Origin of the sequence: Ellagibacter sp. (assembly GCF_048412355.1) — a bacterium.
Taxonomy (GTDB): domain Bacteria; phylum Actinomycetota; class Coriobacteriia; order Coriobacteriales; family Eggerthellaceae; genus Ellagibacter.
In genome coordinates, this window is sequence record NZ_DBFSAP010000050.1 from 1 (window position 1) to 57,671 (window position 57,671).

At 61.1% G+C, this 57,671-nt stretch carries 46 protein-coding genes (1 of these 46 running past the window's edge); 36 read left to right on the forward strand and 10 right to left on the reverse strand.

All coding sequences use genetic code 11. The features are described from left to right. From ACMRQN_RS07670 to uvrB, 9 genes are all read left to right on the forward strand, one after another. Positions 1–1,115: ATP-binding protein (locus ACMRQN_RS07670; RefSeq protein WP_418734489.1), on the forward strand; the 1,115-nt coding region annotated here is incomplete at its 5' end. A 284-nt stretch (positions 1,116–1,399) separates the two neighbouring features. Beyond that, positions 1,400–2,836, forward strand: a complete 1,437-nt coding sequence (locus tag ACMRQN_RS07675) for a response regulator transcription factor (protein ID WP_417041065.1) — start codon at positions 1,400–1,402, stop codon at positions 2,834–2,836. 403 nt (positions 2,837–3,239) lie between these two features. Then, complete coding sequence (locus ACMRQN_RS07680; RefSeq protein ID WP_418734490.1) at positions 3,240–5,540, forward strand: molybdopterin-dependent oxidoreductase; 2,301 nt, start codon at positions 3,240–3,242, stop codon at positions 5,538–5,540. Between the two features lie 12 nt (positions 5,541–5,552). Beyond that, positions 5,553–5,885 carry an oxidoreductase gene (locus tag ACMRQN_RS07685; protein ID WP_276997777.1) on the forward strand — a complete coding sequence of 111 codons (333 nt, stop codon included), beginning with the start codon at positions 5,553–5,555 and terminating at the stop codon, positions 5,883–5,885. 130 nt (positions 5,886–6,015) lie between these two features. Continuing rightward, positions 6,016–6,483, forward strand: a complete 468-nt coding sequence (locus tag ACMRQN_RS07690) for a hypothetical protein (RefSeq protein WP_418734491.1) — start codon at positions 6,016–6,018, stop codon at positions 6,481–6,483. A 65-nt stretch (positions 6,484–6,548) separates the two neighbouring features. Further along, positions 6,549–7,856, forward strand: a complete 1,308-nt coding sequence (locus ACMRQN_RS07695) for an MFS transporter (RefSeq protein WP_158048691.1) — start codon at positions 6,549–6,551, stop codon at positions 7,854–7,856. A gap of 421 nt (positions 7,857–8,277) precedes the next feature. Then, complete coding sequence (gene rpsA, locus ACMRQN_RS07700; RefSeq protein WP_417048587.1) at positions 8,278–9,426, forward strand: 30S ribosomal protein S1; 1,149 nt, start codon at positions 8,278–8,280, stop codon at positions 9,424–9,426. A gap of 180 nt (positions 9,427–9,606) precedes the next feature. Further along, entirely contained in the window at positions 9,607–10,206 is a 600-nt protein-coding gene (coaE, locus tag ACMRQN_RS07705) for a dephospho-CoA kinase (protein ID WP_417063240.1), read from the forward strand. Positions 10,207–10,339: 133 nt separating this feature from the next. Further along, on the forward strand, positions 10,340–12,490 hold the full coding sequence (gene uvrB / locus ACMRQN_RS07710) for an excinuclease ABC subunit UvrB (protein WP_418734492.1): 2,151 nt from the start codon (positions 10,340–10,342) through the stop codon (positions 12,488–12,490). A gap of 158 nt (positions 12,491–12,648) precedes the next feature. Here uvrB and dtd read toward each other — a convergent pair whose 3' ends face one another. Next, positions 12,649–13,095, reverse strand: a complete 447-nt coding sequence (gene dtd, locus ACMRQN_RS07715; RefSeq protein WP_418734493.1) for a D-aminoacyl-tRNA deacylase — start codon at positions 13,093–13,095, stop codon at positions 12,649–12,651. A 281-nt stretch (positions 13,096–13,376) separates the two neighbouring features. Between dtd and recN the strand changes: the two genes are divergently transcribed. Further along, positions 13,377–15,038, forward strand: a complete 1,662-nt coding sequence (gene recN / locus ACMRQN_RS07720; protein WP_418734494.1) for a DNA repair protein RecN — start codon at positions 13,377–13,379, stop codon at positions 15,036–15,038. 232 nt (positions 15,039–15,270) lie between these two features. Here the strand turns inward: recN and ACMRQN_RS07725 are convergent, their stop codons facing one another. Continuing rightward, positions 15,271–16,539 carry a polysaccharide deacetylase family protein gene (locus ACMRQN_RS07725; protein ID WP_418734495.1) on the reverse strand — a complete coding sequence of 423 codons (1,269 nt, stop codon included), beginning with the start codon at positions 16,537–16,539 and terminating at the stop codon, positions 15,271–15,273. A gap of 916 nt (positions 16,540–17,455) precedes the next feature. On the opposite strand from ACMRQN_RS07725, the gene ACMRQN_RS07730 reads away from it, so the two are divergent. The 7 genes from ACMRQN_RS07730 (at position 17,456) to ACMRQN_RS07760 (ending at position 25,793) form a co-directional block, all read left to right on the forward strand. Continuing rightward, on the forward strand, positions 17,456–18,043 hold the full coding sequence (locus ACMRQN_RS07730) for a tryptophan transporter (protein ID WP_297148634.1): 588 nt from the start codon (positions 17,456–17,458) through the stop codon (positions 18,041–18,043). A gap of 85 nt (positions 18,044–18,128) precedes the next feature. After that, entirely contained in the window at positions 18,129–18,986 is an 858-nt protein-coding gene (locus tag ACMRQN_RS07735) for an energy-coupling factor ABC transporter ATP-binding protein (RefSeq protein ID WP_418734496.1), read from the forward strand. Next, on the forward strand, positions 18,983–19,831 hold the full coding sequence (locus ACMRQN_RS07740; RefSeq protein ID WP_418734497.1) for an energy-coupling factor ABC transporter ATP-binding protein: 849 nt from the start codon (positions 18,983–18,985) through the stop codon (positions 19,829–19,831). Before ACMRQN_RS07735 ends, ACMRQN_RS07740 begins: the two co-directional genes overlap by 4 nt. After that, positions 19,828–20,595: an energy-coupling factor transporter transmembrane component T family protein gene (locus tag ACMRQN_RS07745; RefSeq protein ID WP_418734498.1), complete on the forward strand. Its 768-nt coding sequence runs from the start codon at positions 19,828–19,830 to the stop codon at positions 20,593–20,595. The genes ACMRQN_RS07740 and ACMRQN_RS07745 overlap by 4 nt, the downstream gene beginning before the upstream one ends. A 332-nt stretch (positions 20,596–20,927) precedes the next feature. Next, the gene (locus ACMRQN_RS07750) at positions 20,928–24,881 is read left to right on the forward strand and encodes an S-layer homology domain-containing protein (RefSeq protein ID WP_418734499.1); all 3,954 of its coding nucleotides are present in this window, start codon (positions 20,928–20,930) and stop codon (positions 24,879–24,881) included. A gap of 283 nt (positions 24,882–25,164) precedes the next feature. Continuing rightward, a complete protein-coding gene (locus ACMRQN_RS07755; RefSeq protein ID WP_418734500.1) occupies positions 25,165–25,464 on the forward strand; it encodes an AbrB/MazE/SpoVT family DNA-binding domain-containing protein in 300 nt (99 codons plus the stop codon). 2 nt (positions 25,465–25,466) lie between these two features. Continuing rightward, positions 25,467–25,793: a type II toxin-antitoxin system PemK/MazF family toxin gene (locus tag ACMRQN_RS07760; RefSeq protein WP_418734501.1), complete on the forward strand. Its 327-nt coding sequence runs from the start codon at positions 25,467–25,469 to the stop codon at positions 25,791–25,793. Positions 25,794–25,919: 126 nt separating this feature from the next. Here ACMRQN_RS07760 and ACMRQN_RS07765 read toward each other — a convergent pair whose 3' ends face one another. The 3 genes from ACMRQN_RS07765 to ACMRQN_RS07775 form a co-directional block, all read right to left on the reverse strand. After that, positions 25,920–26,327 (reverse strand): pyridoxamine 5'-phosphate oxidase family protein, encoded by a 408-nt coding sequence (locus ACMRQN_RS07765; RefSeq protein WP_418734502.1) that lies wholly within the window; start codon positions 26,325–26,327, stop codon positions 25,920–25,922. Between the two features lie 21 nt (positions 26,328–26,348). Next, a complete protein-coding gene (locus ACMRQN_RS07770) occupies positions 26,349–26,789 on the reverse strand; it encodes an OsmC family protein (RefSeq protein WP_418734503.1) in 441 nt (146 codons plus the stop codon). Positions 26,790–26,945: 156 nt separating this feature from the next. Further along, positions 26,946–27,236, reverse strand: a complete 291-nt coding sequence (locus ACMRQN_RS07775) for a hypothetical protein (RefSeq protein WP_418734504.1) — start codon at positions 27,234–27,236, stop codon at positions 26,946–26,948. A gap of 194 nt (positions 27,237–27,430) precedes the next feature. Here ACMRQN_RS07775 and ACMRQN_RS07780 point away from each other — a divergent pair, with 194 nt between their 5' ends. Further along, positions 27,431–27,811, forward strand: a complete 381-nt coding sequence (locus ACMRQN_RS07780) for a winged helix-turn-helix transcriptional regulator (RefSeq protein WP_418734505.1) — start codon at positions 27,431–27,433, stop codon at positions 27,809–27,811. Positions 27,812–27,905: 94 nt separating this feature from the next. On the opposite strand, the gene ACMRQN_RS07785 is transcribed toward ACMRQN_RS07780, so the two are convergent. Continuing rightward, a complete protein-coding gene (locus ACMRQN_RS07785) occupies positions 27,906–28,709 on the reverse strand; it encodes a protein-ADP-ribose hydrolase (RefSeq protein WP_418734506.1) in 804 nt (267 codons plus the stop codon). A 189-nt stretch (positions 28,710–28,898) separates the two neighbouring features. Between ACMRQN_RS07785 and ACMRQN_RS07790 the strand changes: the two genes are divergently transcribed. From ACMRQN_RS07790 to ACMRQN_RS07815, 6 genes are all read left to right on the forward strand, one after another. Beyond that, positions 28,899–30,002, forward strand: coding sequence for a methyltransferase domain-containing protein (locus ACMRQN_RS07790; RefSeq protein ID WP_418734507.1), 1,104 nt, complete (start codon positions 28,899–28,901; stop codon positions 30,000–30,002). 75 nt (positions 30,003–30,077) lie between these two features. Continuing rightward, positions 30,078–31,166 carry a GTP-binding protein gene (locus ACMRQN_RS07795; protein WP_296060458.1) on the forward strand — a complete coding sequence of 363 codons (1,089 nt, stop codon included), beginning with the start codon at positions 30,078–30,080 and terminating at the stop codon, positions 31,164–31,166. Between the two features lie 232 nt (positions 31,167–31,398). Further along, a complete protein-coding gene (arsS, locus tag ACMRQN_RS07800) occupies positions 31,399–33,444 on the forward strand; it encodes an arsenosugar biosynthesis radical SAM (seleno)protein ArsS (protein ID WP_418734508.1) in 2,046 nt (681 codons plus the stop codon). Positions 33,445–33,782: 338 nt separating this feature from the next. Then, positions 33,783–34,835 carry a coiled-coil domain-containing protein gene (locus ACMRQN_RS07805; protein WP_418734509.1) on the forward strand — a complete coding sequence of 351 codons (1,053 nt, stop codon included), beginning with the start codon at positions 33,783–33,785 and terminating at the stop codon, positions 34,833–34,835. Between the two features lie 8 nt (positions 34,836–34,843). Then, complete coding sequence (locus ACMRQN_RS07810; RefSeq protein WP_418734510.1) at positions 34,844–35,707, forward strand: histidine phosphatase family protein; 864 nt, start codon at positions 34,844–34,846, stop codon at positions 35,705–35,707. A 252-nt stretch (positions 35,708–35,959) separates the two neighbouring features. After that, positions 35,960–37,369 (forward strand): L-cystine transporter, encoded by a 1,410-nt coding sequence (locus tag ACMRQN_RS07815; RefSeq protein WP_418734511.1) that lies wholly within the window; start codon positions 35,960–35,962, stop codon positions 37,367–37,369. 145 nt (positions 37,370–37,514) lie between these two features. Here the strand turns inward: ACMRQN_RS07815 and ACMRQN_RS07820 are convergent, their stop codons facing one another. Further along, a complete protein-coding gene (locus ACMRQN_RS07820) occupies positions 37,515–38,249 on the reverse strand; it encodes an N-acetyltransferase family protein (RefSeq protein ID WP_418734512.1) in 735 nt (244 codons plus the stop codon). Between the two features lie 629 nt (positions 38,250–38,878). On the opposite strand from ACMRQN_RS07820, the gene pheS reads away from it, so the two are divergent. Then, positions 38,879–39,961, forward strand: coding sequence for a phenylalanine--tRNA ligase subunit alpha (gene pheS / locus ACMRQN_RS07825; RefSeq protein WP_276996131.1), 1,083 nt, complete (start codon positions 38,879–38,881; stop codon positions 39,959–39,961). A 159-nt stretch (positions 39,962–40,120) separates the two neighbouring features. Then, a complete protein-coding gene (gene pheT, locus ACMRQN_RS07830) occupies positions 40,121–42,583 on the forward strand; it encodes a phenylalanine--tRNA ligase subunit beta (RefSeq protein WP_418734513.1) in 2,463 nt (820 codons plus the stop codon). Positions 42,584–42,689: 106 nt separating this feature from the next. Here the strand turns inward: pheT and ACMRQN_RS07835 are convergent, their stop codons facing one another. Then, positions 42,690–43,481, reverse strand: coding sequence for an MBL fold metallo-hydrolase (locus ACMRQN_RS07835; RefSeq protein WP_418734514.1), 792 nt, complete (start codon positions 43,479–43,481; stop codon positions 42,690–42,692). Between the two features lie 425 nt (positions 43,482–43,906). Here ACMRQN_RS07835 and ACMRQN_RS07840 point away from each other — a divergent pair, with 425 nt between their 5' ends. The 9 genes from ACMRQN_RS07840 to ACMRQN_RS07880 all read left to right on the forward strand — a co-directional run bounded on the left by ACMRQN_RS07840 (position 43,907) and on the right by ACMRQN_RS07880 (position 55,826). Then, positions 43,907–46,777, forward strand: coding sequence for a molybdopterin-dependent oxidoreductase (locus tag ACMRQN_RS07840; protein WP_418734515.1), 2,871 nt, complete (start codon positions 43,907–43,909; stop codon positions 46,775–46,777). A 29-nt stretch (positions 46,778–46,806) separates the two neighbouring features. Further along, the gene (locus tag ACMRQN_RS07845) at positions 46,807–47,385 is read left to right on the forward strand and encodes a 4Fe-4S dicluster domain-containing protein (protein ID WP_158048715.1); all 579 of its coding nucleotides are present in this window, start codon (positions 46,807–46,809) and stop codon (positions 47,383–47,385) included. After that, complete coding sequence (gene nrfD, locus ACMRQN_RS07850; RefSeq protein ID WP_158048716.1) at positions 47,385–48,371, forward strand: NrfD/PsrC family molybdoenzyme membrane anchor subunit; 987 nt, start codon at positions 47,385–47,387, stop codon at positions 48,369–48,371. Before ACMRQN_RS07845 ends, nrfD begins: the two co-directional genes overlap by 1 nt. Positions 48,372–48,560: 189 nt before the next feature. Continuing rightward, positions 48,561–49,568, forward strand: a complete 1,008-nt coding sequence (locus ACMRQN_RS07855) for a heterodisulfide reductase-related iron-sulfur binding cluster (RefSeq protein ID WP_418734516.1) — start codon at positions 48,561–48,563, stop codon at positions 49,566–49,568. After that, positions 49,569–51,848, forward strand: a complete 2,280-nt coding sequence (locus ACMRQN_RS07860) for a molybdopterin-containing oxidoreductase family protein (RefSeq protein ID WP_418734517.1) — start codon at positions 49,569–49,571, stop codon at positions 51,846–51,848. A gap of 82 nt (positions 51,849–51,930) precedes the next feature. Beyond that, positions 51,931–52,797, forward strand: a complete 867-nt coding sequence (locus ACMRQN_RS07865) for a TIGR04282 family arsenosugar biosynthesis glycosyltransferase (RefSeq protein WP_296062489.1) — start codon at positions 51,931–51,933, stop codon at positions 52,795–52,797. Between the two features lie 229 nt (positions 52,798–53,026). Beyond that, the gene (locus tag ACMRQN_RS07870) at positions 53,027–54,343 is read left to right on the forward strand and encodes a radical SAM protein (RefSeq protein ID WP_418734518.1); all 1,317 of its coding nucleotides are present in this window, start codon (positions 53,027–53,029) and stop codon (positions 54,341–54,343) included. Positions 54,344–54,348: 5 nt separating this feature from the next. Further along, on the forward strand, positions 54,349–55,374 hold the full coding sequence (locus tag ACMRQN_RS07875; protein ID WP_418734519.1) for a DUF169 domain-containing protein: 1,026 nt from the start codon (positions 54,349–54,351) through the stop codon (positions 55,372–55,374). A 14-nt stretch (positions 55,375–55,388) separates the two neighbouring features. Next, a complete protein-coding gene (locus ACMRQN_RS07880) occupies positions 55,389–55,826 on the forward strand; it encodes a GNAT family N-acetyltransferase (protein WP_418734520.1) in 438 nt (145 codons plus the stop codon). A 172-nt stretch (positions 55,827–55,998) separates the two neighbouring features. Here ACMRQN_RS07880 and ACMRQN_RS07885 read toward each other — a convergent pair whose 3' ends face one another. Both ACMRQN_RS07885 and ACMRQN_RS07890 read right to left on the reverse strand, forming a co-directional pair. Then, entirely contained in the window at positions 55,999–56,568 is a 570-nt protein-coding gene (locus ACMRQN_RS07885) for a flavin reductase family protein (RefSeq protein WP_418734521.1), read from the reverse strand. Between the two features lie 86 nt (positions 56,569–56,654). Further along, entirely contained in the window at positions 56,655–57,086 is a 432-nt protein-coding gene (locus ACMRQN_RS07890) for a PadR family transcriptional regulator (protein WP_158048724.1), read from the reverse strand. A gap of 336 nt (positions 57,087–57,422) precedes the next feature. Here ACMRQN_RS07890 and glmS point away from each other — a divergent pair, with 336 nt between their 5' ends. Then, positions 57,423–57,671, forward strand: the start of a protein-coding gene (gene glmS / locus ACMRQN_RS07895; protein WP_418734522.1) for a glutamine--fructose-6-phosphate transaminase (isomerizing). 1,578 nt of this gene lie beyond the right edge of the window; 249 of the gene's 1,827 nt are visible here — the first part of the coding sequence; the start codon lies at positions 57,423–57,425; its stop codon lies beyond the right edge, outside the window.

Below are 57,671 nucleotides of genomic sequence, written 5' to 3' on the forward strand. Positions count from 1 at the left end.
AACGAGACAGGAGTCGTATGGAGTCTTCAATAAATCCATTTACCCCGAGTTTCGGAAAAGTGCCGCCCATTCTTGCGGGGCGCAAAATCCTGATTGGCGAATTCGAGCAGGCCTTCTCCCTTAATCCCAATGATCCCAATCTGTGTAGCTTGTTCTCAGGTCCCCGCGGTGTGGGAAAGACGGTTCTTATGTCGCACCTTGCGCGCAAGGCGGAGGCGAGCGGGTGGATTTCGGCTAATGTCACGGCGCGCCCCGGCATGCTCGAAGATATTCTCGAAAGAACGATGGATGCGGCGAACGAGTTCATTGAAAGACCTTCGTTTAAGCGACTGACCTCGGTGTCTATCTCATCGCTATTCAGCGCATCGTGGGAATACCGTAACTCTGATTCGGGCAATTGGCGTACGCGCATGAGCCGCATTCTCGATGTGCTTGCAGAGTACTCCATCGGCCTTCTCATCACTATCGATGAGATCGACCCCAATCTCGAGGAGCTCATCGACTTTTCGGCGACATTCCAGCATTTCGTACGCGAAGATCGCAAAGTGGCGCTTTTCATGGCGGGTCTGCCCGTCAATGTTTCGGCGCTTCTGTCGGACAAGTCCGTTTCTTTTCTGAGGCGTGCGGCGCAGCATCAGCTTGGTCGCATTGAAGACGCGGATATCACCGATGCATTCCGCGAAACAATCGAGGAGGCGGGGAAATCGATTGGCGATGACGCCCTTTCGCTTGCTGCGGAAGCGACGGGCGGGTTTGCCTATATGATGCAACTTGTCGGATTCCGTACGTGGATCGAAGCGGAGGATTCGTCGGTTATCGAGGTCACTCATGTGGAGCGCGGAGCGGAGCTCGCGCGTCGCGATTTCGTAAACGGCATCATAAAAAAGACGTTGCAGGACCTCTCCGATGGTGATATCGCATTTCTAGAGGCGATGCTTCCCGACAAAGGGCATCCGAGCTTGATGAACGATATTGCCGAGCGTATGGGTAAAACGCCCAATTATGCACGGGTGTACCGGACGCGGTTAGTCGAGCAGGGGCTCATTTCGGCGCCTCGCAGGGGCTTTGTCGAGTTCGAGATGCCGCTGTTGAGGGAATATTTGATGGAAAACTAGGGAAGCGCTGATTGATTAGGCTGCAGCCCTCACAAGGGGTTTCGTCACTGGTTTTCCTCGGAACCTGGGGGTGGTGCCGCGCTTCCTCCCTAGCGAAACGACGTCCCAAGCTGCATAATGGACAACGCGCGAAAAGGGGTTCGCGCGTTTGGGATGGAAAACAGGGGACGTGCGTGGAGAATAGAACAGAGGGAATCAGCTGGGCCTTGTCAAGTATCGGCAATAGGCTTCCGCAGCTTCGATACTTAAGCTATAGCTTTTACGGGGCATGGATTTTACTTTCCGTGACGGGGGTCGACCTGGTCTCGTTTTCGGGGGCGGACGACGCTGTGGCACGCTTCTTGCGCAACTATATGCTCTCTGGCATCCCCCTTACCGCATGTTTGTTTTTGGCGGGTGCGCTCGATTCGTTTTTCAACGAGCGCATTGCGCACGGCCCGTTGACGGTCGTCATGGCCATCATCGCTTCCGCGTCCACGTTCGTCGTCGCGGCAAGTCATGATGTTGGGAGTCTCGCTTGCGACATCGCCATGGTGGGAACGGGCCTTGGGACGGCATTCGTTTGTCTGCGCGTTGGCTTGGTGACAAGCCGTCTGAGCGGCACGGAGGCGTGCGTCACCATCAGCAGCGCAGCGCTCCTTTCCTTCCTCATTTATTTCGCGGTGAAAGGAGCTCCGGGAGATATTTCGGTTGTCCTCGTGTCGCTTTTGCCGTTCGCCTCGGTGTTCTGCTCGTTTTGCGTGCCCGACGAGGTGAGCGAGACCGATCCGCTCGAAGAGGCGATCAGCATCGATAAGCTGCCGCAAGGGTTTTTCGTGCGACTTGTTCTTGCCGTGTGCGCGTTCGCGCTGGCAGCGGGTGTGTCGAAGGGTATCGGTATGATCGTTGTCTCCGGCGCCTCGACGCCTGTCGAGTGCATCGTCTCGCTTGTCTGCATCGCGGGCTTCATCTTGGGGCTGTGCCTGCTGCTTCGCACGCGCAACTTCAACGTGAGCTCGCTCTATCTGCCGATCGGTTTGCTCATGGCGTTCGCGATGCTTGGCACGCCGATTCTAGGCTCCCCCGACATCGTGCAGAGCGCGATCACGGGCGTGCTGTACAACATCTTCGTGATCGTGGTGTGGTGCTTGCTTATCGACCTTGCAGGGCGAACGACGCTTACTCCTGCGCGCGTGTTCGGCTTCGGGCGCGGTGCGTCGGCTCTCGGTACGACGGTCGGCGTCGTGGTGGTGATGCTGAACCAGGGGCTTTTCTCGGGCGATTCCGTTTACTACGTGGCCTACCTTGCCGTTATGAGCGTGCTCCTTGTGCTCGTGTTCACTCTGGCGCTTTCCACGGGCACTATCGAGCGGGCATTCGACGTGATGCTTGCGAAGCAGGAGCGGCAGGCGGTCGAACGCTTAAGTCAGCGTGCGGCCGAAGGGCAGACCCCCAACGAGTCTACGGCAAAGACTGAAGAGGCCCATGCTTTCGAGGAGGCGCCCGGTGCGCTTTTCGATCGCGCATGCATGACGCTCGCTTCGGAGGCGAAGTTGACGGCGCGCGAGACGGAGGTGCTCGCTTTGCTCGCGCGCGGCAGAACGATCGGGTACGTTGCCGACGAGTTGGTCATCGCGCAGAACACGGCGAAAGGCTACGTGAAAAACGTGTACGCGAAGCTTGGCATTCATTCGCGCCAGGAGCTCATCGACGCGGTCGAGGAGCTTTATCTGCGGATGTAGTCGCGGCGGGCTTGATGACCTTCTGCGCAAGGGAGGTGCCCCCGCATGCAGGACATGCGCCTGCCCCCGCGGGCACTTCCGCTCCGCAGCTTTTGCATACTACGGCAACCTTGATAGAGAACATTCCGCACTTGTTGCAGTGCGTGCAGGTGTAACACGACATAGTCTCCCTCCTTTTCCCGCTATACAGCATACCCTACTTTCTTTCCCCAGGTGAGACCCGTAGGGGGGAGTCCGACCCCCCGCTATGGGGGGTTTGCGTCTCGCAGTGTGGGGAATGCCCGAAACGCCCCGCGACGGGTCTTTCTCCCCCCTGCTTCAGAAGCATAGAGTTCGGGTTGCTCGAAATGACGCGAGGGTCTGGCAAGGCCTTCGCGAAAACCGACGAAGGAGGGGGAGTGTAATGGGAGAAACTTGCGCTTCGTGCAAGCCATTCATCACCGAAGAAGACGGGGTATTGAAAGTCCGCACCTGTGCATGGTCGCCTCCGGGAGACCATCCGGTTGGATGCGGCATGTTCATCCATGTGAAGGACGGCAAGATTGTGAAGGTGGAAGGCGACCCGAGCCATCCGATCACGCAAGGCCGCCTTTGCCCGAGATGCATCGCGCTCGACGAGGTCGTCTACCACAAGGACCGTCTGCTGAGCCCCATGAAGCGTGCCCGCGAAGATCGCGGTAAGGATACGTGGGAGAAAATCTCTTGGGATGAGGCCTACGATTTGCTCGAGGAGAAGATTCGCGGCTTCCAGGAGAACTACGGTGCCGAGTGCATCTTCACGCTGACGGGCACGGGTCGCGAGTCGACGCTTTATGCCCCGGTGTACGGCCCGGCTATCATGAACACGCCGAACGGTGCATCGACCTATCCGTTCTCGGGCGAGGCGTGCTACGGCCCGCGCGCTACCATCGTGAACTACCTGCTGGGTGCAGGCGTGCCCGAAATCGACTCCGCGCAGTTCTTCCCCGATCGCTACGACGATCCGCGCTGGGTTTGCCCGAAGTACATCATGGTGTGGGGCAAGGACCCGCTCTACTCGAGCCCCGACGGATTCTTTGGCCACAGCATCATCGATATCATGAAGCGCGGTGCGAAGATTATCACCGTCGACCCGCGTCTGACCTGGCTCGGCGCGCACTCGGAATACCACCTGCAGCTGCGTCCCGGCACCGACGCTGCTGTCGGCATGGGCTTTTTGAACGTCATCATCTCCGAGGACCTCTACGACCACGATTTCGTCGAGAAATGGTGCTACGGCTTCGAGGAGCTCGCAGAGGCGGTGAAGCCTTGGACGCCTGAGAAGGTCGAGGAAGTTTCCTGGGTCAACCCCGAGCAGCTCGTGGGAGCCGCACGCGCCTTCGCGACGAATGCGCCTTCTACCGCGACCTGGGGCGTTGCGCTTGACCAGTCCAAGCAGTCCACGCAGGCGGCACAGTGCTTCATGGCGATTTGCGCCATTTGCGGCTACATCGACGTGCCCGGCGGCATCACCATCACGAAGCCTACGAGCTTCATCGGTCAGTGGCGCTATGACATGTCCGACACGCTCACCGAGGGCATGGCGGAGAAGCATATCGTCGACCCCACGGGCAAGTACCGCATGTTCAACACGGGCGCTGCCATGGGCGGCGTTCAGGGCGACACGCTTCTGAACTGGCTCGAGGGCATGTACAAGGATTATCCCGAGTATTACCCGCTGCGCATGTGCTGGCTTATCGGCTCGAACCCGCTCGCTTGCATGGCTGACCAGCCGCAGCGTTGGTACGCGGCGATGAAGGACCTTGATTTCATTGTGGCTCAGGATATCTTCATGACCCCGACCATCATGGGCCTGTGCGATTTGGTTTTGCCGCTTTCGACCTTCGCCGAGCACGATGGCCTGGTCACGCCGAACTACGGGCGCAACCAGCACTTCGTCGGCGCTATGAACACCGCGGTGGAGAACCCCAACACGAAAAGCGACCTCGAGATCTTAGTCGACATGGGCAAGCGCATGCGCCCCGAGATTTGGGGAGACTTCACCACGATTGATGACTTCTTCGACACCAAGCTGAAGGAGAACTACGGCTACGGCATCGAGGAACTGCGCGAGAAGTCCGTCATCCAAGCCGACTACAAGTACCGCAAGTACGAGACAGGCGATTTGCGCGACGACGGGCAGCCCGGTTTCCAGACGGTCACCGGCCGCGTGGAGCTGTACTCCTACGTGCTCGAGGCCTATGACGAAAAGCCGGTTCCCTATTTCGAGGAACCTGACTACAGCCCCGTGTCCCAACCGCCTGAGGTCGTGGAGAAGTATCCGCTCGTCTATACCACGGGCGGCCGCCATATCAGCGCTTTCCACTCCGAGCACCGACAGGTTCCCTCGCTGCGCGCGCTGCATCCCGATCCGCTTGTGACCATCAACCCGGCAACGGCCGAGAAGTACGGCATCCGCGAAGGCGATTGGGTGCGCGTCGACACTATGTTCGGCAAGTGCACGCAGAAGGCGCATCTCACCTACGAGGTCAACGAGAAGACCGTTCACGTGGAACACGCCTGGTGGTTCCCCGAGCAGGACGGCGAAGCTCCCAATCTCTTCGGTGTGTTCGACGCGAATGCCAACAACCTCATTCCGCATGAGAGCGTCGGCGTCACCGGATACGGTGCCCCGTACAAGAACGGCATCTGCTCCATCACGCGCGTCGACAGCATGAAAGACTAGGGGGTGTGCGACATGCAACATGCGATGATCATCGATTACAAGTACTGCACCGGATGCGAGTCCTGTGTTGTTTCCTGCGCGAAGGAAAAAGGCCTTGGCGCTGAAGAGTGGGGCATGAAGGTCGAGCAGATCGGCCCGAACAAGATCGGCGGTAAATGGGAATGGGACTATGTTCCCGTGCCGTCCCGGGCGTGCGACCTGTGCGCCGAGCGCCGAGAGGCGGGCAAGGTGCCGCTGTGCGAGTTGCACTGCCTGGCGAAATGCATCGAGATCGTTCCCGTTGAGGACGTCTCGAAGCGCTTGGCCGACCTCGGCGAGCACAAGGTGTGCTGCTTCATGCCGTAAGGCATCGTAAGGAAACTATCCATCCTTCACATGCGCGGTCCGTTTCTCTCGCTTAGACGGACCGCGCACTCCCCAAACAGCAAAACCCATCACCCTCATATGACGCGCCTTGCGACGTGAAGGAGGTTCTATGCCTCAGAAAAGACAAGGCTTCACCACCATGGTCGACCTTGCCGAGTTCGAGAAAACCACGTGGTCATTTCTCGTAAACATCAAGATGACCTGGCAGTACGACGGGATGGCATACCTGTTTCGCGAAGCGGGAATCCCACTTTACGGCATCGACCGCGGAACGACGAAGATGAACCACCCGATTGCAGCGATGGCAATCCCCATGAGCAAGGACAAGAACTACGGGGTTGACATATACGTTCCCGCCAATCGCAAGAAGAAGGCGGCTTCCCTTATCGAGGACGAGGAGAAGCTTGCCCGCGCGGCCGAGCTCGAAGCCGAGGTCGGAGGCGAGGCGTACGCGAGATTCAACGAAGAGGCGGCGGAGAAGAAATCGTCGTATCTCGAGATGAAGAAGGAAAGGAGGAGGGCAAGAAGGGGAGCTATTTTCACGAAACTGCGCTCGCTCGGCGGTAGCGCGTCATAAGGGGACGCTTTCGCCGGTCGATCGCAACGATCCGATTCGACTATCATTTCAGAAAGGAAGCGGCAATGCTTCAAACCATTGAAGATACCGCCCCGTCGAAAAAGGGGAACGGCCTCCATTATGCATTCATTATTTGCCTCGGAGGCTTTTTAACGCAGGCTATCGTCTTGAGCTGTCAGCGACTTCCCGCGGTCGCGCTCGAGCCGATTCGTCAGACGCTCGGTGTGAGCTACGCTGATGTCGGACTCATCACCTCGGTGTTCATGATCTTCTACGCGGGCTTGTCGATCGTGTGGGGCATGCTCGGCGACAAGATCGGCACCCGTTGGGCGATGACCATCGCTTGCGGGCTCGCCTCGATCGGCGCGCTGCTGTTCGGCTTCTTCGCTCAGTACGGGCTGCCGGTTGCGATTGGCACCTGGGCTATCGCGGGCGTCGGCACAGCCGGCTTGCTCATGGCCATCCTGCCGAAGATCGTCTCTCGCTGGTTCGCCCCGCATCGTCGCGGCTTCGGCATGAGCCTCATCACGCCGGGCGCGAACTTCTCGGCGATTATCTTGGGCATCATCGCTCCGCTCATCATCGGCGCGATGGGTTGGCAATGGACCTACGTGATTTTCGGCATCGTATTCGCCGTGATCACGGTCTTCGTGGCGGCATTCTTCCGCGAAGGGCCAGAGGAGAAGGGCCTTGCGCCCTACGGCGCCCCTGCAGGCACGCAGGCTGCTCCCGCGCCGAAGCTCGAGGATCAGAAGTCGGGCAAGGTTGGCGCAGGCGAGGCGCTCAAGCGCGTGCTCAAGATGCCGATTTCCTGGCACTTCGGCATCTTCTACATCGTTTACCAGGTTGGCTACATGGCGGCGACCCAGTACTACGTGGCGTCCATCCAGTCCGCAGGCTTCGATCTGGCATCCGCGTCGCTTGCCATTACCTGGGGCGGCATCCTGACCATCATCTGCGAGCTTATCCTGGGCACGCTCTCCGACCATGTCGAGCGCAAAAACGTCATCGCTGCGGTGGTCGCGCTCTCCGGCATCTTCGGCCTGGCCTACTTCTTCTACCTGACGAACACGCCTTCGCCCTCGCTTATGGTCTGCTGGATCTTCGTTGCGATCATCTCTGCGACGACGAGCGTCATCACGGTCATCATGACCACGGCAGGCGAGTACTACACCGACGACATCCGCGCCACAGGCACGGGCTTCATCGGCACGGTAAACGTCGTCGGCCGCTACCTCGGTCCGTGGCTTGCCGGCATGCTCATCGACGCAACGGGCGTTGTGGGCAATTCCTTCGGCATCGTCGGCGTGACGATGCTCGTAGCGGCGGTCATCGCATTCACCTTCCCGCGCCTTCGCAAGAAGGAGGCGTAAGAAAAAGCCTCGGGGCTCAAGCTCCTGCGCTGCCCGCCGTAGCGATTGGGCTTGAGAACGAGTCGGTTTCGACGCCAAGGCATGAGAGCCGGCAGCTGCACTAAGTGTGCGGTTGTCGGCTCTTTTTGTGCATTCGCGAGCCTTGAGATTTCGTTTCGTCGAGGCGTATCGGAGCGTGGTATACTAGCCAAGCTTATGGAAAAACCCATAGGCGGTAAGTAATGTTGGCCCCCGAGACATGTTTTTTGCGCGGCCGGCAGCCTTCGGGCGGGTCGGTTTCCACTACGTACGAACATGGTTTACACGTAAGCAATCAATCATGGCGAAGGGTCCCCGGAATTTGAAGGTTCGAAAGGGGTCCGTTTTGACCGAAATTAAGAACACTTCCGTCATCGACTTCACCGACATTTCCGACGAGGAAATGAACAAGATGATCGATGGCACGCTGACCGACTTCGACGAGGGCGATCTCGTCGACGGCACCGTGGTGAAGATTGAGCACGACGAGGTGCTCGTCGACATCGGATTTAAGAGCGAGGGCGTTATCCCCGTTCGCGAGCTCTCCATCCGCAAGGATGCCGATCCGTCAGAGATTGTCAGCCTTGGCGACAAGATCGAGGCTCTCGTTCTCCAGAAGGAAGACAAGGACGGTCGCCTGATCCTCTCCAAGAAGCGTGCCGAGTACGAGCGCGCCTGGATCAGCGTCGAAGAGAAGTTCAAGGCCGGCGAGACGGTCACTGGCGAGGTCATCGAAGTCGTCAAGGGCGGCCTCATCCTCGACATCGGCCTTCGCGGCTTTTTGCCCGCATCCCTCGTGGACCTTCGCCGCGTGAAGGATCTCGACATGTACCTGGGCACCGAGATCGAAGCCCGCGTCATCGAGATGGATCGCAACCGCAACAACGTCGTGCTTTCCCGCCGCGTGCTGCTTGAGGAAGGCCGCAAGAACGAGCGCGCCGAGATCCTGTCCAAGCTTTCCAAGGGCATGCGTCTCAAGGGCACCGTTTCCTCCATCGTCGACTTCGGCGCCTTCGTCGACCTCGGCGGTATCGACGGTCTGGTTCACATCTCCGAGCTCTCTTGGAACCATGTCAACCATCCGTCCGAGGTCGTCAAGGTTGGCGACGAGGTCGAGGTCGAGGTTCTCGACGTCGATCTGCAGCGCGAGCGCATCTCCCTCGGTCTCAAGCAGACCACGGAGGATCCCTGGGTCAAGCTCGTCGAGGAGTACCCGGTTGGCTCCATCGTCGACGGCAAGGTCACCAAGATCGTTCCGTTCGGCGCGTTCATCGAGCTCGGCAACGGCATCGAGGGCCTGGTGCACATCTCCGAGATGGCTATGCGCCACATCGACACCCCGGCGCAGGTCGTCAAGCCTGGCCAGGACGTCAAGGTGAAGGTCATGGAGATCAGCCCCGAGCGTCGTCGCATCTCCCTGTCCATGAAGGCTGCCGCTGAGGAGCTCGGCTACGAGATCGAAGTGGACGAGTCCGTCCAGGTCGAGGAGAAGCCGGCCAAGAAGCGCGAGAAGAAGGCTGAAAAGCCCGCCGAGGAGCAGGACGCTGAATAGCTCCAACTCGCATAGCGCGAATATGAAGGAACCCGTCATCTGGCGGGTTCCTTTTTTAATAAGGGGGCGGGTAATTTCGATGGCTATCTTGCCTATTGCGTCGTTTCGCCTTCGCCCCATGAGGCGCCAATACGTGTATTATGGTACGCAGAAGGTGTCATACGTTCGAGGAGGCAGGTCATGAAAAAGCTGTTCATCATCGGTGGTATGGGCGCTGGTAAGTCTACAGCCAGAAAAGCCCTCGTTGAGCAGGGGCTTCCTTATGTCGATTTAGATCATGTCGGGCATGAGGTGCTCGCTTGGGATACGGTGAAGGATGAGATTCGCGAAACCTTCGGGGACGAGGTCTTCGGCGAAGACGGGGCAATCGACCGCAAGAAGCTCGCGGCGAAGGCGTTCGCGTCGCCGGCGGAAACGCGCAAGCTTAACCGCATCACGCTTCCTCGCATCGAGGAGTTGTTCTCCGACCGCATCGATGAGTTCGAGCGCCAGGGGAACAAGGCCGTCGTGGTTGAGCAGTCGGTGTTCAAGAACCGCCAGGGTTCACTTGCCTATTGCGCCGATGTGGTGATTGCCATCATCGCTCCGCTCGAGCTGCGCGTTGAGCGAGCGGTGGCCTCGGGATTCTCTGAGGTTGACGTGCGTCGCCGCATTGCCCGGCAAATCACGGATGCCGACCGCATCGAGGCTGCAGACGTCGTCTTCAGCAACGATAGCACGCCCGAAGTGCTGTGCGATAAGATGCTGAACTGGTGGAAAGAGTACGAGAAGACCATTTAAGTTCGAACACTTGTTCTAGTAATGATTCTGTGATAGACTAGCCTTCCCGAAACAGGGGAAGGCTAGTTTTTATTTGGCGCCGGGTGCGGAGGGTTGGGAGTTTCCTCCACTCGGCGAAGGACGTGGTGCTCTGATGTCAACGCATCTTCAAAATATCGAAGGCCTGGAAATGGAAGGCAAGCTGCCGGAGGTTCGCTTGTCCAACACGCCGTTCCAGGTCGTCTCGCCGTACGAGCCAGCGGGCGACCAGCCCAAAGCAATCGCAGAGCTTGCCCACGGTATTGAAGAGGGCATGCGCTATCAAACGCTTCTAGGCGTCACGGGGTCGGGCAAGACGTTCACCATGGCGAAAACCATCGAAGCGGTTCAAAAGCCCACGCTTGTTTTAGCTCCCAATAAGACGCTTGCCGCGCAGCTTGCAAGCGAGCTCAAGGAATTCTTCCCGAACAACTCGGTGGTGTACTTCGTTTCCTATTACGATTACTACCAGCCCGAGGCATATGTTCCCTCCTCTGATACGTTCATCGAGAAGGACGCCTCAATCAACGAGGAGGTCGAAAAGCTGCGCCATGCGGCTACGTCGGCTCTGCTCTCGCGTCGCGATTGCATTGTGGTCGCCTCGGTGAGCTGCATCTACGGCATCGGCAGCCCGATGGATTACGCGGGGTTGGCCGTCTTCCTCGACAAGGAGAAGCCGGCCGAGCGCGATGACGTCATCCACGAGCTGATCGACATCCAATACGATCGCAACGATTACGAGCTCAAACGCGGCACCTTCCGCGTTCGCGGCGACTCGCTCGACGTGTTCCCGCCCTATGCCGACAACCCCATCCGCGTGGAGTTCTGGGGTGACGAGGTTGAGACGATCGCCGAGATCGACAACGTCACGGGCGAGGTTCTCAACGAATACGAGGCGCTTCCCATTTGGCCTGCTTCCCATTATGTTACCGCACGTCCGAAGCTTGATCGGGCGATCGGCACCATTCAAAATGAGCTGCGCGAGCGATTGCAGCAGTTCAAGGAGGAAGGCAAGCTGCTCGAAGCGCAGCGCTTGGAGATGCGCACGAATTACGATCTGGAAATGATCGAGACGATGGGCTTCTGCTCGGGAATCGAGAACTACTCGCGCCATCTTGACGGGCGCGCTCCGGGCGAGCCCCCGTATACGCTCATCGACTACTTCCCGAAAGACTTCCTGTGTATCATCGACGAGAGTCACGTTACGGTGCCGCAGATTCGCGGAATGCACGAAGGCGACCGCTCGCGTAAGATTACGCTTGCCGAACATGGTTTTCGCCTGCCGAGCTGCCTGGATAACCGACCGCTGCGATTCGACGAGTTCGAGGACCGCGTCCCGCAGTTCGTTTATGTGTCCGCGACGCCCGGCGACTACGAAGAGAAGGTGAGCCAGCAGACGGTCGAGCAGATTATTCGCCCGACCGGCTTGCTCGACCCTGAAATCATCGTGCGTTCAAGTGCGAGCCAGATCGACGACATCATCGACGAGGCGAAGGAGCGGGCCGAGCGTGACGAGCGTACGCTTATCACCACGCTCACCAAGAAGATGGCGGAGGATCTGACCGACCACCTCCTCGATCGCGGTCTGAAAGCGCGCTACATGCACTCCGACATCGCTACGCTCGAGCGCGTCGAGATTCTCAGTGCGCTCAGGCGCGGCGAGTTCGACACGCTCGTGGGAATCAATCTTTTGCGCGAGGGCCTCGACTTGCCCGAGGTGTCGCTTGTGTCCATCCTCGATGCCGATAAGGAAGGCTTCCTGCGCAACTACCGTTCGCTCATCCAGACAATCGGCCGCGCGGCACGAAACGCAAACGGCCAGGTCATCATGTATGCCGACAAGACGACGGATTCTATGGACAAAGCTATCGCCGAAACGAGGCGTCGCCGTGCCATTCAGATGGCCTACAACGAGGAGCACGGTATCACGCCGCAGACTATCCGCAAGAAGGTCAGCGACATCATGGGTTCGGTCGCGGAAATCTCGAACACGACGGCCGAGCAGGTGAACAAGGAGCTTGCCTCGCTGTCGAGGGAAGAGGTGCTCCGCGTCATCTCAAGCATGGAAGACGATATGGCAGCGGCGTCGCGCGAGATGGATTTCGAGCGGGCGGCGACTTTGCGCGATCAGGTGGTGCAGCTGAAGGCCCAGTTCGAAGGCTCAACTGAAGACGACGTGCTGAAGGAGCTGAAGCGAAGCGCTCGAAAGGGGAGCGCGTTCGGCAACCGCAAGAATGCAGCCTATGGTTCGAGCCGCAGGAGCTAGGCGCGCTGCGGGCTGCGAGGGGCGGCAGTTGGGCGATGCGCGCCTTGTCGAAGCGTTGCGGATGACCGCAGGCTCTCAAACGCGATATCGTGTTGACAGTGTGCTTCTGGTAACGACGGGCGGACCCGGCTCCGTTGGCAGGCGACGGATTCCCTTTCTTATAGTTCGTCGGTGTCGAGCCAGATGGTGAAGGGCCCGTCGTTAACCAGCGATACCTCCATCATCGCGGCGAACTCGCCCGTCTCGACGCGAGGCACGTCCTTGCGCGCCTGAGAGACGAACAGCTCGTAGAGGCGTTTCGCTTCGGCGGGCGCGCCTGCGTCGGTAAAGGAGGGGCGATTCCCCTTCTTGCAGCTGGCATAAAGGGTGAACTGGGAAACGACGAGCACCTCGCCCGACACATCGGCGAGTGAAAGGTTCGTCTTGCCTGCCTCGTCTTCAAAGATGCGCATCTTCGAGATTTTGCCCCACAGCTTGTCGACCTGCGTTTCGGTGTCGTTCGTGCCGACGCCGAGCAGGATGAGCAACCCGGTGCCGATGGACCCGACGGTTTTCCCGTCGATATCGACCTGGGCATGGGTGACTCGTTGGATAAGGGCGCGCATAAATGCTCCTTTGGATTTGCGGGCAATGAGTGAAAGTGTACTACGATGTGTTCCCTTTAGCATCTTCGGAAAAAACAGAAACATTTGTTCGAAAGATATGACGAATCATAGGGTATACTGTGCGGCAAGAAACACGAGGATCGGCCGTTAGGCCGCAGTGCCCTGCGTTGGGATTTGGGGAAGCCGCCTCAAGCGTCGAGGTGCGAGGCGTCGCGGCGTGCGGGAAGCTACCTCGGCACTGTGATGCGCGGTACAGGGCAAGTTCGGGAAAGGGAGATGTGATGATTGACGAAATCCATGTCAGTAACGTGGCGCTCATTCGGGACGCGTCCTTTTCCCCCTCTCGCGGGCTCACGGCGATCACCGGCGAAACGGGGGCGGGAAAAACGGCGCTCCTTTCGGCATGCAAGCTCCTTGTTGGCGAGCGGGCAGACAAAACCGCAGTTCGCGAAGGTTCTGACGGCCTATCGGTCGAAGGCCGTCTCTTCTTCGACAGCATTGCCGACATCCCCGAGGGGGTAGAGCTTGAAGATGGCGAGGCAGTTGTTTGCCGTCGTGTCAGCATTGACGGCCGCTCCCGTGCGTCGATCAACGGCCACATGGCAAGTGCGAAGGAAATCGCTCGCCTTGTCGCGCCGACGCTCGATCTGTGCAGTCAACATGAGCATCAGGCCCTCATGCGCCCCGCAACGCATCTTTCCCTGCTCGACGCTTGGGCGAAGGATTCCATTAGCGAGGCTCACGCCAACTACCTTTTGGCATTCGAGGCGGCGAAGCGCGCCGCCGACGAGCTTGCGCGCGTAAAGGCGGCCGGCGAGGCGTCGACGGCGAGGCTCGACGAGGCCCGCTTCACGCTCCAGCGCATCGACTCGGTCGGCGTTTCCGACGAAGGGGAATACGAGGAGCTTGCCGCGCGTCTCGAGAAGGCGGAAAACGCCGAATCGCTCGTGTCTGCGACGAACTGCGCCTACGAATCGCTTTCGGGTGAGGGGGGCGCCATCGATGCGCTCGATGCGGCGGCAAGCGCGCTCGAAGGTGCGTCGGCATACGACAAGACGCTTGCGGAACTGGCGAGCTCGTTGCGCGAGTCGAGCTATGTGCTCGAGGACGTGTCCCGCGAGGCGCTGTCGTATCGCGATTCGGTCGAGTTCGACTGCGACGCGCTTGAGGAGGCTCAGGAACGCATGGCGGCGCTTCAAGGGCTCCTTCGCGCGTTCGGTCCTCGGCTTTCAGACGTTATCGCTACGCGCGAGGAGGCGGCGGAGCTGGTCTCCCTTGTCGACGATGCGGAGGAGCGGGAGCGGGCGGCGGTCCAGGCGCTCGAGGCGGCAGAACGGGAACTTGCCGAAGCGGCGTCGGCGCTCGATGCCGCCCGTCGCAAGATGGCGCCGCGCTTTGCCCAGGCTGTTTCGAAGGTGATGGCGCGCCTTGAAATGGGCAGCGCGTCCCTGGAATGCGAAGTGGGCGAGCTTCCGCGTGAGAAGTGGACGAAGGAAGGCCCCCATCAGGTTGAATTCATGTTTCGTCCCGGAAGCGGCATGCAGGCCCGCCCGCTTGCGCGCATCGCATCGGGTGGCGAGGTCAGCCGCGTGATGCTTTCGATCAAGGTGGCGCTCGGCGAGGCGGACAGCGTCGACACGCTCCTCTTCGACGAGGTCGATGCTGGCGTTGGTGGTGCGACGGCGGTGGCGCTTGCCTCCGTTCTCGCCGATTTGGCAAAGACTCACCAGGTGACCGTGGTCACGCATCTGGCGCAGGTTGCTGTTGCCGCCGATGTCCACTATGTCGTGCGCAAGACCCAAGGGGATGTACCCGAGACCTCGCTCTCGGTCGTGTCGGGGGAAGAGAGGGCGTCCGAAATTGCGCGCATGCTCTCGGGCGATGTGACGGAAACCTCGCTTGCCCACGCGCGCGAGATGCTGCACAACGCTACTGGCGAGTAGCGGTAACGCTGTCGGAAGCAGGCCTGCCAGGCGCGCTTCACGCATCGGCCTGCGTATTCACCCGAGCATTCTCGCACGCTTTCGCCCGTGGGCTCTGACTTAAATGAAAAAGGTGGCCATCTGGAAGTTTTCCCAGATGGCCACCTTGGTTTCGCGCCGTTCTAATTGTCTTCTGCGCGTTGCGTGTTGCTCAGGGAGCCAGAGACCATGCCGCTTGCTATCCCGCAGCTCGCTACTTGCTCACGCTCGAATCCGCGGGCGGGTCGTATTGCAGAAGCTCGCTTATCGTGACGAAGCGATAGCCCTCCTGCTTCAGTTGGGGAAGGGCTTTCTTCAGCGCTTCCACGGTTTGCGAGCGGTCGCCGCCGCCGTCGTGCATGAGGATGACGCTTCCCGGCTTCGCTTTCATGATGCGGCTCGCGATGGTGTCCGCTCCCGGGCGCCGCCAGTCTTCGGTGTCAACGTTCCATCCGATCTCGGCATCGATGTAGGGTTGCAGCGTCCAAACGATGTCGCCCTTGAAGTTGCCGCCGGGCGCGCGCATGATGCGGACGGGGTCTTCGCCGATAACGTCCTTAATCGCCTGAAAGCCCTTTTGAACCTCTTGAACCTGCTCGTCCGCGGTCATATACGTGAGATTCACGCCCTGGCCGCTGCCAGCAGCGTGGTCCCACGTGTGCGTGCAGATTTCGTGGCCCTCGTCATGCGCACGTTTCACCACGTCAGAGTGGTCGGCAATTTGCTTGCCAATGGTGAAGAACGTCGCGTGCGCGTCATTCTCCTTCAGGACGTCGAGGATCTCAGCCGTCGTGTCCTTCCACGGGCCGTCGTCAAAGGTCAGTGCGATCACCTTGTCGTCGCCGGTGTTCGCAGTGTAGATCTTGTACTCCTCGTTCACCGCGGGGGTCGTGTCCTCGGTCACGGTCTTGCCGGAAACCTTGCCGGTTTTCGTCGTGCGCACACCGTTTTGGCCGTCGATGTACACATGCAGTGAGCCGTTCCAATAATTATTGTCCTCGACGCGTTCGTAAGGAATCTCCTCGGTGGACGAATCGTAGTCCTCCGTGACGTCGGCGCCGTTTTGGATATCGACGGCGTCTCCCTTCCTGACCTTCTTCGAGCCGTCGTTGGTGGCGTTCCCGTTGATGGTCGCGGCGAAGCGGTCGCCGCCGCCCTCGGTGATGACGCTCGAGTCAACGGCGAGCAGGTTGCCCGCCGTCGGGGAGGCAAGTCCGTCGTCGATAAGCTTGTCAATCGTCGTTCCGTTGGAGACGGTGTGTTTCGCTCCGTTTACGGTGATGTCGAAAGTGGGCGGGTTCAAAACGAAGAACACGCCGAGGACGATGGCGATGACGAGCACCGCCATAACGCCGATGGCAACAGGACCGGGGCGCTTCGAGCGGCGCTCGGTGTAGCGGGAGTAATCGTTGTAGACGGCGGCGTTGGCCGGGTTGTTTCGGTTCGCCTGCGCGCGAGAGCGATTGTACGACGCGGGTCGCACGTTCCCCTGAGCAGTGGGTCGATTCGCCGATGAGCTGGCATGATTGCGCGAAGGCGCACCCTGGCGCATGTGCTGGCGAGAGTTCTGCGAGGGGGCGCGATGCGGCGCGGGCTCGCGCCCTGCCTGCGATGCGCTTCGGGGTCTGGGGGCACCCTGTTGATGGGCGCCTGTTTGCGGTCGGGTGCCAGCGGGGCGCCTGCTCGAAGAGGCGTGCTGGGCATCGTTTCCAACGGTACGACGATTCGGGCTTGCGTCTATTCGCCTTCTCGATGAATTTTCCCCAGGCTGCCGACTGTCCCGATAATGGTCTCGGCTAAATTGATCCGTCATGGCGTAAAAGTGCTCCTTATGTAACTGAAGTGCGGACGGACACGCAAATTTCCGCACCTGGAAACGATTATACGCATTCGCGCTGGGTTATGCCGCGCGGCACTCCATTTCCGAAATATTCAAAAATAATTCTTGACATGTCGCTACGCTCTGCTAAAGTGCGACTCACAACTTAATACGTTGAAACCGATGAGGCGAAGATCAAGCCGTTAAAGCGCTTACAGAGAGCGGGCGTTGCTGGAAGTCCCGTAGAGATGCTGAGCGGTAAATGGATCGCCGAGGGAAAGGGGAAAGGTTGTAAGCCCGCAAGGGAAGCAGCTGAGTATCTGGACCGTGAGCCTGCGTTAAGGGCAGAACATGTGTTGGCATGTTCGTGAGAGGGTTTCCTATGGGAAATCAATAAAGGTGGCACCGCAGATTTCGAATCTGTCCTTTATCTCAAAGGACAGATTTTTTTATTTTGCGGACAGATTGCCACCTGAGATGATTCCCGGGCGATTCCTCATTCGCGTCCAAGCCGGCAAACCGAAAAGTCCGGGGACGGACGAAGACAGGCGGAAAACCGCTAAGAAAGGAATGAGGAATCATGACCGAGAACATTGCAGCAGCGAAGCGCACTATCGCCACCGACCAGAAGAAAGACGGTCTATCCGTTCGGGACCTTATCTTAGTCGCTGTGCTTATCGCCGCGGGCGCCGTGCTGAAGCTCACCGTTTCGAGCTTTCTCAACTTCGCCGGCATGAAGCCGAACTTCATGATTGCCATGTACTGCCTGGCTATCATCCTCACGCGGCCGAAAATCTACCAATCGGTCGTCATCGGCCTGCTCGTCGGCGTGGTGAGCCAAATCCCGATGCTGAATGCGACACCATTGGTGAACATCGCGTCGGAAATGGTCGGTGCGCTTGTGTGCGGCATTCTCGTCACCGTGCTTGCCAAGGCGGCGCGCGACAGCAAGACCTGCCAAAACGTTGTCTTCCCGATTATCATCACCTTCATCTCCACCGTTTTCTCGGGCTATACCTTCGCGATGATCGTCGGAGTCGCTGTTGCGCACCTCGACCCGCTTGCCGTCTTCGGGGTGTACGCCGTCATGGTGCTTGGAACCGCGACGATGAACGCGGTGCTCGCCGCAATCCTCACCCCGGTTCTGCGCGCGGTTCTGAAGCGCTAAACCACCCCGTCTGTCTGACGGAAGCCTGCTCGCTCGACGTGCGACCCCCAATTGCCCGAAGGTCTCTTACCACAAAGGACATCCCATGATTGAAATCTCGCAGTTATCGTTTCGCTATCGGGAGGGGGCAGGCCCCATCCTCAAGGGGATCGACCTTTCCATCCCCGACGGCGCGTTCGTCGGCGTCACGGGCGCCGCGGGCAGTGGGAAGTCGACGCTCACCTACGCAATCAACGGCATCATCCCGCATTGCTACCCGGGCGATTTCTACGGCAGCGTCCGCGTCGACGGGCTCGACACGTGCGAGGCGTCGCTCACGGACATAAGCCGCCTGGTCGGAAGCGTGTGCCAGGACATCGACTCGCAGATGGTGTCGTCGGTGGTCGAAGACGAGGTGCTCTACGGCCTGGAGAACTTCGGCGTGCCTAAGACCGAGATCCCCGCGCGGGTCGACGAGGCGCTTGCGGCAATGGGCATCGCCGAGTTGCGCGATCGGAGCATCGCCGAGCTGTCGGGCGGTCAGAAACAGAAGGTTGCGGTCGCGTCGGTGCTCGCCCTGAAGCCGCGCGTGCTCGTGCTCGACGAGCCGACGGCAGAGCTCGACCCCGCGTCGTCGGTTGCCGTGTTCGACCTGCTCAAGCGCTACTCGGTCGAACATGGGACAACCGTTATCGTGGTCGAGCAGAAAATCGCCTTGCTCTCCGAGTACGCCGACGCGCTCGTTATCGTCGACGAGGGAGAGATTCGCTTCTGCGGCACTCCCCGTGAGGTGCTCGAACATTCCGACGAGCTTCTCGAGATTGGGGTGAACTGCCCGCGCTCGACGAGCCTTGTCAACAGGCTGTGTGCGCGCGGACTGGTGTGCGGGCCGGCGGTGTGCACCGTCGAGGGCGCCGTTTGCGCGTGCGAGGGGCTGCTTTCTGGGAAGGAGGCTTGCGCATGATTGAGTTTCGCCAGGTGAACGCCTCATATGATGGTGAGCTTGCCATCTTGCGGGATGTGAGCTTCACGGTGGGCGACGGGGATTTCGTCGCCTTCGTTGGAACGAACGGCGCGGGGAAATCCACTACGATGCGCCTGATCAACGGCCTTTTGAAGCCGACGTCGGGCGAGGTTTTGATCGACGGGGTGCCAACCTCGCAGCTGAGGACGAGCGAGCTTGCCTCGAAGGTGGGCTTCCTGTTTCAAAATCCTGATCGGCAGATTTGCTGCAAGACGGTGCGCGAGGAACTGCTGTTCGGCTTTTCCGCTCAAGGCCGCGCGGGCGCCGAAGCTGAGGCGAAGGTCGATGCGATGATCGAGCGCTTCGGGTTCGACGGCGATGCCGAGCCCTTCCTCTTGAATCGCGGGACGCGCCAGCTTTTGGCGCTCGCGTCGATCGTCGTGCTCGAGCCGCCCATCGTCGTGCTCGACGAGCCTACGACGGGCCTCGATTTCCGCGAATGCGCCAAGGTGATGGAGGTGGTCTCCGATTTGAACGCCCGCGGCACCACCGTTGTCATGGTGTGCCACGACATGGAGGTCGTCGGCGACTACGCGACGCGCGTGATCGCCATGACCGCAGGTCAGGTAGTTGCCGATGGCGCGACGTTCGATGTGCTGCGAGATAAGGGCGTGCTTTCCCGCGCGCATCTTCTGCCGCCGCAAATCGTCGAGGTGTCGATGCGCCTTGCGCAGGAAGGTGCGGTCTCGCCCGCGTCGCCTGTTGCAGGCGCGAACACGCTCGACGACATGGAGCGCGCGCTTGCAAGCGAAGTCGGCGTGCGCGGGGAAGGAGATGCCAAATGAAGGGATTCCTCGAATACGTGCCGGGCGAGAGCTTTCTGCACACCATGAACCCGGTAGCGAAGCTTGCGGCAGCGTTTCTGCTGGTCATTGCCTGTTTTGCAACAAGCAACTTCATCCTTTTGGCCGTGGTGATCGTGATTGATGCTGTCATGGCCGTGCAGTGCAAGATGGTCCCGCAGACAATCGGCCTGGCAAAAGCGGTCGCCGCGTTCTCTGTTATCCTTGCGCTCATCGCGCTTTTGTTCACGCCGCAAGGCGACGTGCTCGTGTCTTTGCCCTGGGGCTATATCGGCACGGCGAGCGTGCTGAACGCTGTGCTCATCGTGGTGCGCCTGGTGGCCTGCGCGGTGCCGCTTTTCCTCGTGTTCTACGTGACCAAGCTCACTGATATAGCGAATGCGCTGGTCAAAGTGTTGCATGTGCCGTACAAGTATGCCTTTACCTTCATGTCGACGGTGCATTTCATCCCCGTGTTCATGAACGACATGGCAGGCATCATGGAAGCGCAGATGGCGCGCGGCGTGGAATTCGACGGCGGCCTCGTGAAGAAGGTGCGGCTCATGGTTCCCTTGTGCGTGCCGCTTCTGGTGTCGTCGGTGCGCAAGACGAACAGCGCCGCCATCGCCGCCGAGGTGCGCGGCTTCAACCTGCGCACACGCGAAAGCGGATTCAAGGAGTACCCCTTCTCGGGCATCGACTTCGCCGTAATGGCCATAGCCGCGGCCCTGCTCATCGTCGCCATCGCGCTTGGCGTGCTGATGTAGGTAAAGCTAGCGGAATCGTCCTCTGCTCGCAAGGGAGGGCGGTTCCGCTAGCTTTTTTAGAGCCGGATGCCTTCCCGACTTGCAAAGTCAACAAGACGAAAGCTTACACAAGTGTCGACGTATTGACAGATTAGAACCCTGGCGAAATCCGCCTTTCGCCCAAGTTGGAAATCGACTGCCTTGCACACAGCTTGAGACGGCGATTTACAGCCCTCAATTGAGAACCGTTTAAATACGGCGAGGAAATCTTGGTAATTAGGAAACTGCATTTTGCTACACTGTTGGCATCGTCGATTCGTTTGCTGGCGTATTGCCCGAACTGGAGGTGCGGCATGTCCGAAACTTGGAGAAAAGCACTTGGAGCCATCTTGTCCGTTGTTCTGACGGTGGGATTGCTTCCCTGCGTTGCTTGGGGGGATCCCTCGCAGGTTGATAGCGAAGGGGGCACTGCGTTTGGGCAGACTATCGCATGCGGCGGTGATTCTTCGGCAGCAATCAAGGAGGATGGAACTCTTTGGGCATGGGGGTACAACCGTTGGGGGCAGGTTGGCTGCGGCCTGGATGGAAACGTGTACTACCAGGTTGTAAACCCTACGCAAATCATGGACAACGCAAAGTCCGTCTCCCTGGGCAACTGGCATTCCTCGGCAATCAAAGAAGACGGAACTCTTTGGGTATGGGGGCTCAATGATCATGGGCAAGTTGGCGACGGGTCGAGTGAGCAAGAGATAAACGCCCCCGTTAAGGTTTTGGACGACGTGACATACGTCTCCCTGGGCGGGAGCCATTCCTCTGCAATCACGAAGGACGGATCGCTCTGGGCATGGGGGCTCAACAATCGAGGCCAGCTCGGCGACGGGACGACGGAGGACCGGGGCACGCCCGTCAAGGTGATGGACGGGGTGGCGTCCGTATCGCTGGGGACAAGCCATTCAGCAGCCATCAAGCAGGACGGCTCCCTTTGGACGTGGGGCGACAACGGCCACGGCCAGCTCGGCGACGGGACGACGGAGGACCGAAACACACCTGTTAAGGTGATGGACGGAGTGGCGTCCGTCTCATTAGGAAGTTCGTATTCTGCGGCGATTAGAAGCGATGGGTCGCTTTGGGTTTGGGGACTCAACAATTACGGCCAAGTAGGCGACGGGACGACGGAAGACCGCATCGCGCCCGTCAAGGTGATGGACGGGGTGGCATCCGTTTCGTTGGGGGCTACGCATTCCGCCGCGATCTCGAAGGACGGGTCGCTTTGGACATGGGGGTTCAATAGCGGCTGGGGCAAGCTCGGCGATGGGACGACGGAAGACCGAAACACACCTGTCAAGGTGATGGACGGAGTGGCTTCCGTCTCCTTGGGTAGATGGCATTCTGCGGCAGTTAAAAGCGACGGGTCGCTCTGGACATGGGGCCTCGACGAGTTTGGCCAACTTGGCCGTTATTACGGCGGCGCTGGCAGTTATCGCGCAACCCCCACTGAGCTCATGGACGGCGTGGCTATTTCTTCCGGAAGCTTCACTCCGATTCCTGACCCAGGTGGCCCCAAGCAAGATGATGAAATCCCCTCGTCTCCGTTTGCTGCAAACGTCACGTTCAACGTTTCGGGGGGCAGCGGGTATGCGACCACGTCCGTCAACTGGGACGATGCCTGGTTCAACACCTCTTCGTACACGTACAACCATGACCTTGCCACTACAGCCGCCGTGCTCGCCGCCTCGGCTTATACGGAGAAGAACATCGAGGCAGCGCTGCGCGACGGGCTTGGCTTCGATTCGCACGCCCCTGTCGAGAGCCATCCGAACGGCGGCGGCTATGGCGGCGACTACGACCAGGTCGGATACTCCATCGAGGCTCGCGCGACCAGCAACGGCGTGCCGATCATCGCCGTCATCGTGCGCGGAACGCCCGGCAACGGGGAGTGGCTGAGCAACCTCAACGTCGCAGACACGCTCAAAGGGTCGGACACGGAAACGCACGAGGGATTCGCCTTGGCGGCGTCTAAGGTGCTGGAAGCGTTCAAAAGCTATGTTGGGGACAACGGCATCGACCTCGACAAGGCGCGCGTGCTGATCACAGGCCATAGCAGGGGCGCTTCCGTAGCCAACATCCTCGGCGCTGAGCTGAACGACGGCAAGGGCGACGTGAACGGAGCGCTTTCGCCCGAGCGCATCTACGACTTCACCTTCGAGTCGCCTACGACCACGCTCTCAAGTAGCCGGAAGAGCTCAAGCTACGACAACATCTTCAATATAGTGAACCCCGAGGACGTCATCACGAGGGTTCCCTTGCGCGAGTGGGGATATGGTCGGTATGGGAGGGACTTGGTCCTGCCCTCGCGGTCGAACACCGACGGGGATGTCTACAAGGCCCTCTTGTCCGAGATGGACGGGTACTTCGAGGAGTTCAGCGGCGAGACGTTCAGAGGCTATTTGGCCGGGACGTTGACGGCGTCGGCGATATCGATTGAGATTTGCGCCCTTGCTCCCACGACGCGGATGTACTACAGCAACTACCTCGTGGGCGTTCCTCCGAGGGATATGTTCGGACGGGTCGTGAAGGCCGCCATCATGGGAACCGCCGAGGCAAACGATTACGCGATCCTTTCCAGCGCGCTTGTGATACCGCAGTACAGATCCATACTCACGGCCGTGTTCGGCACGGGCGTTCTGAACGGCGCGTTCGTCACCGGCAAGGGCGTGGTGCACGGTCATACGCAGGAGACGTACGTGTCGTGGATGAAGAGCGCGCAGGCTGCACTTGGCGAGCTGCCTAGCATCTTCACCCACGAAAACTACCGCACGGTCAAAGTGGCCTGCCCGGTCGACGTGAAGGCGTACGACGCCAGGGGCAATCTCGTGGTTTCGATTGTGAACGACGAGGTGGACGAGTCGCTGCACGAGGACGGCTTGCCCGCCGCGGTGACGACCGACGGGACTAAGATGGTCGACCTGCCTGCGGGCGGGAGCTACCGCGTCGAAGTGACGGCGACCGATGCCGGCGAGATGGACGTCACCGTCGAGGAGAAGGACGGCTCGGGGGATGCTCCCGTCAGCATGAAAAGCTACCAGGGTGTTGCGTTGCAGAGCGGCGATGCCTTTGCCCTCGAAGCGCCGGCTACGAGCAATCCTGGCGATTGCGTACTCGTCGAGGACGCGTCCGGGGAAGAGGCCCAGACTGCATCGACTGTGTCAGGTGCCGATATTGAAAAAGCCGTCATCTCTGTTTCCGCAGATGGAAATGGCAGCGTTTGGGGTGGCGGAGAGGTTGTCAAGAACGGCAAGGCGGCCGTCCACGCGCTGGCGGCGGACGGTTGGGCGTTCGTCGGCTGGGAGCGTCAAGCAGGTTCTTCCGACAGGGAATCGGTGGCGGGCGGTCCCGACCTCGAGGTGCGCGCCGCCGAGGACGCAACGTATACAGCGGTCTTCGAGCCGCAGCGCTTCGCAATCGCCTATCACTTAGATGGCGGGGTGAATGCGGCGAACAACCCCGCGTTCTACACCGCGGGGACGTCGGTCGAGCTTGTCGACCCGATCAAGGAGGGCTACGAGTTCAGGGGCTGGTTCTCCGACCAAGAGCTCACCGAGCGAGTGACCGAGATTGACGCCAACCGTACAGGTGATATTGATTTGTGGGCAAAATGGGCTAAGAGGGGAGGAGACCCCAGGCCTGCCCCCACCTTCCCCGACGTGGACTATTCCGAGTCGTCCTGGTACGGCAAGGCGGTGACCTACGTTGCCGAGAGGAGCCTCATCACGGGCTACACCAACGGCGTGAAGGCGGGGCAGTTCGGCGTGGGCGACCCGCTCACGCGCGCCCAACTCGCAACCATCCTCTGGCGCAACGCCTGCCCGGACGAGTACGCCTCCTACGACGCCGAGACCGCCGTGGACACCACGGGCATCGCGGGCTCCGCGGACGGCACGTACTACACCGCCGCCGCCAACTGGGCGGTGAGGAACGGCGTGATCACCGGCTTCGAGCAGCCGGACGGCACGTTCGACTTCGCCGCGGACGACAACGTCAGCTTCGAGCAGCTCATCACCATCCTCTCCCGTCTGTGCGCGACCGAGAGCGAGCTCGACGCCGCGGGAAGCGACCTGTCCGCCTTCGCCGACGGTTATCTTGCGAGCGACTGGTCGCGCGCCGCCTTCGCCTGGGCGGCGGCGAAGGGCCTCGTCCAGGGCTACGACGAGCCGATGGGCAAGTACCTCAGGCCCGGCGAGGACGTCGCCCGCGAGCGTGTGGCCGTTGTGCTCATGCGCGCCTTCGAGATGGATTTGCTGAAATAGGACTGGAATCCGCAGCGAATGGGCGCCGCTTAATGCGGCGCCCATTCGACATTCCGTTAGCCACGCGCGCAACGGCAACGTCTCTTGTAGCCCCCATTGCAGTCGGGGTCTTGTCAATGAGAACTCGATGAGAAACGCTCTTCTTTGAGAGGGTCCTAGGGAATGATGGCCCAGCGCGCGGCGCTAGCTATTCCAGCGGTATCGAGCTCGCTTTTGTTTTCGCTTCGGTGCGGGGGTGTGCTACAATAGTTATACGAAAATATAACTCACGAAGGGAGGCGCTATGACTTTCGCCACCATTCGGGCCTGGGGTAACAGCAAGGGCCTTATCATCCCGAAGCAGATTTGCGACATGTTGGGACTCTCTGCGGGCGATAGGGTGTCCATAAAACCGAACGCCAAAAACTCGGCCATAGAAATCGCTCCTATGAAGCGTAAATATACGCGGGACAAAGTGCTTACTGCTGAGGATGTCTTTTCGGGCTGGAGCGGCGCGTATTCTCTTCCTGATGACTTACGCGGCCCTGCATCGCGAGGCGAAGAGTGCTCTTGGGGCGAACCCGTCGGCAAGGAAATGTGGTAGCGATGATTTGCGAACAGGGTGAAGTGCTCTACGTTGACTTCGAGCCACATGTTGGTCATGAACCGGCAAAATATCGGCCCGCAATTGTGCTGAGCTCCGATGCGTTCAACCGGGTGTCGTCCATGACGGTCGTTGCGCCCATTACCTCAACGGACAACGGGTATCCAATGCATTCGAAAATCGACTGCGAAGATGTTTCTGGGTTTGCTTGCGTGGAGCAAATGAAGGCCGTGGATTTGAACGCAAGGAAATGCAAGCATGTCGGATACGCTGAGGAGCAACAGATGAATGCTTCACTGTCGCTGGTCGGCGCGGTGTTCAATATATAAACCGGACCGCCGCATGTGCCGAGGAAAGGCAATGCGGCATGCATATTACCAGCAAATAGGAACGCGCCGCGCAACAGGGGGTTTGCGCGGCGCGGTGTCCCTAAAAGGGTGCTTGGCGAAGCGGCATCACGCGATGCGCTCGCCGGCATGAGCGCCGGGCGTCACCGAGTAGACTTCCTCGACGTGCAGGAAGCACACGCCCTTGCTCGTGAAGTCATATCCCATCGAGCTCAGGATTTCCTTCACCTGCGTGGCGACCTGCTCATAACGCGGTCCCTCGTTTTCGTAGGTGATGGTGCCCTTCACCTGGAACCCGCCTTCGTTGTCCCAAACGGAAAGCGCGGCACGCGGGTTCTCCTTCAGGTTTGCGAGGGTCTTGTTCATGTACTGGTCGGAAACCATGACAGTCTCAGGATCCATCGCTTGCTTCATGCTCACGGGAACCACGTTGGGAACCCCGTTTGCGCAGGTGGAGAATGCGGCAGCGTAGGCGTTGTTGATCATGTCCACGCATTCTTGCGGCATTTGAGCCATGGTTGCTCCTTTTCTCGCTGGCTACTCGATGACGAGGCTGGTGCGCACGACGGGCACCGGATTCGCGAGGCAGTCGCTGACGGGGCACTGCTTTTCGGCCAGGTCGGCAAGCTTCTTCGCCGCTTCCTCGTCTGCGCACTTCAGATGCACGGTGAAGCGTACCTCCTGAAGGCCGTTGCGCGCGTCGGGGTTTATCCCCATGAATCCGTCGGGGTCGAGGTCGCCTTCCGCTTCGATGCGGACGCCTTCAAGTGGCACGCCCTGGGCGCCGGCGAAGATCAGCGTCGCGATCGTCTGGCATGCGGCGAACGAGCACAGCACGCCCTCGACGGGGTTCATCCCCTCGTTGGTGCCGCCCATCTCGCACGGCTCGTCGAACGTGATTTCGAAGTCGCGGCACGAGGCCTTCACGGCAAGGCCGGAACCGGTGCTTTCAACTGCAACTTTGCTGGTGGATAACATGGGAGTCCCCTTTCATCGGTTGGGCGTAAGCGAGTTTTCCGTCGCTTCCGCGTGCGCAGGCTACGTGCCTGCCTGAGGGTCGTCGTGTCTATGAGCGAGCGGCCCTCAGGCAGACAGCGCCCGCCGCATAGCGAACGCTGCCTGCGTGCGGTCGAGCTAGGCAACTGCGTAGATGACGATGCTCGGGTCGGCGCTCCACGTGGGGGCAAGGCCGGTCGCGACGTCGTTTTTGAAGAGATCACTTTCCAGGTAGGCTTTCGCATGCTCGACGGAATCGAAGCCGTGCAGCACCTGGACGTCCTCGTCGCGGACGAGCAGGTCTTTGGTTAGCGCGCCTTCGATGGTGTCGAGGAAGGGCTGACGGTAGTCGGTGTACACCTTCACCGCGGCGGGGCGGTTCTCTTCGGGGATAGTCATGGTAATCTGGAGATATGCCTTAACGGTCATAGTGGCGTCCTTTCGACGGGGAAGTGTTCGTCTTTGCTCGAGCTGGCACTCAAGATACGGGGGCAACTCGTCGATTTGAAGACGTTCGCAAAAGATTAAGTCGCTCAATCTTTTTTGAGTAACTTGTACATTTGCCTGCGACTTGGCTAGGCTGTGCAACATCGAGGACGAGGGCAAATGCAAAGGAGAGGCTTATGGCGCGCAAACGCAAAACCGAAAAGGATATCCGCTGTCCGCTTGAATACGGGCTCGATGTGTTCGGCGGGAAGTGGAAGTCGCGCATCCTCTGCGTGCTGTCCGACGGGCCGCTGCGCTACGGCGTTGTGCGTTCGGAGATGTGCAACGTGACCGACGCCGCACTTTCGGGCGCGCTGAAAGACCTCGTGGAATCGGGGCTTATCCAGCGCATCCAATACGAGGAGATTCCCCCGCGAGTTGAGTATGCCCTCACGCCGAAGGGTGTGTCGGTCATTCCCGTGCTGCAGCATATCTGCCAATGGGCGGGGCTGTTCTACAAGGAAGACCCGGAAGCGTTCGACTTGCCCCGGTGTGAGCGCTGTGACTTCAAAAGCTGATGGGAGGGGCTTTTCGGGTGGGCAATCTACCTGCGCGAATCGCCGAAACGGACAAGGCAAAGCCCGCAGTTGACCACCAACTACGGGTTTGCCTCTATTCGCCGATGATCTCGCGATAGATTTGCTCATCTTTCTCGGTGTACACGTCGAAAATGACGTGCATATCGGCCTTGGGGTTGGCGTCAAGCCAGGCCCGCACCGTGTCGACGGCGATGTGGGCGGCTTCTTCTTGCGGGAACCCGAATACGCCGGTGGAGATGCAGCAGAAGGCGATGGACTTGCAGCGCCGCTCCGCCGCTGCGTCAAGGCAGTTACGATAGCTTGCGGCGAGGAGCCGCTTGTGCTGCTCGGTGGGCTTCCCATTTTCCACAATCGGCCCAACGGTGTGAATGACCAGGCTCGATGGCAGGTTGTACGCCGAAGTGACTTTCGCCTGGCCGGTAGGTTCCTCATGACCCTGCGCCCTCATGATCGCCGCGCACTCGATGCGCAGCTGCACGCCCGCAAACGTGTGGATCGCGTTGTCGATGCAGTAATGGCCGGGCACCCAGCATCCCAGGAGCTGGGAATTTGCGGCGTTCACGATGGCGTCTGCCGCCAGCGTGGTGATGTCTCCGCGCCATACGGCGAAGCGCGGATCGCTCGCACACGGGGGGATGAGCCCTGCGTAGGTGATGCCTTCCTCGTCGATAATCGCGTGCAGCAGTTTGTCCTGCTTGGCGAGGAACTCGCCGCTCACGTGCTCGGGCAGGCGTGTGTTGCACAGCGCGCGGAAAAGGTCCCACGCCTCGCCGAAGGTTCCGGGAATGGGGCAGGTCGCGAGCTCGTCGCCGGTGTTCGTGCGCTCTTCTTGCAGCTCGGTGATGAGGAAACGAAGATCTTCTTCGATGGTGGACATGGCGGGCTCCTTATCGTCGTTTGCGAAAATCCTATCATAAGCTGCGCGAAGAGGGTCGACTCACGCTGCCCTTGCCGCTCAAAAGCGTTTGAGCGGGCACAGCTTCCGTGTAAAGTGATAGACTGCATCTAGTATTAAATCGAAGCAGGTATCTTTGTTGATTCGAAGGATCGAGACCGAGGAGGTCGCATGGACTACCAGGCATACTATCGCAAAGTCGAAGACGGCAACTATCAGGCATACTACGACGCAATCGCCGCTGCCGAGCCGCGCGATCCGCAGGCGACCGCCCGCACGCGAGACGCGGACGGAACCATTCCGGGGCAGGCTCGCGAGCGCATGTTCAACATTGCGGGCGAGATCCAGAACACGTCGCGGGAGTTCGGCGTGCCCCTTCCGCCGCTTCTGGAAGGCTGCACGGTGGTCGATCTGTGCTGCGGCTCGGGCCGCGACACCTACCTCGCGGCGCAGCTCGTGGGGCCTGCGGGCAAGGTGATCGGCGTCGAGCCGAACGCCGTCCGCATGCGCATCGGCGAGAAGTATCTGGAAAAGGAGATGAAGCAGTTCGGCTACGATACCCCCAACGTGGAATTCCACGCTGGTTGCCCGGAGGATCTCTCTTTTGTCCCCGACGGCAGCGTCGATGTGGTCATCTCGAACTGCACGTTCAACGAATCCCCTGATAAAGCGCGCTATATTGCAGAGGTGCGACGCATTCTGCGGGAAGGCGGCGAGTGGTATTTCACCGATGTGTTCGCCGATCGTCGCATGCAGAGGGAAATCTCCGACAACATCGACAACGTCGCGCTCCGTCTGGGCGGCGCCATGTACATCAACGATTTCCGCCGCATCGCGCAGCAGCTCGGCTTCAACGATCCGCGCTACCTGATCACCAACAAGACGCCGGTGACCGAGAAGGAGGCTGCGCTGTTCGACGGCACGTCGTTCGCGACGATCACCTGCCGTTTGGTGAGCACTCCCTACACCTCCGACGTGTGCGAAGATTACGGCGAGTTCGTCACCTACAAGGGCGGCCTGCCCGATTTCCCCGACTACTTTCTGTTCGACAAGGACATCAAGTTTCCGGTGGGGAAGAGGCGCCATGTGTGCAACAACGTGACGAGCCTGGTCATCCCCGAATTCGGCGGGCGCTACGCAGCGGTGTTCGACTACGAGGGTAGCCGCGATCGCCATGCGGGCGACACCCATGGTGACCACATCATCAAGGTTGCGCCCGACTTTGACGGCGTTGTCGACGAAGACGACCAGCCGGTGCGCGTGTCTTGCTGCTAATACTGGTAGAATAGAAGGACTTGCAGGGGCCGCGCGGGAAGACGCGGCCCCAATCACGATAGAAGGAGCATTCACGTGGACAAGATCCGCTTTATGGTGGTGAGCGGCTTTTTGGGAGCCGGCAAGACCACGACCATGATCGCGCTTGCGGAATACATGGATCGCAACATTGGGAAGACGGCTATCATTGCGAACGACCTGGGCGCGAACCTCGTGGACACGAGCCTCACTCAAACGTCGGGCTGCACGGTCGCGGAGATCGGCAACGACTGCATCTGCTATCAGATGGACAACACGGTCGACCAGATTCGCCGCCTGCGCGACAAGGAAGGCGCCACGTTCGTCATGAGCGACATCCCCGGCTGCGGCGTCGGCGCGCTCGACCATGTGTACCACACGCTGCATGACAACAACGCCGACGAGTTCACCCTCTCGCCGTTCATGGTGATGGTTGACCCCGAGCGCCTGCGCATGATCATGCCCGAGCATGCCGATATCAACCTGCCCGAAGAGCTGGTCTACCTGCTGAAACTGCAGCTCGAAGAGGCCGATCTCATCGTGCTTAACAAAATCGACCTGCTCGACGAGCCCACGATCGAGCGCTACATGGGCTTTTTGCACGAGGCGTGCCCCGACATTCCCGCGATGAAGATCTCGGCCAAGGACAAGACCGGCATTCCCGAGCTGGCCGAGTACCTCACGACGCACGAGACTGCGCTCAAGAACTTCTCGGTGCGCAACAATCAGGAGTTTGCCGATGCGGAAGCGAAGCTCACCTGGTATAACCGCCGTCTGTACCTGAAGACGAAGGACGGTTCCAAGATCGACTGCAACGCGGTGGTCGACGACCTGATCGAGGGCATCCGCATGGGGCTCATCGAGCGCAAGCGGAACGTGCCGCACCTGAAGACGTTCGCGACTTCGGGAAACGGCGACTTCAACAAGGCGTCGCTCATCGGCGTGGACTACGACACCGAATACGCTCAGGAATTCCTGCGCGACCACAAGAACATGCGCATGATTATCAACGCCCGCGCCGTCTGCGAGTCGCGTCCGCTCGCTCGCCTCATGGACGACGCGCTCGACGAGGTGTGCGACAAGTACGATCTTGACTGCCAGGTGTTCTTCACCGAGTGTTTCGGCATGGCGGACGAAGGTCGGTAGCCCATTCCTGGTTGCGCGAAGGCCGCGGCAACGTTCAGTCGCTCAAACAGTCCTCGCTTCGCTGCGGAACTCGCTTCGTGAACGCCGCCGCGGCCTTCGCTTGGGAATGGCTACCATCTTAAAGAGGAGATTAATCGGTTGCTCGCGCAGGATGCCGAGCGGCAGGCATTGCCCGGCACTCAGGCGACATTGCCGGAAAGATGACTTGACCTGCGGGTTTTTGAGGGGAACAATGACAGACGAGAAGAACGACATTCGCGCTCAGGTGCGCGAGTATTACGGCAAGACGTTGGGCGGCTCCGACGACTTGAAGACCAACGCATGCTGCTGCGCGACCGAGCGTCCGCCGAAGTACGTGCTCGACGTGATGCCCGACATCGCCGACGAGATCGTCGAGCGCTTCTACGGGTGCGGCTCTCCGATTCCGCCGGCACTTACCGGCGCGACGGTGGTCGATTTGGGCTGCGGCACGGGGCGCGATGTGTACGTGCTCTCGAAGCTCGTGGGGCCGACCGGGCGCGTCATCGGCGTCGACATGACCCCCGAGCAGCTTGCCGTTGCGCAGAAATACCAAGACGAGCAGGCGGAAAAGTTCGGGTTCGAGCATTCTAACGTAGAGTTCAAGGCGGGCTTCATCGAGGACTTGGAAGAGCTCGGCATCGAAGATGGTACGGTTGACCTGGTGGTTTCCAACTGCGTAATCAACCTGACGCCGTTTAAAGACCAGGTGTTCTCCGAAATCTACCGCGTGCTGAAGCCCGGCGGCGAGCTGTACTTCTCCGACGTGTTCTGCGACCGCCGCATGTCCGACGAGCTGCGCGCCGACCCGGTGCTTCGCGGCGAGTGCTTGGGCGGCGCGATGTACATCGACGACTTCCGCCGCATGCTGGCAAAGCACGGCTGGAAAAGCTACGTGTGCACCGCGGTGGAGGATATCCACGTCTCCGACCTGGCGCTTGAGACGAAGCTCGGGTTCACGTCGTTCACCTCGCGCACGGTGCGCGCCATCAAGGCGGAGGGCCTGGAAGACGCCGAGGAGAACTACGGCCAGGTCGCGCGCTACCTGGGCGGGATGCCCGAGATGCCGCGCTACTTCGACCTGACCGAGGAGTTGCGCCTCATCAAGGGCCGCGAGTACGCCGTGAGCGGGAATATGGCGGCCATGCTCGAGCAGTCGCGCTACGGGAAGTACTTCGAGGTGACGCCTCGCGGCGCGCATCGCGGCGGGTTCGACCTCGCTCGCGCTCAGCAGGCGCTCGAGATGCGCCGCGGCAAGCGCAAGGCCGACCTCGACTATTTGAACGAGGCGTGCGAGCGCTGCGGCATTCCCTCGTTCTACGATCGCGTGAACCTGCCCGAAATCCTGCAGACGAACGAGCGACCCGCGACGATGCAGGTGAACATTACCTACGCGTGCAACCTTGCGTGCCGTCATTGCTTCCTGGAGTGCGGGCCGAAGAACACCGAGGTTATGTCGCGCGAGACGATGGAGCAGATCCTTGCTGCCTTCAAGACGGGCGGCTACAAGACGCTCGACGTGACGGGCGGCTCGCCTGAGCTGCACCCCGACTGCGAGTGGTTCTTGCGCGAAGGCGCCAAGCTCGCCGAGAAGGTGATTGTCCGCACGAACCTGACGCTCGAGGAGAAGCCGGAATACGAGCATTTCCTGGACGTGTTTGCTGAGGTGGGGGCCGATGTGTGCGTGTCGCTTCCGTATTTCGACGCCGAAAACGCCGACAACCAGCGCGGACGCGGCGTCTTCAAGCGCGCGGTCGCGAACATTCGCAAGCTCAACGAGCGTGGGTATGGGCGCGAGGGCGGCCCCGAGCTGGAAATCGTCTACAACGTGGCGGGCCCGTTCCTGCCGCCGCCGCAAGAGCTTCTGGCAGACGCCTATCGCGTGAAGCTGACCGAGCAGCAGGGCATCGACTTCAACGAGCTGTATGCCTTCAACAACTTCCCGCTCGGCCGTTTCGCGATGGATTTGGCGGACGCGGGGCTCACCGATGATTACCTGAAGCTGCTCCACGATAATTTCAACGCGTTCGCCGTGGGCAAGATCATGTGCCGCGATCAGGTGAACGTCGACGTCGATGGGCGCCTGTACGACTGCGAGTGCAACCATGTGCTCGAGATGCCCATCCAGCTCGATGGGCGTGACGCGACGATCGCCGACATTGTGGATGCGCCGCTTCCCCCGCGCGAGGTTCGCACGAACCCGGTGTGCTACAGCTGCGCTGCCGGCGCCGGTTCAAGCTGCGGTGGCTCGCTGATCTAGCGGAGGTGCCGAATCGTGCAGGCGGGCGGGCGCTTCGGCTTGCGCGGGCGGGATCGTCGCCTTGCGCAAGACGGCGCGCCCGCTCCCCGCGGTTTTCTGCGAACTTGGGCGCCCTCAAGGCTTATCGGCTTGCGGGGCGCTCATGTTGTTTGCGCTGTTTTACTTGCCAGGAGGGGGCTCTTTGGTCATACTGAATTTCGCAAGGCGTCCCGGAAGGGACGTTTTTCATGTGGCGAAGCAGTGCCGCATGCATTCTATTGGCCGTTGGAAGGAAATTGGTGGGAACGCACTTTAGTGCATGTGAACAGGTGAAACGCTGGGCCTTCGCAATGTGTGCGATGGCTTTGAGCGCCCTTCTCGCTGTGTCCCTTATTCCTGTGGCCGCGTTTGCCGACGATGTCTCCGATGCCCAGACGGCGCTTGATGCTGCTGAGGCGCAGATGAAGATCATCTCCGAAGAATACGACAAGATCAATGCCGAGCTCACTTCTATTCAAGGGCAGATCGATGCGACTGCCGCCGATGCCCTCGATGCCCAACAGGCGGTGATTTCAGGTCGCGAGACGCTGAGCAACGCCGCCCGCAGCGAGTACCGCTCGCCTTCGGCGGGGTCGATGCTCATGTTGATCTTGGGGTCGGCCTCTTTCGATGAGCTGACGCGCAACGTGGTGTACGCTGGCTCGATTCTCCAGGCGCAGGCCGACGAGGTGGAGGCGCAGAAGGACCGCGTCGCCAAGCTCGAGGGCATCACTGCCGAGCTGAACACCCAGAAGGATTCGCAGACGCGCGCTTTAGGCGAGCTTGAAAAGACGAAGCAGGAAGCGGCGGCCGTCGTTTCTCAGGCTCAGTCGCAACTGCAAAATGCCAAGGACGCGGAGGCCGATCGCCTTGCCGCACTCCAGACGCAGGCGGCGAACATGTCGAATTCCGGCTCGTCCGACCAGGGTGCGGGCGGGTCTTCCACGCAGGTTTCCGACAAGGCGAACACCACGGATCGTCAGGAAGTTGTGCCCGATTCTACGCCGGTTGAGCCCAACCCCGAGCCGGCGCCCGATTCTGGTGCTGGCTGGAAGACGGGCATCGCCTCGGCGTACGGCGGCTCGACCGACCCCTACACTCCCAATCCCGGCACGACGGCGACGGGCGATGTGTGCGACGATTACTCGATGGGTGTGGCAATCCCGATGGCATGGCCGAATTTCAGCAGCTATTTTGGCCGCACGGTGCAAATCTCCTACGACGGCATGACGGTGTACGCCGTCATCAACGACTGCGGCGGCATGGGCGGCGGCAGCCGTTCACTCGATTTGCAGCCCGGCGTATGGAAGGCCTTCGGGTATTCCTCCTGCGATGACTGGGGCCTTCGCACGGTGAGCTACCGTATTCTGTAGGGACCGAGATGATTGATTCCAACATGGTGCGCGGGGAAAACGGCGCGCGGGTTCTTGACAACTCGACTGCGCCCGCGGCCGATGGGCGTTTCACAGCTCCGCTGGGTGAAGCGACACCTGCCGCTGCGCCTTCCCCAAGCGGGGGCGCTCCCGTCACCTTCTACATCGTTCGCCATGGGCAAACGGAATACAACTTGAAACACCTGGTCCAGGGCTGGTGCGATGCTCCTTTGACCGAGGCGGGCGTTCGCGATGCGCGCGCTTGCGGCCGCGGTCTCGCCCGTGCGGGCGTCGAATTCGCGGCGGCTTATTCGAGCGATTTAGGGCGTGCTATGCAGACGATGGGCGAGTTGCTCTCGGCGCGCAGCGAGGTGGCGCCTGAGCTGGCCCTTCCTTCTCGCATATCAGATTCTCGCATCCGCGAATGGTGCTACGGCGACTTGGAGGCGCGCCCTGGCATGCTCATGCGCGATGTGCTCAACGAGGGATTTGGACGCGACATGCCCTTCGAGGAGCTCAATGTCCGCCTCCCGGAAACGGCGGGCGCCATCAAGCGCTGGGACGCTTCCGGCAAAGCGGAGGGTTGGGAGCAAATCAAGGCGCGGCTCGGCGGTTTCTATTGCGATGTGGCGCGCAAGGTGGCGCTCTCAGGCGGCGGCAACGTGCTCGTGGTGACGCACTCGTTCGTCATCCGCTCGACCATGTACCTGCTCGATCCCGCGCGTGTGAACGATCCCGTGAAGATCGAGAATGCAAGCGTCACAAAGGTGACCTGCGATGATGGTCTTGCCTGCGATGCGGGTGCGTTCCCCGGTGCCCTTTTCGCGCTCGGCGAGACGGGCTCGACAAGTTTTTTGGATTCACATCTCTAAGGGCATCGGCCGGAGCGGGCTATCTGACAGGCTCGCCTCAGTTGTTCCGCCCGCTCTGACGCGACCCTGCGCACGCCCGCGTAACTGCCGTGTCCTTTCCGGCTGCTCAGCGCGCTCTAGTGGACATCCCGCATCCCCTCGTTTTTAACCGACGGCATGCCCCGATTTCCTAGATTTCCTATTGAAACTGTAGGAATGAAGCGCGATAATAACCACCTGTTCAGTAGGAATTGTGCGTTGAAGGAGTATGCAATGTCATTCGAGGTGGGGGCGGCGGTTGCTGTCGTTTTAATCGTCTTCGCCGCATTACTTGCGGTGTTGAAATTCATGAAGAACAAGGGGCTGTCGTTCACGGTCCGCGTGTTCTCGGCGCTCGGCATGGGCATCGTGCTGGGCGTTGCCATCCAGCTGGCCTTGGGCCGCGGGTCCGATGCCGCGAAGTGCGCGCTCGACTGGATGTCGCTTGTGGGTACGGGCTATATCAGCCTGCTCAAGATGCTCGTGATGCCGCTCATCTTCGTGGCGATCGTCGGCGCGTTCACGCGAACGGAGGCAACGGAGAATCTGGGCAAGATTGGCATCTCGGTGCTCGTGGTGCTTTTGGGCACGGTCGCCATCGCCGCCGTGTTCGGCTGGGCCACCATCGCTTTCTCGGGTCTGGCCGGCGCCGACTTCACGCAGGGCACGGTCGATGCGTCGAAGATGGACGCGCTGCAGACGCGCTCCGACAAGGTGGCCGACACCACGATCCCGCAGACCATCCTGTCGTTCATCCCGACGAACGTCTTCTCCGACTTGGCCGGTACCCGCTCGACGTCGACCATCGCCGTGGTTATCTTCTCGGCTATCGTGGGTATGGCTTACTTGAAGCTTCGCAATCGCGACTCTGAGCAGGCCGATCTCTTCCGCCGCATCATCGATAGCCTCTACGGCATCGTGATGTGCATCGTGAAGATGGTCATCGGGCTCACCCCCTATGGCGTCATGGCGCTCATCGCGAACGTCATGGCCACGAGCGATTTCGCGGCAATCGTCGATTTGGGCAAGTTCATCATCTTCTCGTATGTGGCCATTATCGCGATGTTCGTCGTGCACCTGGTCATTCTCGCGGCGAACCGCGTGAACCCCGTCACATACCTGAAGAAAGCGTTCCCCGTGCTCTCCTTCGCGTTCGTATCGCGCACGAGCGCGGGCGCTCTGCCCATGAACATCGAGACGCAGTCGAAGGCGCTCGGCGTTGACGAGGCCACGGCGAACTTCGCGGCGAGCTTCGGGATGTCCATCGGGCAGAACGGCTGTGCGGGCATCTACCCGGCTATGATGGCCACGCTCATCGCGCCGACGGTCGGCATCAACGTGTTTGACCCGATGTGGGTGGTCATGCTGATTGCCATCATCGTAATCAGCTCGTTCGGCGTGGCAGGCGTTGGCGGCGGCGCCACGTTCGCAAGCCTCATCGTGCTCGGCACCATGGGCCTGCCGATCGAGATCGTGGGCCTTATGGCGTCGGTCGAGCCGCTCATCGACATGGGCCGCACCGCGCTCAACGTGAGCGACTCCATGGTCGCGGGCGTTACGTCGGCGAATGTGAACAAGACGCTCGATCGCGAGATGTTTGCGAACCCCGAGGCGCGCATCAGTGGAGCTGCTGCTGAGGAATAGAGCTTTCTGGAAAACGTGCGCGTGCTATCAAGCGCGGATGCGGGCCCGTGAGGCTTGCATCCGCGTTTTTTCATGCGAGCTGCGTGCGGGGAAAGGTCGCGGCGCGGGTTTCAACTGCAGGGCTGCCCTTTTCTTCCCGTGCGCGCTACAGTCGCAGCCTCTCCTTTGCTTGCGCGATGACCTCGCTCACCTGGTCGGGGTGCGCGCTTGCGTATGTGGGGAAGGGCGCGGGCGGCGTGGGCGCGTCTTCGAAAGGGGCGATTTCGCGTACGTACCAGGAGACATCGTGCCACGCGCCGCAGGTGAAACCCGCGTGCGGCTGTGTTCCCATGAGCGCGAACCCGAACGCGCGGTGCAAGCGCTCGCTTGCGGGGTTGGGGGAGGTTACCACGCCGTAGACCGCCTTTATGCCCGTAAGGCGCAGAAGCTCGATAAGCGCGGCGTACAGGCGGCTTCCCACGCCTTGGCCCTGCGTGGTGGGCGCAAGGTAGACGGAAAGCTCGGCGTTCCATTGGAAGGCGATGCGCTCGCGCAGCTCATGAGCGTAGGCGAACCCGACGATGCGGCCGCCCTCCTCGGCGACGAGGCAGGGGTACTTCTCGCAGATCTCGGCGATGCGCTCGCGGTATGCCTCGCAAGAGGGGGCTTCTTCCTCGAAAGTCACGGGCGTATCGACGAAGGGGGCGTACACCGCGCGGATGCCGTCCGCGTCGTCGGTCGAGGCCAGGCGGATGTGCAGCTGCGGGCTTGCGAGCGTGCGGTCGGCAGTGGAAGCCTTCGGGCTTTCGGGCGCACATCCGCAAGCGGACGCACATCCCCTCGCGCTATCGGGCGCACTCTTCCGCCCGGCGGCAGAATCGCACAAGGACGCATCGCGCATGAAAAGGGCTCCTTCCCGAGCAATCGGACAGGAGCCCATGGTAGCACGCATCTGTTTCGGCGGCCTTTCGTGCGCGCCGAATTCCCCTCTATGTTGGCTTCGGTTGTCCTACGTTGGGGTCTGCTGCTTCCAGAGGTTGTCGCGTTCGCCCCTTTGCCGGGCCGCTCCTCGCTCCTCGCGTTTCGCGTTGTGGATTTTCCCCATGGCGGGCGGTCCTTGCGCTATACTCTCTCCCACATGCGATAACGAAGACAGCGCACGTACGGCGAAGCTTCCAGAGATGGGGTTCATCGGCTGAAAGGCCCCAAGCGACGCGGCGTGCGATTCCCTTCCGAGCAGCGCGCCTGAACGCGGACGCGGGGTTATCCCGCGAGACGAACGAAGTAGGGTGCGACGGTTTGCCTCCGTCATCAGGCGAAACGAGTGGATGCCTCTCGGGCGGCGCAGCGGGTCGCGCTGTCGGGGGAAGGTATCAACCAGGGTGGTACCGCGAGGGCTTGTCTCTCGTCCTTGGAAATGAAGGCGAACGCGAAGGCGGCGTCTTCCAGGGCGAGATGGCAAGCCCTTTTTTATTGGCGGAGCGCCCTTTGGGCCAGGTGGGGCGCTCGATACGAGAGGTGAAGGTGATTATGGCGATCACGGACGAGCTCGCGCAACTGCGTGAGCAAACCCTTGCGCGCATCGCGGAAGCCGACACGTCGGCGGCGCTCGAGAGCGTGCGCGTGGCGGTGCTCGGCAAGGCGGGCACGCTTACGGGCTACCTGCGCGGCATGGGCAAGGTCGCGAAGGAAGAGCGCGCCGTCGTCGGCAAGACGGTCAACGAGGTGCGCAACGTGGTGGAAGAGGCGCTTGAAGCGCGCAAGAAGAAGCTCGCAGCAGCCGAGATGGAAGCCGCGATCGACGCAAGCGCCGTCGACGTCACGCTCCCCGGCCGCGCGCAGCAGATGGGCACGCGCCATTTGATCAACGCGATCACCGACGAAGTGTCGGAAATCTTCCTTGGCCTGGGCTATACGGTTGTCCACGGCCCCGAGGTTGAGACCGATTACTACAACTTCGAGGCGTTGAACGCCCCGAAGGACCATCCGTCCCGCTCGATGCAGGACACGTTCTACGTACGCGATCTTTCGGGTGAGGCGTCGTCTGTGCGCGGCGAGTCCGACGTGCTCCTGCGCACGCAGACCTCCGGTGTGCAGGTGCACGTGATGGAGGACCAAAAGCCGCCGATCTACATCATCGCGCCCGGCAAGGTGTATCGCCGCGACGTGGCCGACCCTTCGCATCTTCCGCAGTTCACCCAGATTGAGGGCCTGGTCATCGACAAGGGCATCTCGTTCGGCGACCTTAAGGGTACGCTCGACTATTTCTGCAAGCAGATGTTCGGGCCCGATCGCAAGACCCGCTTCCGCGCGCACTACTTCCCGTTCACCGAGCCCTCCGCCGAGGCCGACGTCTCCTGCGGCGTGTGCGGCGGCACGGGACATCTGCACGACGGCGAGCGTTGCCGCATGTGCAAGGGCACGGGCTGGCTGGAAATCCTCGGCTGCGGCATGGTCGACCCGAACGTGCTCACCATGTCGGGCATCGATCCGGAGGAGTATTCCGGCTTCGCGTTCGGCGTCGGCGTCGAACGCGTGGCGTGCCTGAAGTACAACGTGCCCGACCTGCGCATGCTTCTCGAAGGCGACATGCGCTTCCTGCGCCAGTTCTAAATGTAGGACCGCGTTTGAGCTCGGCCGACGTACGCCATGCTCAAACAGTCCTGACTCGCACGAACAGCCCACTGGGCTGTTCGGCTCGTGCGGAACTGCGCGTGGCGCACGCCTGCCGAGCTCAAACGCTACAAGGCAAATTGCAAGAAAGAGAGAGTCATGAAAGTATCGCTGAAATGGCTTAACGAATACGTGGAGGTGCCGACCGACGCCAAGGCGCTCTGCGACAAGCTCGATCTTACGGGCACGGGCGTCGAAGGCGTCGAGGTGCTCGGCGCCACGTTCGATGGCGTGGTCGTAGGCTACGTCGAGACCTGCGAGCCGCATCCCGATTCCGACCATATGCATGTGGTCACGGTGAACACGGGCGCGGGCGAGCCCGTGCAGATCGTGTGCGGCGCGCCGAACATCAAGGCGGGAATCAAGCTTCCCGTTGCGACAGTGGGGGCTGTGCTTCCTGGTGACTTCAAGATCAAGAAGTCGAAGCTGCGCGGTGTTGCGAGTGCCGGCATGTGCTGCTCGCGACGTGAGCTGGGGCTCGGCTCCGACCACGAGGGCATCTGGATCCTCCCCGATGACGCCCCGGTGGGTACTCCCATCGCCGACTATCTGAAGCTGACCGACACGGTACTCGACCTGGAGATCACGCCGAATCGCCCTGACAGCCTTTCGATCGTGGGGCTCGCGCGCGAGATGGGCGCGATGTATCGCCGCGATCGGAAAAGCCCGCTTGACGAGATGGCTGCGAAGCTCGAGCTCGTCGACGACGGCGCTGACGACGTTGCCGTGACCATCGAGGACGCCGTGCGCTGCCCGCGCTATTCCGCCCGCGTCATCCGCGGCGTGAAGGTGGGCCCGTCGCCCGACTGGATGGTCGAACGCCTCGCCGCCATCGGGCAGCGCTCCATCAACAACATCGTCGACGTGACGAACTACATCCTGTTCCTGTTCGGTCAGCCGCTGCACGCCTTCGACCTGAACAAGCTGAAAGGCGCAGACGGGCGCGCCCACGTGGTAATCCGCGAGGCGGAGGACGGCACGAAGTTCACCACGCTCGACGAGGTGGAACGCACGCTCACTTCCGACATGACTGTCATCGCCACGCCCGAGCGCGGTCCTGTGGCGCTCGCGGGCGTCATGGGCGGCCTTGACACCGAGGTCACCGAGGAGACCACCGATATCCTCCTTGAGACGGCGACCTTCGAGCCGGGCCGCACCTCGCGCACCTCGCGCAACCTGGGGCTTATCTCTGAAAGCTCCATGCGCTATGAGCGCGGCGTTGACGACCACGGCATCGAGGAGCGCTCCGCTGCTGCGGCGGCGCTCATCGTGGAAGTCGCCGGCGGTCAGGTGTCTGGCTCCATCGGCGGCGGTACAGGCATCGTGGACGAGTGGCCGAACGTCTCCGAAGAGGCTCACCTCGCCTTCCGCATCCCGCGCTTCAACGCGATGATGGGCGCCGACATCTCCCGCGACTTCATCGTGGAGATCCTCGGCCGTCTGGGCTGCAAGGTGGAAGACGGTGAGGACGCCGACACGCTTGCGGTCACGTCGCCGACGTTCCGCCCCGACCTGCCGCGTGAGATCGACCTCTACGAGGAGGTGCTGCGTCTCTACGGCATGGACCAGATCGAGGCCACGCTCCCCGGCGGTCGCGGCCGCTTCGGCACGGTGAGCCACGAGCAGCACGTGAAGAACAAGGTCAACGACACGCTGCGCGCCTGCGGCATGAACGAGACGATGACCTACTCGTTCGCCGAGCCGAGCGAGATCGAGCGTCTGCGCCTGCCGCTTGAGGGCCTCGGCCAGGCCGTCGAGCTTCTGAACCCGATGAACGCCGAGCAGTCGGTCATGCGCCAAAGCATTATCCCCGGCCTTCTGCGTTCCGTCGCTCACAATCAGAACCGCGGCGTAAAAAACATCCAGCTCTACGAGATGGGTCGCGTGTTCTTCGCCCATGAGGGCAAGAAAAAGCCCAAGGAGCGCGAGAAGCTCGCCGGCGTTTTGGCCGGTGCCGTGCGCGACGCCGGTTGGAACGAGGCGCCTGCTCCCTACGACTTCTTCGACGGCAAGGGCGTGCTCGAGAACCTCGCGCGCGAGCTTGCGCTTCCCAAGGTGCGCTTCAAGGCGCTCGCCGCCGACGAGGCGCCGCAGCTGCAGCCCGGCCGCGCTGCCGAGATGCTCTCGGGCGGCACGTCGCTTGGCTGGGTGGGCGAGCTCCATCCACTCGCCGTGGCGGCCTACGACGCGGCGGCCCCCGTCGTCGCCTTCGAGCTCGACCTCGAGGCGCTCGAGCGTGCGGCTCGTCCGGCGCGCGACTACGTTGACGTGCCCACGTTCCCCGCGGTGTCGATGGATATCGCGTTCGTTGTCAATGAGGACGTCACCCACGAGCGCCTCGTCCAGTGCATGACGTCCGCCGGCGGAAAGCTGCTCGAAGACGTGCGCCTGTTCGATGTCTACCGCGACGAGAAGCGTCTCGGCGCCGGTAAGAAGTCGATGGCGTATGCGCTCACCTACCGCGCCGCCGACCGCACGCTCACGAGCGACGAGGCGGAGAAGGCGCACGAGCGCATGGTGAAGAAGGTGTGCTCGGCGACGGGCGCCGAGGTTCGCGGGTAGAAACTCTCGCACCATAAAAGGAAGAGCCGAGGATGTGGCGGCATCCTCGGCTCTTCGTGTTTCAGACCTCCTGCAGTATAGGACGTAATCTAGTAGTGGTCAAGCACTAAATCTCAAACGTGAGCCCGTCGTAGGCGGCTTCGACGCGACCTTCGTACTGCTTGAGGAACTCCTCGAGCTCCACGAGCGTGATCGGCTCATCGTAGTGCATGCACAGGTGCGTGAGATAGATCTTGCCCGCGTCGAGCGACAGCCCCTCCTCGATGCATTCCTGCACGCTGTGGTGCGCGGCGGGGGACCAATTGTTCTTCCAGAACGTCGCGTCCATCGCGAGGATGTCGATATCTTGCAGCCGCTCATAGGTCTCGGGCGGCAGCTTTCCGGTGTCGGAGGCGTAGAACATGCGCGTGTCGCCCGTCTCGATGAGATATCCATAAGTGCCCGCCGCGTGGGTGCAGGGGAGCGCCGTGTACTTCACGCCGTCGAACTCAACGGTGCCCATTGGTGCGATCTCGCGCATGTCGAGCGCGTAGGTCATGTAGTGGAACTCCTGCGCGATGCCTGCAAGCGTCTCGGCGCTGCCGTAGACGGGAAGCGCCTCTTTCTGCTTGAGCTGCACGAGGTACTCAAGTTCCAAAAGCCCTCCCACGTGGTCGGAGTGGCAGTGGGTGTACAGGACCTCGTCAATGCGCCGCACGTTCTCGCGAATACACTGATGACGCAGGTCAGGCGGCGTGTCGATGAGAAGCGTCTTCTCGCCTTTGATCATAGTCCCGCAATCTCCGCGCCTCGCGCGCGGATTCGCCCTGGCCTCTTCGCACGCGGGGCAGTCGCAGAAAAACGAAGGCACGCCGCAGCCTGCGCCTGTGCCCATGAAGGTGAACGTGTGGTTTTTCATAGAAGTCTCTTTTCTCCCTACGCCATACGCCGACGATTATACCCCGCTCGCCATGCAAAGCTGCCCCTTTCGGGGGGCGAAGTATCGCGGCAATCCATAGGCAATAGCTATAATCCCTAACGAAGATTCGGTCGAATAGTCGTTCGCGTCAAGCCATGGGGCTAAACCTGTGTTTTTTCGCGTTCGGTGTCGCGAAATCGGCGAGTGGTGGCATACAGGGAGGCTCATCCTTGGCTCATACTGCGGGGTTTATCCGTCGGGGGAATTCAGACTGGCGGGGCGATGCTTGCAGAGGGACTCTTCCGTACACTACCGCTGTCAACGCGTCGGGGCGTGCCGTGCGCTTTCGGACAATGCGCAGGTCGCAAAAACCCGACGAACCGAATAGTAGGTGTCTGTAGGACGAGAAGAAGAGGGGAAGGTAGATGGCTGATAAGGTCAGCATTTACGACGAGAACGGCGAACTCGCCGAAGGCGTCGAGCGCATCAGAACGCAGTGCTATTTCTGCCATGCCAACTGCGGTGTCCTTGCCTATGTCAAGGACGGCGACGTAATCAAGATCGAAGGCGATCCCGATTACAACAACCAGGGTGGTCTGTGCTGCCGCGGAACGAGCGCGCTTTTGCACGTCAACCATCCCGCCCGCATCAACCACGCGCTCAAGCGCGCTGGCGAGAAGGGCGAGAACAAATGGGAGCAGATCCCGTACGATCAGGCGATCAAAGAGGTCGCCGAGCGACTCAACCAGATCAAGGCCGAGTCGGGCGCTGAGGCGGTTGCTTCCGCCGGTGGCACGACCCGCACCGATGACTGGGCGCGTCGCCGCTTCCTGAACCAGTTCGGCACGCCGAACGGTTTCCACAACGCACTTCTGTGCTGGATCCCGACGTTCATGGCCGAGACGGTCGTCGCCGGCTGGTCTCCGTTCGAGACCGACCTGGGCGCTGCTCGCTGCCTCATCCTTTGGGGCATGAACCCGGGCGCATCTTCGCTGCCCTCCATGCACGGCTACACCGACCTTCAGCTCGCGGGCATGAAGATCATCTACGTCGACCCGCGCTTCTCCGAAACCGCCTGCAAGGCAGACCTGTGGCTGCCGCTGCGACCGGGTTCGGACACCGCGCTCTCGCTCGCGATGCTCAACGTCATCATCAACGAGTTCCTCTATGACTTCGAGTTCGTCGACCAGTGGTGCGACGGCTTCGAGGAGCTGCGTGAGCACATGGCTCCGTACACGCCGGAATGGGCTGCCCCCATCACCTGGCTCGACCCGGAGGACATCCGCAAAGCTGCTCGCATGTACGCGACCACCAAGCCCGGCTGCATCCAGTGGGGCTGCTCTTGGGACCAGTTCGGACCTGCGTCCGCGACCGGCTCTCAGGCACGTCAGCTCATGCGCGCCATCACCGGCAACCTCGAGGTTCCCGGCGGCGACGGCATGCCCGGCCCTGCCCTCAACTTCATCACCGACGAAGAGCTCGAGCTCAACGAGCTGCTTCCCGAGGAGCAGAAGGCGAAGCAGATCGGCTCTGACAAGTTCAAGCTGACCTCTTGGCCCGGCTACACGCTCATCTCCAACAATGCCAAGCGCACCTGGGGCAAGACGCTTCCCGCAGAGTGGTTCTGCGAGGCTCACGGCCCGAGCGTGTTCAAGGCGATCCTCACCGGCGAGCCCTACCAGATCCGCGCTCTCATCTGCAATGCGACCAACCCGGTGAACTCCTACGGCGACTCCAAGATGACGCTCGCCGCCCTGAAGAAGGTCGAGTTCTTGGTCACCGTCGATTACTGGATGACCCCGGCAGCTCTCTTCTCCGACTACGTGTTCCCGGCCGCCGGCGCTCTCGAGCGTCCGACGATCGTCACGCACTACGGCGCAACCGACTCCGTCATGGGCGGCCGCCGCGCCATCCAGCCGAAGTTCGACCGTCACACCGACATGTCCTTCTGGCGCATGCTCGGCCTGGCCTGCGGTCAAGATCCCGCGAACTGGCCGTGGGAGACGGAAGAGGAAGTCTACTCCTACATCATCGCTCCGCTGGGTCTTCCCTGCACCGACTGGAACGACTTCGTCAACAACATCCGCATGTACTATCCGCCGCTGCACCAGAACAAGTACGTCACGCGCGGTGGCTTCTGGACGCCGACCGGCAAGATCGAGTGCAACTCCACGATTCTGCGCGAGCTGGGCTATCCTGGCATGCCGACCTACCTGCCCTGCGCTGAAAACGACATCGACAATCCGGAACTCGCCGAAGAGTACCCGATCGTGCTCACCACGGGCGGCGGCTTCATGCCGTACCACCACTCCGAGCACTTCCAGATGGCGGGCATGCGCTACCTGTACCCGGATCCGTACTACTCGATCAACCCCGAGCTCGCTGAGAAGCTTGACATCGAGCACGGCGACTGGTGCTGGATCGAGACCCAGCGCGGCCGCATCAAGATGCGCGCGAACGTCGAGCCCGAGGTTGATCCTCGCGTCGTGTTCGTGCCGCGTGGCTGGTGGTTCCCCGAGCGCGACACCAACATCGACCTTGACAACCCGTTTGGCTGCCTCGAGTCCAACACCAACGTCCTCACCTCTGTCGACGAGTGGGACTGCGACCCGATGGGCGGCTCCTGGGCGAACCGCGGCCTGATGTGCAAGGTTTACAAGTGCACCGAGGCCGACCACGAGTGGAACGCTAAGGACAAGACCTGGTCTATTCCTGGCTGTGCGAAGAAGCCTGGCATCTCTACCGACCCCGAGGACCTCAAGCACCGCGTGCTTCGCTGGGAGAAGATTCCCTTCGAGGCTCCTGCTTGCACGAAGGAAGTTCCCGAGGGCTTTAGCTGGCAGTGGCAAAACGATGCGCTCTACCAGGATTCCACCCAGTTCCGCCTGGACGATTCCGGTTGGCTCATCGACCCGAAGACCAACGAGTATGTCGATGCTCACACCGGCTGGTACTACGTTGCCGCCGAGAACTGCCTCATGGACAAGGCTACCGGCAAGAAGTACACGATGGAGCGCGAGGAGATCGCTGAGCTCGCAGGCATTCGCCTGTACCCGGGCCAGGACGCTCCCTACGCAGTGCCCGAGCAGCTCACGTGGGATCGCGAGAAGGGCTATGCCCGCCTCGGCGACAAGCCCTATATCTACAACCCCGAAAGCGGTTGGCTGATCGATCCTGCGACCAACGTCTACCATGACGCCTACTATGGCTGGGCATACGACCCCACCACAAACGGCCTCGTCGACGAGGAAACGGGCAAGCGTTACACGATGAGCTACGAAGCCATCGAGGAATAATCAGGCTATCGAGTAGGAAAGGATAGATAATGACTCGTTATGCTATGGTCATCGACCAGCGTCGTTGCATCGGCTGTCACTCCTGCACGGTTGCCTGCCGTACGTGGAACGACCTGCCGCTCGATATCATCTACAACCCTGTGGTGACCGAGGGCGCTCAGGGCAAATGGCCCCACGTCCATCGCACCTACACCCCGACGCTGTGCATGCACTGCGCCAACCCCGAGTGCGTCCCCTGCTGCCCGACCGGTGCGTCCCAGCAGGACGACGACGGCGTGGTATGGGTTGACTCCAAGAAGTGCATGGCCTGCAAGGTGTGCGTCAACGCCTGCCCCTACGGCATGCGCGACACCTCGGTGCTCGGCCCGCGCCTGCATCGCTTCGTGCGCAAGTGCACCTTCTGCAAGGACCGCCGCGCGGAGGAGCCCGGCTCGATGCCGTACTGCGTGCAGACGTGCCATCAGAAGGCCCGTATCTTCGGCGACCTGGACGATCCCAACAGCGAAGTGTCGAAGCTCGTCAACTCGCTTCACACCGAGCGCCTGTTCACCGAGCACGGCACGGAGCCTCAGGTCTACTACATTCCGGATTTGGGAGGTCAGCGATAATGAAGCATCATTATTGGGAAGCGCCGATTGTCATCTACCTGTTCTTGGGTGGCCTCGGCGGCGGCATCATGTGCCTCACGGCTATCATGAGCCTCATCGTCAACCCTGGCACGGGCTCGCTCTTCTTCGTGCCGATGTTCTTCGCGCTCGCTGCGCTTGCTATCGGCTGCTTCTTCCTCGTGTTCGAGCTCGGTCAGCCGCTTGTGTTCTGGCGAGTGTGGACAACGGCGACGGCAATCATCAAATGGGGCGCAACGCTCCTGGTTATTGCCATGTTCGGCGACATCTTCTGGCTGCTCGGCTATCTGGACGTGCTGCCGCTTGATTGGGGCTTCCTGGGCGCCATCGCCTCCGTGTTCGGCGGCGGTACCCCGGTGTTCGCCACGATCGCCGGTATCGCCGGTTTCGGCATCATGGTGTACACGGGCGTCATGCTCTCGACCCTGAAGGCTCACTCCTTCTGGGCGACCCCTGCGCTGCCCGTGCTGTTCACCATCTCGGCTCTGTCTACCGCTTGCGCCGCTATCGCGCTGTCGCTGGGCATCTTCGCTGAGCCGACCGTGGCCCTGCTTGCCGCCACCGAGGAGATCCACGAGATCATTCATGTCGTCGACATCATCCTGGTCTGCGCTGAGGTTACCGTTCTGCTTATCATGATCCTCTCCTTCCTGGGCGCCGGCAACGTCACCCAGAAGGCAGTTGCCCGTCGCTGGGTCGTCGGCAAGACCGCCCCGCTGTTCTGGCTCGGCATGATCGTCTGCGGTTTGGTCCTCCCGTTCTTCCTGTACGTCTTCGGCGCCGACTCCGCGGCATCCACCGTGGTGGCTCCCGTCCTCGTGCTCTGCGGCGGTCTGCTGCTCCGTTACCTCTGCGTGTACTCCGACGAGCGCGCCGAGATTCCGGGCGAGAACCGTTACTACAATCGCACGGCCGACCCCCATGCGGAGTTCGTCGAGCATTGGACCTACGGCGAGAACATGTACTAAGCTCTCGCTTGTGCCCCAGGTCGTATAATCTGGGTACTTGATCGAGCATGTCGCGAACCCGACCTTGCACGAGGTCGGGTTCGCCTTGTATCATGCGCAGTTTTCTTACATGAGGGCGAAGCGGTTGGGCCGCATTCGCATTGATGATGGAAAACTCTGCAATCAAGGCAGGGGGAGGAGGGAAACGCTGTGGGACCTTATGCATTCGATGATGCGTTGACGGGAAGCTCTATTACGTGCGATTACCCGGGGTTGCAGACGCTCATGGTCGAGCGGTCGGATGAGCCAAGCACCTGCGCATCGCTGTTCTTTCCAGGGTGCTCGCTTATCAACTACGGGTTGCCGCTCGTGCAGTCGGTGTACGACCTGTTGAAATCAGCGGGGGAGGTCGATGGCATCTCGCTTCTTTGCTGCGGCAAGATCTTGCAGTACGAACCCGACGGACCGGCGCAGCGCCGCTCGTTCGAGGCTGAGCTTATCGAGCAGGTTTCTGCCCGCGGCACGCGTCGCATCGTCGCCGCATGCCCGAACTGCGTGCTCGCGCTTCGGGGCGCCCTTGCCCGCGATGAGCGCACGCAGGATGTGGAAATCGTCGCGCTCCCGTCGCTGCTCGCGAAGATGGGCTACCGCATCGACGCCGGCATCGCGCGCGAGATGCTCAACCGTGAGCTTGTTTGGCGCCATCCCGATTGGTACGACGAGGCGGGCAATCCCACCGAGGCATGCGAGGCACCCGAGTCGCTTCTCTTCATGCCGCACGATTCGTGCCCCGACAAGAAGACGGGTGAGTTCGCCGACGGGCTGCGCGCGCTCATGCCCGAGGAGCTGCTTGTCGAGGGCGAGAAGGTGCGCAAGCGCTCGGTATGCTGCGGGTCGCTTGCCCGCGCCGCCGGGAAGACCGAGCTTGCCGACAGCCAGGCGCAAGAGCACGGGCAAGACGCGTCCGAGCTGGGTGCGAGCGCGATTGTCACGGCGTGCGTGAGCTGCACGTTCCAGCTGATGATGGCGCAGCGCGAGGTTCCGGTGTTCCACTATCTTGAGCTGCTCTTCAACTGGCGCATCGACTGGTATCATGCCGATGCCTACATGAAGCTGCGCTTCCTGTTCGACGACTCGCTTGGCGTCGAGAAGCAGGGGCAAGGCGCGAGGAATTTCGTTGGACTCGGCGGCGAGGGAGCCGCGAAGGAGGATGCGTAAATGCGCGAGGTGCGCAAAACGAACTGTCATTTCTGCGGGTATCTCTGCGCGTTTCATGCGACGGTGGAAGATGGGCGCGTCGTCGATTTGGAGCCCGACCCTTCGCGATACCCTTACGACCCGAAGGTGCTCGCGGGGTGCCGCCGTTGGAAGATGAACCTCGACGTGCTCGATGGGGACGACCGCGTGAACTACCCCCTGCGCCGCGTGGGTGAGCGCGGGGCGAACGAATGGGAGCGCGTGAGCTGGGACGAGGCGCTTGACGATATCGCTCAGCGCCTGTCGAAGCTTCGCGACCAGTATGGCTCAGAAACGCTTGCGTCCATGATCGGCGGGCCGCATGCGTCGTTTTGGCCGCTGCACCGCTTCATGAACGTGTTTGGCTCGCCGAACAACATGGGTATCGGGCAGATCTGCTGGAACCCGCGCATCTGGATGGACGCGCTCACGTTTGGTTGGACGATCGAGGCCGACATCAACGACGACACGGAATGCGTCTTCATCTGGGGAACGAACCCGGCCGAGTCGGATAATTCGCTCTGGTGGCAGTCGATTCGCCGCATCGGCAAGTCGGATACGCCGCTCGTGGTGATTGATCCACGCTACACCAAGACCGCCTCCTGCGCCGATCTGTGGATCGCGCCGAAGACGGGCACGGATTGCGCCCTTGCGCTCGGCTTCGCGAACGTCATCATCGCCGAGGGCCTCTACGACCGCGATTTCGTGGCGGAATGGTGCCACGGCTTCGACGAGTTCGCCGCCCATGTGGCACGCTACACGCCCGAGTACGTCGCCGAGTTCTGCGGCGTGTCGGCCGATGACGTCCGCACCGCAGCGCGCTGGTTCGGGCGTGCCCAGGCGGCGGCGCTCGTGTCAGGGCGCGGCATCGACCAGTCGGGCCGCAACGTGGCGCCCACGCACCGTGCGATCTGCTGCTTGCGTGCGATCACGGGCAACGTCGACAAGCCCGGCGCCTGCATCATCACCGAGATGAGCGACTTCACCACGGAAGTCGAGCTCGAGATGACCGACGAGATGGCACCCGAGCACAAGGCGCGCTGCCTGAACACCCCCTACACCCCGCTTCAATGCTACGAGGGCTATGCGAAAGTGCAGAAGGTGACCGAGCGCTTGGGTTGCAGGCTTCCGACACGCTACATGACCTCGGCTCATCCCGATCTCGTACTCCGCGCGATGGAGACAGGCGAGCCCTATCCGGTGCGCGCGCTCATCGTGAACGCGACGAACCCGCTGCTCACCTATGCCGACACGCATCGCGTGTTCAACGCTCTCATGGGCCTCGACCTGATCGTGGTGATCGACTACTACCTGACGCCGACCGCTTCGATTGCCGATTTCGTCCTGCCTTGCGCAGGCGCAATCGAGCGCCCGCTTTTCCAGCAGCATGGCGGCGTTGCGAACATCGCCTACGGTGGCCCGGCTGCGGTCGAGCCGTATTACGAGCGCAGAAGCGACTACGACATCTTCCGCGCTTTGGGGCTTCGCCTGGGGCAGGCAGAGGCATGGCCGCACGAGACGTTCAAGGACGCGCTCGAGGAAGTGCTCGCCCGCGCAGGCATGACCTGGGAAGAATACTGCGAGCGCGGCATGTACTTCCGCCCGCCCGTCCCCTTCAAGTATCTGTATCCCGACGAGACGGGCAACCCGCGGGGCTTCGCCACCACCACGGGGAAGATCGAGCTCGCAAGCGAGATCCTTCCCGATTTCGGTGGCCAGCGCCTGCCCGAGCCAGCGCCCTGCCTCTCGCTTTGCTCGGACGAGCTCGTCGCACGCGCCGAGGCGTGCGGGGGAGCTCATCTGGCGATGGTCACGGGCGCGCGCAAGCAGCCCTACAACGCGTCGATGTACTTCAACAACCCGAAGTTCCGCAAATCCTCGCCGCATCCTGCGGTGGAAATCTCGCCCGCGACGGCTCAGCGGCTGGGACTTCGCGCGGGAGACACCGTCGAGGTTGCCACTGACAAGGGGAGCGCGCGCTTCGTGCTGGAGGTGCGAAAGATGCGCGACGATATGGTGAACGTCGATTATGGCTGGTGGCACCCTGAGTGGACGCCGGGCGCGCCCGATTTCGGCGGCATGTGGGAGTCGAACGTGAACTGCCTGACGACCTGCTCGGTTGCGACGGGCGAGCCCATGATCGGCACCTGGTGGTACAACGCCATCGATTGCGTGATCAGGAAGGTCGATGCAACCCTTTCGTGGCAAGATGATCCCTACATGAAAGAACGTACCGATGCGGACAAGGACGATGCCAGATAGCGGCTCGCGTCCTATAATGTGCAAGGTGCACTAATGGTGAATGCGCTCGAAACCGAGCGAGTGATATACGAAGGAGAGTATTGTGGCAGAGAAAAAACAAGCGTTGCTCCTGTTCTGCAAGCCGCCCGTCCCGGGTCTGGTGAAGACGCGCCTGACGATTGAGCGCGGTGGCTTTTTGAGCCCCGAGCAGGCGGCAGAGCTGTTCCGCCGTTGCCTGTACGACGTGAGCGAGATGTGCATGCAGGCGCTTCTGTCGATGCAGGCGGACAACGACGCCCTCGTTGCCGAGGATCCGTCGGTCGATAAGATCACCTACGACTTCTTCGTGTCGACCACGCCGGCAGACAACGTCGAGCTCATGCGCGAGACGTACGACTCGCTTGGCAAGTGGCCCATGGAGATCCACTACATCACCGACAAGGGAGCCACGTTCGACGACCACTTCGACGATGCCTTCAAGCAGATCTTCGACATGGGCTATGAGCACATCGTCTCCGTTGGAGGCGACGTTCCGACCATGCCGATCACCCATATCTCGCAGGCTTTCCAGTGGCTGGACTACTTCCAAGACCTGGGGACCCCGGGCTTCGTGCAGGCTCCCTGCCAGGAATGCGGCACGTCGCTTGTCGGCTTCAGCTACAACACGCCGATTAACCATCAGGGTGTGTACTACAACCTCACCGGTAAGCCCGCGCTCGACGCGTACGTGGAAAAGCTCCAGGAGATGGATATCCCCTCGGCGTACTTCACGCCCGTCGCCGACATCGACGAGAAGGTCGACCTCGCGCACGCTGTGTCCTGCATCCGCGCGATCAAGGAGGCCGCGAAGTACCAGACCGAGATTTACGTGCCGCAGCGCGTGCTCGATTGGTGCGACTTCATGAACATCCGCGTTTCCACGCCGCCGAACGACAACCACGACCCTCGTCAGTACATCGACGAGGAATAGGAGGTTGCGGTGGCCTATCAGCCGCCACAACGGGCCGACGCTGCGCGGCGCTCTGACGGCACAGCTGGCGCTCCAAAGATTTCTTGCGAATCGAAGTACGCGTCGAAATCTTTTCACGCCAGCTGCACTCGCCGGAACGCCGCTCGCTGACGCTTCGGCGATAGGGGAGATTTCCATCTCTCGCGGCCCGTGGAACGGGCCGTTGTTTCAGACCAGATAGGACGAGATTTTGCGTACTTTGCATAAAACGGGGGCACTGTGCCCGACGTGCCTGAAGGAGCTGCCGGCGGAGGTGTACGCCGACGACGAGGGGGTCGTGTGGATGACGCGCACGTGCCCCGAACACGGCAAGCTCGACACGCGCATGTGGCCCTCCGCTGAGCACTACGAGTGGCTGCTCTCCGAGGCGTTCGAGAAGACCAAGCCGCAAAACACCATCCCCGTGACGGACAAGTGCCCGTTCGGGTGCGGCACCTGCGCGCGCCATGAGCGCCGCGGCACGCTGCTCGAGATCGAGGTCACGCGCAACTGCAACCTGCATTGCCCCGTGTGCTTCATGAGCGCCGAGACCGGCGAGGGCGACCCGACGCTCGATGAGATCTCGGCGATGTACGACGTGATCGCGAACGCGGTGGGAACCGACGGCGCGGTGCAGATCACCGGCGGCGAGCCCACCTGCCGCAAGGATCTGGTCGACATCATTTACATGGGTCGCGAAAAGGGCTTCTGGGGGATCGAGGTCAACACGAACGGCCTTGTCATCGCGAACAAGGAAGGCTATCTCGAAGACCTTGTCGCTGCGGGCCTCACGGGCGTGTATCTCTCCTTCGACGGCCTGACGGGCGACGTGTACAAGGGCACGTGCGGGCGCGATATCCTCGCGACCAAGCTCAAGGTGATCGAGCGCTGCCGCGAGGTCGGCATCCAGGTGGTGCTCTCCGTCGCGGTCGTTTCCGGCCTCAACGACGACCAGCTGGGCGACCTTCTGCGCTTCTCGCTTGAGAACGCCGACGTCGTCGCGGGGCTCGCGCTGCAGCCTGCTTTCACCTCTGGTCGTTTCGACGCCGAGCGCGCCATGCCCATGAGCGCAGGCGACGTCATCTTCGATCTGGCCGAGCAGTCCGACGGCCTTCTGCGTGTGGAGGACATCTGGCCGCTCGGGTGCTCCAACCCGCTGTGCGACACCGGCGTGTTCCTGGTGCACGGCACCCCGCCCGAGGGCGTGCCCGCGCATCCGTCCGGATTCTATCCCGCGACGCGCGCGATGACGACCGAGGAATATCGCGAGGGCTACAGCCCCGACAGTCCCCAGGGCTCGGTGTTCTTGGACATCCTCTCCAAGAAGGGCGTCGAGGTGAAAAGCGGCCTGTCGGTCATCATCATGAACTACATGGACGCCATCTCCATGGACACGCAGCGTTTGCGCGAGTGCTCCATGATGGTCACGGTGCCTGATGGACGTGCCATTCCGTTCTGCTCGTACCATCTGACGGACTCCTCGGGACGACGCGTGTATCCGCCTTGGTGCAAGGAAGAATTGCGGTAGCGAACATGGACACTCAAGATCAGATCGCGTTGTGGGACGCCTCCAACGACACGAGCGAGACCGTTTATTCGGTGGCAAACGATGCGTCGCGCTGCGTGAAGTGCGGCCTGTGCATCGCATTTTGCCCCTGCAATGTGCTCGAGGCGAACGAGGAGGGCTATCCCTTCGCGGCGCACATCGACAACTGCGTGGGGTGCACTACGTGCGCGGGCAACTGTCCCCAGCGTGCGCTCACCGTTGAATGCGAGGGGGACGCAACGTATGACCCCTTCGCGGACGAGCCGCGCGCTGAGCCGATCGACGCCGAGCTTCACCGGCACTATGCCGAGCTGGAGCGCACCATCATGGACAAGCTCGACCTTCGCTGGCGCCCCGTCGCGGTGAGCCTCATCGACAAGGACGAGCTTCTGCCCGACGTCCCTATGCCGTCTGAGAACCTGCGCTTTTGCCAGGCGATGATGGCTGCGCGCCGCGGTGCGAGCATCCTTATGCCGCCGTTTCGCCATTCGTGCCCTGATGGTACGTCGATTTTCGGCATGACGGGCGTTCCTGAGAAGCTGGCGACGGGCGAGATTTACGTGCTCTTCCACAAGGTGGTGAACGCGGAAGCCGCTGCGCGCATGGTGCGCGAGCGCCCGACGCTTCCGCCACATAGCCGCCGCGCCACCTACGTCGCACCGCTTTCGAAGACGGTGCGCAAGCCCGAAGTGGTCGTGTTCACTGGCACACCCGAGCAGATGATGTGGCTGTGCATGTCGATGAGCTACTACAGCGGCCATCGCTTCGATTTCCATGCATCGGGATTTAACTCGATGTGCGTGGAAGCGGTGTTGTATCCCCTGATGAAAGAGGAGCCGAACATCACGTTTGGATGCTACGGCTGCCGAGCGGCGACCGATATCGGCGAGGACATGATGTTCATGGGAATCCCGACCGATCGCTTGGAGACGGTCGCGCAGGGGCTGACCGAGCTTTCGCTGAAGGCCATCCCGCACTCGCGCATGAAGATCTATGTGCCGCCCATCATGTAGTATAAGGCCAGGTCATGAGCGATTTATTTACGCTGCGCCCGGCACGCGAGAGCGACTGGGCGCTTATCAATTACTATGCGTACAACGAGGGGATGGATGCCATCCCCTCGCTTGAGAACGTCACCGTCGCGGCGAACGGGGACGACGACTGCGTTGGTTTTTGCCGTCTGGCGTTCAGTGAGGCGGGAATCGCGCACGTGAACCCCGTGGTAATCAACGAGCAGTGGCGCGGGTACGGCGTCGGGCGGGCGCTTATCGACGACGCCAGAGCGCATCACGACGAGATTCGCCTGGTGGCACGCGGGAAGTCGATCGGGTTCTATCGCGTTTTGGGGTTCATCGAGATTCCCTGGGACGATATCGCCCCCGGTGTGACGGAGGAATGCGGCGGGTGCCCGCTCATCGAGGAGTGCGGCCCGCTTCCCATGGGATGGAAGCGAGAGGGCACATAAGGGCTCCGGGAAAAGCGAAGTGAGAAACAAGTGTGGGGCTCTGCCATCGTTGAGGTGGCAGAGCCCCGTGTTATTCTTTGGGTTGAGCGGTGATGCGCGAGCCCTAAGGTGCCTGCAGCAGCAGAGGGTCGCCTTGGTCGCTGAAAGTCGTCCTTCGAGGCTTGCGGGCCTGCTAGAGCACGCGGTCGGCGGCGTAGGTGCCGTGTTGCACGCAGAGGAGCATATCGTGGGGAATGAGCTGGCCTTTTCCGTCGCGTTCGCAGTCGATATGCGCTTTCTCCACATTGCAGATGACAAGCAGGTGATCGCCGGCTTGCTGGATATCGTTCACTCCGCAAACTTCCCATGCATAGGCGAGCTCGGGCACGGGAACGGGCGAGCCGTTTTCTGCGGTTGCGGTGAAATGGGGGACCTGCGAGGCCTTGTCGGCGATGTTTCCCGAGGTGGTGCCGCAGTATTCTGCAAGCTCGACGGCCTTTTCAGTGGCGGGAAGCGTGGTGATGCTGCAGGCCCTCGATTGTTGGATGAGCTGCATGGTGCGCGATTTCGCACGGAGGGCGAAGGCGATGAGCGGGGGATTGTGAGAAAGCGGCGTGACCCAGATGACGGTGGCGAAGCAGGTTTCGCCACCGGCGCCGCATGCGCCGATGATGGTCGTGGGGCGCGGGTCTTGCAGTGCGGCGATGTCGCGGCCGGACACTGCGGGGTAATCTTGCGCGCGGCGCGCGGATGATTCGCTCATGGGGCTCCTTTTCCAGGTGAGAGATAACAATTGCGGAGCTCTCGCAGTCGAGGGGCTCACCGCCATGAGCGAATCGAGTGCGAAAGCTAGTGCGAGCAGGTCGGTGCGTCGGGAAGCTCGATGCCGAGCGCGTCGGCGGCGTCCTTGCGAAGCTCTTCGAGCGTGAGCTCGTAGCAGGCGAGCGCGTCGATCCAGCGACGCAGGCAGCGACGGCCCTTTTCTGTAAGCTTGAACAGGCGTTTCGCCGATCCCTCGGCGGGAGTTTCCCACTCGGAGGTGACAAGCCCCGATTCCTCCATGCGCTTGAGCGCGCGGTAGACGCCTGTCGCGTCGGGTTTCTTTCCGCCAAACATCGGAGAGCTGGCCGCTTGCTGGACGATGATATAGCCATGAAGCGGAGTTTCCGATTGGGCAAGCAGGGTGAGAATGGTGGGTTGGGAAAGACGATTGAGCGATTTGCCCAGCTCGGCGCATTCCTTCAAGTCGTCATCCGACTTTGGATGGCAGCTGCTCCACATAATGCAGGACCTCTTTCGTACACGTATACGTCTGAAACAACTCCTTATTATCGCTCAAAGCTAATCAGCCTGCCAATATTTTCCGAAAGAATGCAGTGGCTTTCGGTTAGTCGCGCGAGCGCGGCGGATTTCGAAAGGCGAATCGCGCGAGCAGGGTGTGCGACAGGACCCGTGGCGATGTGGTTTCGCGGGGCTTGGCCGGCGCCATCGCGCGAGGATGCGCCATTGCCGATTGATTTTCTGCTTTGACGTCTATGGGGACTTTCAACTTGCGCGAATCGCCTAGAATAGGTGCGGAAAAAAGCGCGCCCGCGCCTGACGACAAGGAGCTCTCATATGTGCGGAATCGTGGGATATACTGGCAAACGCTCAGCTCAGGGTATTCTTATTCAGGGTTTAACGCGGCTTGAATACCGCGGTTACGATTCGGCCGGCATCGCGGTGCAGGAGGGCGACTCCCTTGCCGTCATCCATCGCAAGGGCAAGGTTGCGAGCCTGGAGCACACGCTGTCGCATTTTGATTTCCAGGGCACGTGCGGCATCGGGCACACGCGTTGGGCCACGCATGGCAAACCGAGCGAAGCG

Excerpts from the sequence above, each read along its gene's own strand:
- ACMRQN_RS07785 (WP_418734506.1), bottom strand. The coding sequence starts at position 28,709 with ATGTCCACCATCGAAGAAGATCTTCGTTTCCTCATCACCGAGCTGCAA.
- ACMRQN_RS07820 (WP_418734512.1), bottom strand. The coding sequence starts at position 38,249 with ATGCGCGATGCGTCCTTGTGCGATTCTGCCGCCGGGCGGAAGAGTGCG.
- ACMRQN_RS07780 (WP_418734505.1), top strand. The coding sequence starts at position 27,431 with ATGGCGCGCAAACGCAAAACCGAAAAGGATATCCGCTGTCCGCTTGAA.
- ACMRQN_RS07860 (WP_418734517.1), top strand. The coding sequence starts at position 49,569 with ATGCGCGAGGTGCGCAAAACGAACTGTCATTTCTGCGGGTATCTCTGC.
- arsS (WP_418734508.1), top strand. The coding sequence starts at position 31,399 with ATGACAGACGAGAAGAACGACATTCGCGCTCAGGTGCGCGAGTATTAC.
- ACMRQN_RS07750 (WP_418734499.1), top strand. The coding sequence starts at position 20,928 with ATGTCCGAAACTTGGAGAAAAGCACTTGGAGCCATCTTGTCCGTTGTT.
- uvrB (WP_418734492.1), top strand. The coding sequence starts at position 10,340 with ATGTCAACGCATCTTCAAAATATCGAAGGCCTGGAAATGGAAGGCAAG.
- rpsA (WP_417048587.1), top strand. The coding sequence starts at position 8,278 with ATGAACAAGATGATCGATGGCACGCTGACCGACTTCGACGAGGGCGAT.
- ACMRQN_RS07815 (WP_418734511.1), top strand. The coding sequence starts at position 35,960 with ATGTCATTCGAGGTGGGGGCGGCGGTTGCTGTCGTTTTAATCGTCTTC.
- pheS (WP_276996131.1), top strand. The coding sequence starts at position 38,879 with ATGGCGATCACGGACGAGCTCGCGCAACTGCGTGAGCAAACCCTTGCG.
- ACMRQN_RS07690 (WP_418734491.1), top strand. The coding sequence starts at position 6,016 with ATGCCTCAGAAAAGACAAGGCTTCACCACCATGGTCGACCTTGCCGAG.
- ACMRQN_RS07775 (WP_418734504.1), bottom strand. The coding sequence starts at position 27,236 with ATGACCGTTAAGGCATATCTCCAGATTACCATGACTATCCCCGAAGAG.
- ACMRQN_RS07760 (WP_418734501.1), top strand. The coding sequence starts at position 25,467 with ATGATTTGCGAACAGGGTGAAGTGCTCTACGTTGACTTCGAGCCACAT.
- ACMRQN_RS07730 (WP_297148634.1), top strand. The coding sequence starts at position 17,456 with ATGACCGAGAACATTGCAGCAGCGAAGCGCACTATCGCCACCGACCAG.
- ACMRQN_RS07740 (WP_418734497.1), top strand. The coding sequence starts at position 18,983 with ATGATTGAGTTTCGCCAGGTGAACGCCTCATATGATGGTGAGCTTGCC.
- pheT (WP_418734513.1), top strand. The coding sequence starts at position 40,121 with ATGAAAGTATCGCTGAAATGGCTTAACGAATACGTGGAGGTGCCGACC.
- nrfD (WP_158048716.1), top strand. The coding sequence starts at position 47,385 with ATGAAGCATCATTATTGGGAAGCGCCGATTGTCATCTACCTGTTCTTG.
- ACMRQN_RS07810 (WP_418734510.1), top strand. The coding sequence starts at position 34,844 with ATGATTGATTCCAACATGGTGCGCGGGGAAAACGGCGCGCGGGTTCTT.
- dtd (WP_418734493.1), bottom strand. The coding sequence starts at position 13,095 with ATGCGCGCCCTTATCCAACGAGTCACCCATGCCCAGGTCGATATCGAC.
- ACMRQN_RS07680 (WP_418734490.1), top strand. The coding sequence starts at position 3,240 with ATGGGAGAAACTTGCGCTTCGTGCAAGCCATTCATCACCGAAGAAGAC.
- coaE (WP_417063240.1), top strand. The coding sequence starts at position 9,607 with ATGAAAAAGCTGTTCATCATCGGTGGTATGGGCGCTGGTAAGTCTACA.
- ACMRQN_RS07885 (WP_418734521.1), bottom strand. The coding sequence starts at position 56,568 with ATGAGCGAATCATCCGCGCGCCGCGCGCAAGATTACCCCGCAGTGTCC.
- ACMRQN_RS07770 (WP_418734503.1), bottom strand. The coding sequence starts at position 26,789 with ATGTTATCCACCAGCAAAGTTGCAGTTGAAAGCACCGGTTCCGGCCTT.
- ACMRQN_RS07840 (WP_418734515.1), top strand. The coding sequence starts at position 43,907 with ATGGCTGATAAGGTCAGCATTTACGACGAGAACGGCGAACTCGCCGAA.
- ACMRQN_RS07765 (WP_418734502.1), bottom strand. The coding sequence starts at position 26,327 with ATGGCTCAAATGCCGCAAGAATGCGTGGACATGATCAACAACGCCTAC.
- ACMRQN_RS07735 (WP_418734496.1), top strand. The coding sequence starts at position 18,129 with ATGATTGAAATCTCGCAGTTATCGTTTCGCTATCGGGAGGGGGCAGGC.
- ACMRQN_RS07790 (WP_418734507.1), top strand. The coding sequence starts at position 28,899 with ATGGACTACCAGGCATACTATCGCAAAGTCGAAGACGGCAACTATCAG.
- ACMRQN_RS07880 (WP_418734520.1), top strand. The coding sequence starts at position 55,389 with ATGAGCGATTTATTTACGCTGCGCCCGGCACGCGAGAGCGACTGGGCG.
- ACMRQN_RS07890 (WP_158048724.1), bottom strand. The coding sequence starts at position 57,086 with ATGTGGAGCAGCTGCCATCCAAAGTCGGATGACGACTTGAAGGAATGC.
- ACMRQN_RS07805 (WP_418734509.1), top strand. The coding sequence starts at position 33,783 with ATGGCTTTGAGCGCCCTTCTCGCTGTGTCCCTTATTCCTGTGGCCGCG.
- ACMRQN_RS07755 (WP_418734500.1), top strand. The coding sequence starts at position 25,165 with ATGACTTTCGCCACCATTCGGGCCTGGGGTAACAGCAAGGGCCTTATC.
- ACMRQN_RS07875 (WP_418734519.1), top strand. The coding sequence starts at position 54,349 with ATGGACACTCAAGATCAGATCGCGTTGTGGGACGCCTCCAACGACACG.
- ACMRQN_RS07845 (WP_158048715.1), top strand. The coding sequence starts at position 46,807 with ATGACTCGTTATGCTATGGTCATCGACCAGCGTCGTTGCATCGGCTGT.
- ACMRQN_RS07695 (WP_158048691.1), top strand. The coding sequence starts at position 6,549 with ATGCTTCAAACCATTGAAGATACCGCCCCGTCGAAAAAGGGGAACGGC.
- ACMRQN_RS07835 (WP_418734514.1), bottom strand. The coding sequence starts at position 43,481 with ATGAAAAACCACACGTTCACCTTCATGGGCACAGGCGCAGGCTGCGGC.
- ACMRQN_RS07685 (WP_276997777.1), top strand. The coding sequence starts at position 5,553 with ATGCAACATGCGATGATCATCGATTACAAGTACTGCACCGGATGCGAG.
- ACMRQN_RS07745 (WP_418734498.1), top strand. The coding sequence starts at position 19,828 with ATGAAGGGATTCCTCGAATACGTGCCGGGCGAGAGCTTTCTGCACACC.
- recN (WP_418734494.1), top strand. The coding sequence starts at position 13,377 with ATGATTGACGAAATCCATGTCAGTAACGTGGCGCTCATTCGGGACGCG.